43 protein-coding genes and 1 pseudogene (1 of these 44 cut by a window edge) are annotated in these 57,671 nt (G+C 38.2%); 25 read left to right on the top strand and 19 right to left on the bottom strand.

Annotated elements, in window-relative coordinates; all coding sequences use genetic code 11:
- Nucleotides 1-102 precede the first annotated feature (102 nt).
- A protein-coding gene (gene prfB, locus BWI92_RS20635; protein ID WP_141234858.1) for a peptide chain release factor 2 occupies nt 103-1,177 on the bottom strand; the annotation gives its coding sequence in 2 pieces (ribosomal slippage) (nt 103-1,116 and nt 1,118-1,177; 1,074 coding nt in all).
- A 374-nt stretch (nt 1,178-1,551) separates the two neighbouring features.
- Between prfB and BWI92_RS20630 the strand changes: the two genes are divergently transcribed.
- From BWI92_RS20630 to BWI92_RS20620, 3 genes are all read left to right on the top strand, one after another.
- Nucleotides 1,552-2,544 carry a DUF4382 domain-containing protein gene (locus BWI92_RS20630; RefSeq protein ID WP_095166356.1) on the top strand — a complete coding sequence of 331 codons (993 nt, stop codon included), beginning with the start codon at nt 1,552-1,554 and terminating at the stop codon, nt 2,542-2,544.
- Nucleotides 2,545-2,867: 323 nt separating this feature from the next.
- The gene (gene lpdA / locus BWI92_RS20625) at nt 2,868-4,262 is read left to right on the top strand and encodes a dihydrolipoyl dehydrogenase (protein ID WP_095166354.1); all 1,395 of its coding nucleotides are present in this window, start codon (nt 2,868-2,870) and stop codon (nt 4,260-4,262) included.
- Between the two features lie 162 nt (nt 4,263-4,424).
- Nucleotides 4,425-6,245, top strand: coding sequence for an FAD-dependent oxidoreductase (locus tag BWI92_RS20620; RefSeq protein WP_095166352.1), 1,821 nt, complete (start codon nt 4,425-4,427; stop codon nt 6,243-6,245).
- Nucleotides 6,246-6,325: 80 nt separating this feature from the next.
- Here the strand turns inward: BWI92_RS20620 and BWI92_RS20615 are convergent, their stop codons facing one another.
- Complete coding sequence (locus BWI92_RS20615) at nt 6,326-7,321, bottom strand: YhdH/YhfP family quinone oxidoreductase (protein ID WP_095166351.1); 996 nt, start codon at nt 7,319-7,321, stop codon at nt 6,326-6,328.
- Nucleotides 7,322-7,711: 390 nt separating this feature from the next.
- On the opposite strand from BWI92_RS20615, the gene BWI92_RS20610 reads away from it, so the two are divergent.
- From BWI92_RS20610 to BWI92_RS20600, 3 genes are all read left to right on the top strand, one after another.
- Complete coding sequence (locus BWI92_RS20610; protein WP_095166350.1) at nt 7,712-8,047, top strand: helix-turn-helix domain-containing protein; 336 nt, start codon at nt 7,712-7,714, stop codon at nt 8,045-8,047.
- 150 nt (nt 8,048-8,197) lie between these two features.
- A complete protein-coding gene (locus BWI92_RS20605; protein WP_095166349.1) occupies nt 8,198-8,653 on the top strand; it encodes a hypothetical protein in 456 nt (151 codons plus the stop codon).
- Between the two features lie 41 nt (nt 8,654-8,694).
- Entirely contained in the window at nt 8,695-9,087 is a 393-nt protein-coding gene (locus tag BWI92_RS20600) for a VOC family protein (protein ID WP_095166348.1), read from the top strand.
- 108 nt (nt 9,088-9,195) lie between these two features.
- Here BWI92_RS20600 and BWI92_RS20595 read toward each other — a convergent pair whose 3' ends face one another.
- The 4 genes from BWI92_RS20595 to BWI92_RS20580 form a co-directional block, all read right to left on the bottom strand.
- Nucleotides 9,196-10,446, bottom strand: a complete 1,251-nt coding sequence (locus BWI92_RS20595; protein ID WP_095166347.1) for a sulfate adenylyltransferase subunit 1 — start codon at nt 10,444-10,446, stop codon at nt 9,196-9,198.
- A 78-nt stretch (nt 10,447-10,524) separates the two neighbouring features.
- Entirely contained in the window at nt 10,525-10,884 is a 360-nt protein-coding gene (locus tag BWI92_RS20590; protein ID WP_095166346.1) for a four helix bundle protein, read from the bottom strand.
- Between the two features lie 87 nt (nt 10,885-10,971).
- Nucleotides 10,972-11,922 carry a sulfate adenylyltransferase subunit CysD gene (gene cysD / locus BWI92_RS20585; protein ID WP_095166345.1) on the bottom strand — a complete coding sequence of 317 codons (951 nt, stop codon included), beginning with the start codon at nt 11,920-11,922 and terminating at the stop codon, nt 10,972-10,974.
- A gap of 188 nt (nt 11,923-12,110) precedes the next feature.
- Complete coding sequence (locus BWI92_RS20580; RefSeq protein ID WP_095166344.1) at nt 12,111-12,821, bottom strand: phosphoadenylyl-sulfate reductase; 711 nt, start codon at nt 12,819-12,821, stop codon at nt 12,111-12,113.
- Nucleotides 12,822-13,028: 207 nt separating this feature from the next.
- Here BWI92_RS20580 and BWI92_RS20575 point away from each other — a divergent pair, with 207 nt between their 5' ends.
- From BWI92_RS20575 to BWI92_RS20555, 5 genes are all read left to right on the top strand, one after another.
- Nucleotides 13,029-13,724, top strand: a complete 696-nt coding sequence (locus BWI92_RS20575) for a helix-turn-helix domain-containing protein (protein ID WP_229241900.1) — start codon at nt 13,029-13,031, stop codon at nt 13,722-13,724.
- 638 nt (nt 13,725-14,362) lie between these two features.
- On the top strand, nt 14,363-15,538 hold the full coding sequence (locus BWI92_RS20570; protein WP_229363414.1) for a hypothetical protein: 1,176 nt from the start codon (nt 14,363-14,365) through the stop codon (nt 15,536-15,538).
- Nucleotides 15,539-15,817: 279 nt separating this feature from the next.
- Nucleotides 15,818-17,761 (top strand): KUP/HAK/KT family potassium transporter, encoded by a 1,944-nt coding sequence (locus tag BWI92_RS20565; RefSeq protein ID WP_095166342.1) that lies wholly within the window; start codon nt 15,818-15,820, stop codon nt 17,759-17,761.
- 77 nt (nt 17,762-17,838) lie between these two features.
- On the top strand, nt 17,839-18,900 hold the full coding sequence (locus tag BWI92_RS20560) for an NAD-dependent epimerase/dehydratase family protein (protein WP_095166341.1): 1,062 nt from the start codon (nt 17,839-17,841) through the stop codon (nt 18,898-18,900).
- A gap of 455 nt (nt 18,901-19,355) precedes the next feature.
- Nucleotides 19,356-20,039 (top strand): hypothetical protein, encoded by a 684-nt coding sequence (locus BWI92_RS20555; RefSeq protein ID WP_095166339.1) that lies wholly within the window; start codon nt 19,356-19,358, stop codon nt 20,037-20,039.
- 198 nt (nt 20,040-20,237) lie between these two features.
- Here BWI92_RS20555 and BWI92_RS20550 read toward each other — a convergent pair whose 3' ends face one another.
- The 4 genes from BWI92_RS20550 to BWI92_RS20535 form a co-directional block, all read right to left on the bottom strand.
- The gene (locus tag BWI92_RS20550; protein WP_095166337.1) at nt 20,238-21,230 is read right to left on the bottom strand and encodes an aspartate-semialdehyde dehydrogenase; all 993 of its coding nucleotides are present in this window, start codon (nt 21,228-21,230) and stop codon (nt 20,238-20,240) included.
- Between the two features lie 113 nt (nt 21,231-21,343).
- The gene (locus BWI92_RS20545; RefSeq protein WP_141234857.1) at nt 21,344-21,865 is read right to left on the bottom strand and encodes a hypothetical protein; all 522 of its coding nucleotides are present in this window, start codon (nt 21,863-21,865) and stop codon (nt 21,344-21,346) included.
- Nucleotides 21,866-22,077: 212 nt separating this feature from the next.
- The gene (locus tag BWI92_RS20540; protein ID WP_095166333.1) at nt 22,078-22,665 is read right to left on the bottom strand and encodes a 5-formyltetrahydrofolate cyclo-ligase; all 588 of its coding nucleotides are present in this window, start codon (nt 22,663-22,665) and stop codon (nt 22,078-22,080) included.
- A gap of 5 nt (nt 22,666-22,670) precedes the next feature.
- Nucleotides 22,671-22,805 carry a DUF2256 domain-containing protein gene (locus BWI92_RS20535; RefSeq protein WP_409024758.1) on the bottom strand — a complete coding sequence of 45 codons (135 nt, stop codon included), beginning with the start codon at nt 22,803-22,805 and terminating at the stop codon, nt 22,671-22,673.
- An 812-nt stretch (nt 22,806-23,617) separates the two neighbouring features.
- Here BWI92_RS20535 and ileS point away from each other — a divergent pair.
- Nucleotides 23,618-27,007, top strand: a complete 3,390-nt coding sequence (gene ileS, locus BWI92_RS20530; protein ID WP_095166329.1) for an isoleucine--tRNA ligase — start codon at nt 23,618-23,620, stop codon at nt 27,005-27,007.
- 466 nt (nt 27,008-27,473) lie between these two features.
- Here ileS and BWI92_RS20525 read toward each other — a convergent pair whose 3' ends face one another.
- Nucleotides 27,474-27,845, bottom strand: coding sequence for a hypothetical protein (locus tag BWI92_RS20525; protein ID WP_095166327.1), 372 nt, complete (start codon nt 27,843-27,845; stop codon nt 27,474-27,476).
- A gap of 330 nt (nt 27,846-28,175) precedes the next feature.
- Between BWI92_RS20525 and BWI92_RS20520 the strand changes: the two genes are divergently transcribed.
- Together BWI92_RS20520 and BWI92_RS20515 are read left to right on the top strand one after the other, a co-directional pair.
- Nucleotides 28,176-28,643, top strand: a complete 468-nt coding sequence (locus BWI92_RS20520) for a hypothetical protein (protein WP_095166325.1) — start codon at nt 28,176-28,178, stop codon at nt 28,641-28,643.
- 176 nt (nt 28,644-28,819) lie between these two features.
- A complete protein-coding gene (locus tag BWI92_RS20515) occupies nt 28,820-30,232 on the top strand; it encodes a TolC family protein (RefSeq protein ID WP_176464492.1) in 1,413 nt (470 codons plus the stop codon).
- A gap of 153 nt (nt 30,233-30,385) precedes the next feature.
- Here BWI92_RS20515 and BWI92_RS28920 read toward each other — a convergent pair whose 3' ends face one another.
- On the bottom strand, nt 30,386-30,757 hold the full coding sequence (locus tag BWI92_RS28920) for a glycoside hydrolase family 95-like protein (protein WP_409024759.1): 372 nt from the start codon (nt 30,755-30,757) through the stop codon (nt 30,386-30,388).
- 6 nt (nt 30,758-30,763) lie between these two features.
- A pseudogene (locus BWI92_RS28915) lies at nt 30,764-32,893 on the bottom strand (glycosyl hydrolase family 95 catalytic domain-containing protein); the annotation flags it as partial.
- Nucleotides 32,894-33,466: 573 nt separating this feature from the next.
- Here BWI92_RS28915 and BWI92_RS20500 point away from each other — a divergent pair.
- From BWI92_RS20500 to BWI92_RS20470, 6 genes are all read left to right on the top strand, one after another.
- Nucleotides 33,467-34,624, top strand: coding sequence for an iron-containing alcohol dehydrogenase (locus BWI92_RS20500; RefSeq protein ID WP_095166317.1), 1,158 nt, complete (start codon nt 33,467-33,469; stop codon nt 34,622-34,624).
- Nucleotides 34,625-35,211: 587 nt separating this feature from the next.
- Nucleotides 35,212-36,099, top strand: a complete 888-nt coding sequence (locus BWI92_RS20490; RefSeq protein ID WP_141234855.1) for a hypothetical protein — start codon at nt 35,212-35,214, stop codon at nt 36,097-36,099.
- Complete coding sequence (locus BWI92_RS20485) at nt 36,084-36,869, top strand: hypothetical protein (RefSeq protein ID WP_095166310.1); 786 nt, start codon at nt 36,084-36,086, stop codon at nt 36,867-36,869. The genes BWI92_RS20490 and BWI92_RS20485 overlap by 16 nt, the downstream gene beginning before the upstream one ends.
- 548 nt (nt 36,870-37,417) lie before the next feature.
- A complete protein-coding gene (locus BWI92_RS20480) occupies nt 37,418-38,104 on the top strand; it encodes a hypothetical protein (protein ID WP_095166308.1) in 687 nt (228 codons plus the stop codon).
- 36 nt (nt 38,105-38,140) lie between these two features.
- A complete protein-coding gene (locus tag BWI92_RS20475) occupies nt 38,141-39,841 on the top strand; it encodes a hypothetical protein (protein ID WP_095166307.1) in 1,701 nt (566 codons plus the stop codon).
- Nucleotides 39,842-39,935: 94 nt separating this feature from the next.
- The gene (locus BWI92_RS20470) at nt 39,936-40,373 is read left to right on the top strand and encodes a hypothetical protein (protein ID WP_095166305.1); all 438 of its coding nucleotides are present in this window, start codon (nt 39,936-39,938) and stop codon (nt 40,371-40,373) included.
- 5 nt (nt 40,374-40,378) lie between these two features.
- Here the strand turns inward: BWI92_RS20470 and BWI92_RS20465 are convergent, their stop codons facing one another.
- The gene (locus BWI92_RS20465) at nt 40,379-41,839 is read right to left on the bottom strand and encodes an amino acid permease (protein ID WP_095166303.1); all 1,461 of its coding nucleotides are present in this window, start codon (nt 41,837-41,839) and stop codon (nt 40,379-40,381) included.
- 297 nt (nt 41,840-42,136) lie between these two features.
- Between BWI92_RS20465 and BWI92_RS20460 the strand changes: the two genes are divergently transcribed.
- On the top strand, nt 42,137-45,280 hold the full coding sequence (locus tag BWI92_RS20460; RefSeq protein WP_095166301.1) for a glycoside hydrolase family 3 N-terminal domain-containing protein: 3,144 nt from the start codon (nt 42,137-42,139) through the stop codon (nt 45,278-45,280).
- A 226-nt stretch (nt 45,281-45,506) separates the two neighbouring features.
- On the opposite strand, the gene BWI92_RS20455 is transcribed toward BWI92_RS20460, so the two are convergent.
- Entirely contained in the window at nt 45,507-46,238 is a 732-nt protein-coding gene (locus tag BWI92_RS20455; RefSeq protein ID WP_095166299.1) for a hypothetical protein, read from the bottom strand.
- Nucleotides 46,239-46,341: 103 nt separating this feature from the next.
- Nucleotides 46,342-47,073 carry a hypothetical protein gene (locus BWI92_RS20450; protein WP_141234854.1) on the bottom strand — a complete coding sequence of 244 codons (732 nt, stop codon included), beginning with the start codon at nt 47,071-47,073 and terminating at the stop codon, nt 46,342-46,344.
- Nucleotides 47,074-47,274: 201 nt separating this feature from the next.
- On the opposite strand from BWI92_RS20450, the gene BWI92_RS20445 reads away from it, so the two are divergent.
- The 4 genes from BWI92_RS20445 (at nt 47,275) to BWI92_RS20430 (ending at nt 54,671) form a co-directional block, all read left to right on the top strand.
- Nucleotides 47,275-47,736, top strand: coding sequence for a hypothetical protein (locus tag BWI92_RS20445; RefSeq protein ID WP_095166295.1), 462 nt, complete (start codon nt 47,275-47,277; stop codon nt 47,734-47,736).
- A 369-nt stretch (nt 47,737-48,105) separates the two neighbouring features.
- Nucleotides 48,106-49,398, top strand: a complete 1,293-nt coding sequence (glyA, locus tag BWI92_RS20440; RefSeq protein ID WP_095166293.1) for a serine hydroxymethyltransferase — start codon at nt 48,106-48,108, stop codon at nt 49,396-49,398.
- Nucleotides 49,399-49,664: 266 nt separating this feature from the next.
- The gene (gene tatC / locus BWI92_RS20435) at nt 49,665-50,513 is read left to right on the top strand and encodes a twin-arginine translocase subunit TatC (protein WP_095166291.1); all 849 of its coding nucleotides are present in this window, start codon (nt 49,665-49,667) and stop codon (nt 50,511-50,513) included.
- Between the two features lie 228 nt (nt 50,514-50,741).
- Nucleotides 50,742-54,671, top strand: a complete 3,930-nt coding sequence (locus BWI92_RS20430) for a S8 family serine peptidase (RefSeq protein ID WP_095166288.1) — start codon at nt 50,742-50,744, stop codon at nt 54,669-54,671.
- Nucleotides 54,672-54,758: 87 nt separating this feature from the next.
- On the opposite strand, the gene BWI92_RS20425 is transcribed toward BWI92_RS20430, so the two are convergent.
- The 3 genes from BWI92_RS20425 to BWI92_RS20415 all read right to left on the bottom strand — a co-directional run.
- Nucleotides 54,759-56,513, bottom strand: a complete 1,755-nt coding sequence (locus BWI92_RS20425; protein WP_095166286.1) for a family 43 glycosylhydrolase — start codon at nt 56,511-56,513, stop codon at nt 54,759-54,761.
- Nucleotides 56,514-56,868: 355 nt separating this feature from the next.
- Nucleotides 56,869-57,195, bottom strand: a complete 327-nt coding sequence (locus BWI92_RS20420) for an RNA-binding protein (RefSeq protein WP_095166284.1) — start codon at nt 57,193-57,195, stop codon at nt 56,869-56,871.
- A gap of 171 nt (nt 57,196-57,366) precedes the next feature.
- A protein-coding gene (locus BWI92_RS20415) for an RluA family pseudouridine synthase (RefSeq protein ID WP_095166282.1) crosses the window boundary here: on the bottom strand, nt 57,367-57,671 show its 3' end. The gene runs 607 nt beyond the window's last position; the window shows 305 of its 912 coding nt (coding positions 608-912); the start codon falls outside the window, past its right edge; the stop codon is at nt 57,367-57,369.

The raw sequence follows: 57,671 nt of genomic DNA, 5'->3' as shown, positions 1-57,671 counted from the left end.
TATGCGGCTTTAGACGTACAGTATTGCATCTCTACAAGCAATATTCATATTAAAAATAATCACTAAATCGCACAAGCACTCATTCACTCAATAAACCCCAAACTACTGCTCCATCAAATACGCTTTGATAAATTCATTGATTTCACCGTTTAATACAGCATCAGTATTTGAAGTCTGATAGTTGGTTCTATGATCTTTTACACGACGGTCGTCGAGGACATAACTACGAATTTGTGAACCCCATTCTATTTTTTTCTTTCCTGCTTCTACCTCGGCACGAGCGGCATTACGCTTTTCGATTTCGATTTGATAGAGTTTGGATTTCAACAATCGTAGGGCTACTTCTTTGTTTTGTAACTGCGAGCGTTCCTGCTGACAAGCAATAATAATTCCAGAAGGCTTGTGTGTCAAACGAACCGCAGTTTCTACTTTGTTTACGTTCTGACCACCAGCACCACCCGAACGGAAGGTATCCCATTCAATATCGGCAGGGTTTACATCAATTTCGATTGAATCGTCGGCCAAAGGATACACATATACAGAGGCAAATGAGGTATGACGACGAGCATTAGAGTCGAAAGGTGAAATACGAACCAAACGGTGTACACCATTTTCTGACTTAAGATTTCCGTAAGCAAATTCGCCATCGATTTCGAGCGTTACCGACTTGATACCCGCCACATCGCCATCGTTATGGTCTACTTCTCTTACCTTAAACCCGTTTTTCTCGCCCCACATAATATACATACGCATCAGCATAGCGGCCCAGTCTTGCGACTCGGTTCCTCCTGCCCCAGCGTTGATTTCTAATACGGCAGACATATTATCGCCTTCGTCAGACATCATTTTACGGAATTCGAGTTCTCCAAGTTGGATTTCAAGTTTTTCACCTTCAGCATCCACTTCATCTTCCGAAGCTTCGCCAAGATCATAAAACTCAAAAATGGTCTCTAAATCACCCAAATGTCCGTTTGCTTTATCAAAACCTGATGTCCAGAATTTCAATTCACGCATTTGACGCATGATGCTTTCCGCTTTTTTGGGGTCATTCCAAAATTCAGGATCTAGCGTGATTGTTTCTAATTCAGAAATTTGGTACTTCTTGTTATCGTAGTCAAAGATACCTCCTCAAAGCCTCTACTCTGGCTTTCAGGTCATTGAACCTGTCTCTTGTCATGTTGTTTGATTGTTTTGATTGAGGTGCAAAGATAGCGCATTTTTAGGGAAGAAATAACAGCGACTTTGGTATTCGGATTGAGGATATTTGATTTCAAATTTGTACTAATTTATCAAAATAGGGCTGGTAAATTTTATTCTGAAAGCCAATTCACCTATCTCTATTTCGTCACCCAATCATGTGAAATAGTCTTTAAAACGGCTTTTCTGAAAAAGCCTCACTATGAGTATTTTAGAAAAACGTTGCCTTTTTTTGACCACATCATTGGGTGATAATTAAATCTGAGCCTCAATTCTCGACGTTAGTTAGATACACAAGTCTTCAAAAGACGGCTTTACGTCCTTTACTTTATTCCCTTAAATTATTCCTTATTTATGAAAACTAACAAATTCCTTACATTGGCCCTAGCTGTAATGGGCGCTGGTATGATTCAATGGTCTTGTAGCAAAAACGAAGATAGCATCGAGCCTGTTCAGCAAGACCCTAACGCACCCAAAGGTCAAGTACGCATTGGTGTGACAGATGCTCCTATCGACAACGCCGAAGTCAAAGGTGCTTTTGTTACTATCACAGAAGTACGTGTTGATGGTAGAGTTTTCGATGCTTTTAAAGGTCCCAAAACAATTAATATTGCAGAGCTTAACAACGGTAACTTCCTTACACTCGGCGAAGGACAGTTACAAGCAGGTACTTATTCGAAGTTGACTTTTTTCTTTGATTATGAAAAAGATGCCATGGGAAATGCACCAGGGTCTTACATTCTTAAGGCTGATGGTACAAAAAGTAAACTAGTTATTTCGGGAAATGCTCGTAACTATCTTGACTTAAACACCAAACCATTTACTATTAATCAGGATGGAACAACCGACTTGATGGTAGACTTTGATTTGAGAAAAGCCATTAAAACATTCAATGACAATGCGCAAAAACAATACTCTTTTGTAACGTATGGAGAGTTGCAATCTTCGATTCGAGTAGTCAACAAAACGGCTACAGGTACGATATCTGGACAAGTGAGTGGTTATAATTCAGCCACAATGGGTAATGTCGTAGCCTTTGTGTATAAAAAAGGCGAGTTTAACCAAAATGTTGAAACAAAAGGTCAGGGAGAAAGTGCTGTAGAATTTAAAAATGCCGTATCGAGTGCCAAAGTAGATGCCGCAGGTAATTTTAAAGTATCATTCTTGGAAGAAGGTGATTATGAAATCCATTTTGCTTCCTTCAAAAGCTCTGGCGAGGCAAACTCCTCGGTGGCACTAAACTCATTCTTGAATCTTTCAGGAAACCTAGATTTAACAAAACTATCTGTCAAAAGTAGTACAGAGGTACGTTTATCATTGTCGATCAAAGGTTTTCTAGGCTTGTAATAAGTAATAGAGCATAAACAACTCATGTTTTATCCGAAAAACACTGGCTAAAGAGTGCTTATACCTTGAATTTATATCTTAACTTAATTTGTTTTGACGATCCTCCTTCGAGTTTTTGAAGGAGGATTTCGTTTTTTACCGAGAGGCTTTACTGCTTTTGAATATTTATACTTCTTCCTCAATACCTTGAAGTTATCAAAATTGATAGATGAAGTATAAACTGTATAAGTTTAGCCAAAAACTTGTAATTAATCACTTAGCAGTTGACAGCTTATAACTATATTTGTAGCCAAATTGTACTTTTCCCTTTAAAATAGAACAAAATGGCAACAACTTATGATTTAATAGTGATTGGTTCAGGACCAGGTGGATATGTAGCTGCAATTCGTGCGTCTCAGTTGGGTTTGAAATGTGCCGTAGTAGAACGCGAATCGTTGGGAGGTATCTGCTTGAACTGGGGCTGTATTCCTACTAAAGCTTTATTGAAATCAGCGCAAGTTTTTGAATACATCAAACATGCTTCTGATTACGGTATCACTGTTTCTGAAGCTAGCGCAGATTTCGGTGCTGTTATCAAGCGTTCACGTGGCGTTGCCGATTCCATGAGCAAAGGTGTTCAATTCTTGATGAAGAAGAACAAAATTGACGTAATCATGGGTAACGGTAAAGTAAAACCTGGCAAAAAAGTAGAAGTAACCGCTGCCGATGGTGCTGTTACAGTATATGATGCCAAAAATATCATGATTGCTACTGGCGCACGTGCTAGAGCTTTGCCAAATATCCCTATCGATGGCGTAAAAGTAATCGACTACCGTAAAGCAATGTCTCTTGAATCTCAACCAAAATCATTGGTTGTAATTGGTTCGGGGGCAATCGGTGTTGAGTTTGCTTACGTGTACGCTGCTATGGGTACAAAGGTGACGATTGTAGAATTTATGCCAAATATCGTTCCTGTTGAAGACGAGGACGTATCTAAAGAATTGGCTAAACAATACAAAAAATTAGGTATCGATATTCATACTAACTCATCTGTTGAATCTGTAGATACAGCTGGTGAAGGTTGTAAAGTATCGGTAAAAACTCCTTCTGGTAATATCACAATCGACTGTGACATCGTTCTTTCGGCTGCTGGTGTTATTTCTAACCTTGAAAACGTAGGTTTGGAAGATGTTGGTATCATTACTGACAAAGGCAAAATCTTAGTAAACCAATGGTACGAAACTAACATTCCAGGCTACTATGCTATCGGTGATGTTACGCCAGGCCCTGCATTGGCTCACGTAGCCTCTGCTGAAGGTATTATCTGTGTGGAAAAAATCGCTAACCACCCAGTTCATCCATTAGACTATAGCAATATTCCAGGTTGTACTTACTGCTCTCCAGAAATTGCTTCTGTAGGTCTTACTGAGAAAAAAGCAAAAGAAGCTGGATACGAAATCAAAGTGGGTAAATTCCCATTTGTAGCATCTGGTAAAGCTACTGCTGCTGGTGCTAGAGACGGTTTTGTAAAAGTAATTTTCGATGCAAAATACGGTGAATTCTTAGGTGCACACATGATTGGTTACAACGTAACTGAAATGATTGCTGAAGTAGTTGTGGCTCGTCGCCTTGAAACTACTGCTCATGAAATCATGACGGCTGTTCACCCTCACCCAACCATCTCTGAGGCTATCAAAGGTGCAACTGAAGCAGCTTATGGCTGTGCTGTTGACTTATAATCAGCGTTGATATTTTTCTTAAAGGCCGTGTAGAACCCTCTACACGGCCTTTATTTTTTGTATAACTTAGGGTAAAAGTAAAAGGCAGAAGATATTTTTGAAAGAACTCTATCTGCTCTCTACTATAATCCTCTTGTGAGTCTTCTCAATATTTAATCCTCTATGAAAAAATTTGCTTTCCTCTTCGTCTACCTCATTCCCTTTTTGAGTTTCGCACAACTAAAAACAGACGTTCTTGTGATTGGTGGAGGTGCTAGTGGCGTGATGGCAGGTATTCAAGCTGCTCGATTAGGCGTAAAGGTTACCATCATTGAAGAGGAAGCTTGGCTTGGAGGAATGCCTACCTCGGCAGGCGTCAGTGCCATAGATGGTAATCATCATTTACCCAGTGGACTTTGGGCAGAATTCAAAAATGCACTTATCAAACATTATGGTACAGCCACAGCCTTACAAACAGGCTGGGTTAGCCAAGTGATGTTTGAACCCCAAGTAGGGCAACAGATTCTTTCCGAGATGTGTAGCAAAGAACCAAACCTTGATGTACTATTGGGCACTCGTTATACGCAGATTATTTCTCAGAATAACCGCTGGCTTATTACTTTAGTAGGAAATACGTCGTCAACAATTCAAGCTAAAATCATTATCGATGCTACCGAATTAGGCGATGTAGCTGCCTTATTGGGTGTCAAATATGACATAGGAATGGATGCCCAGAGTACTTATCAGGAAAGAGTAGCCCCTCAACAAGCCAATGATATTATTCAAGACTTAACTTATGTTGCAGTACTAAAAGACTACCATCAGGTTCAAAAGCCTGTAAGCCCTTCTGCTGATTATCGTAGAGAGGATTTTATTTGTGCTTGTGAAAAACTATGCCCTGACAAACAAATGCCTAGGCTTTGGGATTGTGAAAAAATGAAAACGTATGGGAAGCTACAAAATGACCTTTACATGATCAATTGGCCAATTCATGGTAATGATTATTATGTCAATATGGTAGATATGAATGCCGAGCAACGCAAACAAGCTATCATAAAAGCCAAAGAGCATACCCGAAATTTTGTGTACTTCATGCAAACCGAACTGGGCTGGAATACCCTCGGATTAGCTGATGTTTTTGAAACAAAAGATTCTCTTCCTATCATTCCCTATCACCGCGAAAGTCGACGCATCAAGGGACTGGCGCGAATCAATATGAATCATCTTGAAAAACCTTTTGCGCAAGTCGAGCCACTCTATCGCACAGGTATCGCCGTGGGCGATTATCCTATAGATCAGCATCATGGCAAAAACCCCAAAGCACCCGATTTGTACTTTGTTCCAGTACCTTCTTTCAATATTCCTTTAGGGAGTCTTATCCCTGAGCATGTCAGTAATCTTATCGTTGCTGAAAAATCTATCTCCGTTTCCAATCTCGTCAACGGAGCCTCTCGCCTTCAGCCTGTTGTCATGGAAATAGGACAAGCAGCAGGCGTTTTGGCAAGTCTTGCCGTACAAAATAAGGTTTCTCCCGAAAAAGTATCTATTCGAAAAGTACAAAATACCTTAGTCAACCAGAAAGCCTACCTTATGCCTTATATTGATGTATCTCCTGAGCATCCTTATTTTAGAGCTATTCAAAAAATGGGAGCAACAGGTATCTTGAAGGGAGAAGGTAAAAACGACAGATGGTCGAATGAAACATGGTTCTACCCAGACTCCACTGTATTGTTGAAAGATTTCTTAGAAGGTTTAAAACCTTACTATCCAAAGCTCAAGTTACCCACATTTACAGAGTCGGAGTTGAGTTATCCACTGAGTTATCCACAATTGAAAAGCATATTTATCCATATATCCCCAAAACACCAAGTAAATCTTCCACCGACAGGAACTATCCAAAAAGGAGAATTGGCTTATCTTGTGGATAAAGTTTTGAATCCTTTTTATCAAAAAATAGATCATGAAGGCTTTTTGACACAAGAAATTAGCATAAAAAATCCATAGATTTACCTCCTATTTTATGCTAATTTTAGAAGGGTAAATCTATGGATTTTGGAAAAGTATTTTATCGGGATTATCCTATTTTAGCCAATGATTTTAACCAAACTTTTCCCGAAAGATTTCCCTTCTAACATTAAGTCTAATTTTGCTGGAACTTCCTCTAAACCAATCTCATGACTGATTAAATCGAGGTTGTCTAACTTCCAATCGCTGGCTAGATGTTGCCAAATTTCTAAGCGTTTGGACATTGGACATTCGGCTGAATCTATCCCTAACAGAGCATTGCCTCTTAAGATAAATGGAAATACCGAAGTCGGTAAATCAGGAGATGCCACCAAACCACAAGCAGCAACGGCTCCGCCATAATGAAGTGACTTCAAAATAGTGGCTAAGATATTCCCTCCTACGGTATCCACTGCCCCTGCATATATCGACTTTAACATTGGACGACCAGAGGCATCGTTCAAACTTTCGCGACTGACAATCTCCTTTGCGCCTAAACGTTGAAGTAACTCAGCGGCTTCGGGTTTGCCAGTGACAGCCACTACTTCAAAACCTAATTTGGCTAAAATAGCTACCGACAAAATTCCTACCCCACCCGTCGAACCTGTTACAATCACCTTTCCTTTTTCTGGACTAACACCATACTTCAACAAAGCATCGATACATAAACCTGCTGTAAAACCCGCTGTACCTAAAATCATGGCTTCTGAAAGGCTCAATCCTGCTGGCAGAGCAATAACCCATTTGGCAGGCACACGAATGTATTCGGCCAAAGCACCCGAAGTATTCATTCCTAAATCATAACTGGTGACTAATACTTCTTGCCCAACCGAAAAATTAGCATCAGTACTTTCAACCACGACACCCGATGCATCAATCCCTGGCGTATGTGGATAATTGCGAGTTACTCCCTTATTTCCAATCGAAGATAAAGCATCTTTATAGTTCAAGGTAGAATAGTGGACTTTGATTAATACCTCTCCTGCGGGTAAGTCTTCGATATTGCGTTGAGTGATAGTTCTTACATATTGCTTTTCAGCATTTTCGGATACCACAAGGGCTTTAAATTGGCTCATAGTTTTGTTATGTTAATGGGTATTTTACCCGCTTTAAGCTTTATACGTTACTAGTTTAAGACTTAGTCTTGGACTCATTTTTTAACAGTTTTAAACTGTAAGTTCAAACATCAGGATTACACTTTCTTGTTTTGTTCAATATCAGATTATCACATGCAAAATCTATAAATTACTTCTAATCAAATATTTATTTCAAAATTTCTATTCTTAACACAACATCTCAATTGAACTTTAGCTTGCTCTCTAGAGTGCTTTCAGATAAAATTCATTTATTTTGCTTTCTGTCATAAACTTCTATAAAATATCCGTGAATGTCAAGGGATTACATTAGGTACAGATACTTACAAAAAATGCAGTTTTGCTGACTATCAGTGTTTTATTTTTTGAAAAATGGAAAAAAATCTTGTTGAATATAGCTGTCCTTCGGATGTATTTATGAAAGTCTTGAAGGGAAAATGCAAAACCACTTTATTGGTACTTATCAAAAAAGAGGTAAATCGATTTGGGGAAATGAAACGTGCGCTTCCAACTATTAGCGAACGAATGTTGGCCAAACAATTAGATGAACTCGAAGCTGACGGTATTTTGAGTAGAACCGTTTTTGCAGAAGTTCCTCCACGTGTAGAATATGCTTTGACCGAATATGGCGAAACGATTTATCCGATTGTGAAAGAAATTCGAAAGTGGGGACGTATTCATCAAGAAAAAACTTTACAAAATATGTAATTTTTTTTAACCCTACTGACATACCCTTGTCACTGAGCAGTAGTTATTTTGTGATGTCTTCAAGGTAAAGCAAAATGTTGAACCTTAAAGACCGAGTGAATTTATGTAACCCATTGCAAAACTTCTTATACTTTAAACTTCACAATCAAAATGACAACGAAACAAATCCCTGCTCAGAAGTATTTCATTTACAGTACCGAAACAACCTTGCCTCATGTCAACGCTATTGCTATGCGCGAGGTAGAGCCTTTGTATGTGACGGCAACACAATTAGGCTTAGAAGCACAAGGACCTTTAGAGTTTATTTATTGGAACGCTTCTGGCGACCCTACCAAACCTTTTACACTCGAAATCGCATTGCCTGTCAATGATGTAGAGGTTGAGTTACCTGAAAAATATACTTTAACCACACACGAAAGCTTCAAGGCTATGGCGCATGTGCATCATGGCGATTTCAGTAATATCGAGCCTGTGTATGAAGTTTTATTTAAGGAACTATATGGCAGTGGAGCAAAACCCACCAATCAAGTTCGTGAGGTGTATATTAATTGGGTAAATCTTACTTCAGCCGAAAACGTTACGGAGATTTTATTAGGAATAGAATAAAGGATTCATCTCATTTCGTCAAAACTCAAACCTTATTTGCTATGATTAAGTTTGCTTATACCATTTTGTATGTTTCAGATGTTGAAAAGTCTGTGGCATTTTACGAAAAGGCTTTTCAATTCACGACGAAGTTTATCAGCCCTGACGGTACATACGCTGAGTTAATTACAGGTGAAACAACTTTATCTTTTGCTCATAAATCATTAGCAGAAAGCAATTTACCAGAAGGTTTTCAGGAAAGTAGTCTATCAACAAAGCCCTTCGCTATCGAAATAGGCTTTACTACCGATGATGTTGAAGCTTTGGTAAAACAATCTATAGAAGCTGGCGCAACCTTAGTAGCTAAACCCAAACAAAAGCCTTGGGGGCAAACAGTAGCTTATGTGCGTGATATTGATGGCTTTTTGATAGAGCTTTGTACGCCGATGGGATAAGGATATTGAGTGGTGATATTTTAAAAATCATACTCCAATTTCTATACAAAAAAAGGTTGTCAAAGCTTTATAGCCTCGACAACCTTTTTTCATTCTTTTATATCAAACCTACAACACAAAACCAACTCCAACAGTTGAATGTGAAAATTCGTCAATCAAAATAAAGGCTCCATTAGATGGGTTATCTTCATATTTATCTGCAAAAATTGGTTTGGCCGTTTTGATTGTTACCTCTGCAATTTCATTTAATTTCAATTCTGAGAAATCAGCAATAACATCGTGGTTTACGACATCGTACTTTTTGTTCAAGCTTACAACTTTAGCTTTTGAATCGTTGATGCCATGTTGTAAAATATAGTTACGACCCGAAGTCAAAGCTTGAGAGTCTAACCAACATACTTTTGCATTGATTTCTTTCAACTGCGCTGGTTGGTCATCTGATTTTACCAACATATTACCGCGCGATACATCTACATCTGTTTCGAGGGTAATTACTACTGATTCTTTTGGACCTGCTGTTTCGAGCTTTTGACCAAATTTCTCAATCGTAGCAATTTTTGTACTTTGTCCAGTTGGCAATACCGTTACAGTATCTCCTACCGCAAATTCACCACTCGCAATTTTACCAGCGTATCCTCTGTAATCGTGGAATTCTTCAGTTTTTGGACGAACCACAAATTGCACAGGGAAACGAGCTGAGTGCGAAGCACCAACTGCTGTTTCTGGATGGAATTGCTCTAATTCTTCTAATAATGGCAAGCCTTTGTACCAAGGCATTTCGTCTGATTTAGTAGAAAGGTTTTGTCCGTACAAAGAAGACATAGGAATGAAAGTAATCTCTTGTCCTTCGAAAGATACTTTTGAAGCTAACTCCTCAACACTAGCTTTGATTTCGTTGAAACGCTCTTCGCTATAACCTACCAAGTCCATTTTGTTGACACAAACAACAACTTTTGGAATTCGCAAAGTAGAAGCGATAAAGAAGTGGCGGTAAGTTTGTTCCAACACGCCATTACGAGCATCAATCAAAATCATTGATACTTTGGTGTTCGAAGCACCAGTTACCATGTTACGCGTATATTCGAAGTGCCCAGGGGTATCGGCAATGATATACTTGCGTTTTGGTGTCGAGAAATAGATATGTGCCACGTCGATTGTGATACCTTGTTCACGCTCAGCGATTAGGCCATCTGTCAACAATGACAAGTCAAGAAAATCAAGACCTTTTCTTTTCGAAGCCGCTTCAAGTGCTTCGATTTTGTCTTTTGTAATAGATTTTGTTTCGTATAATAAACGTCCAATTAATGTACTTTTTCCGTCATCAACCGAACCTGCTGTTGCTATTCTTAAAATGTCCATCTACTGAGTGTGGAGTTTTGAGTGCGGAGTGAGGAATTAAAATTTTCATCAACATTGATGTTTTTCTCACTCTCAACTTTAATTTTTATTATTTTCTTTTGCCGTTTTACCAGATGCAATAAAAATGGCTACCAGCTCATTTGCTTCATTTATCAAACTTTGCAGTAATACCTCTTTTATCATTCCTGACTCAACTAATAATTCCATCCAGAACAATGCTTCATCTGCTTCTTCTATCACAATGCCAATTTTTGAGATAAAATCGGTTTGAGATCTTGCTCTGCAAGAAGCCCGATAATTAGCTCCTACAGAAGTACCACAACGAAGTAATTGTTTTCCAATAACTTGGCAGGATAAATTATTTGGTAGTTTATCAACAAGATTGATTATTCGGAGTGCAAATGCTTTAGTACGAACTTTAAGATTTTCGTGTTTCATTTTGTAGAAAATAAAGAAATAGGTGATTTTTATTTCTTAGTAATTTACAAAAAGTTAACTCAACATTCATCACTCACAACTCATCACTTAAAAATATCCTTGTTGCTTGCGTTTTTCCATGGCTGCTTCAGAGCGTTTGTCGTCGATGCGGGCACCACGTTCTGAGATTTCTGCTGCGAGGATTTCGCCAATAATATCGTCTAGCTCTACTGCTTCTGAAGATACAGCTGCTGTACAAGTCATGTCGCCTACTGTACGGAAACGTACTGTAGCTTCGAATGGAATTTCGTCAGCATCTTTGTTTAGGTATTCAGAATCAGCCCAAAGCATTCCATCTCTTTCAATTACCTGACGTTTGTGCGAGTAATAGATTGAAGGAATCGCCATTTTTTCTTCCTTAATATAATTCCAAACATCTAATTCTGTCCAGTTTGAAATAGGGAATACACGCACGTTTTCACCAATCGAAATACGTCCGTTTAGCATATCGAACAATTCTGGACGTTGACGCTTAGCATCCCACTGACCGAAGTCGTCACGTACTGAGAAAATACGTTCTTTGGCACGAGCTTTTTCTTCGTCACGGCGTGCACCACCGATACAAGCGTCAAACTTAAATTCTTCGATTGTATCAAGTAGGGTTACTGTTTGCAAAGCATTTCTGGAAGCATACTTACCTGTTTCCTCTTTTACTTTACCTTGGTTGATAGAGTCTTGCACATAGCGAACGATAAGGTCGGCGCCTACTTCGTTTGCTAGCCAGTCTCTAAACTCAACGGTTTCAGGGAAGTTATGGCCAGTATCGATATGTACTAATGGGAAAGGGATTTTCCCTGGATAAAACGCCTTTTGTGCCAAACGCACAAGGGTAATAGAATCTTTACCCCCTGAAAACAACAAAGCAGGACGCTCGAACTGCGCCGCTACCTCACGAATAATATAAATGGCTTCATCTTCCAACTCACGAGGAAATACACCCCATTTTGGTTGTGCTTCGGAAGCTACTTCAACATCTTTTTCTATCGATACATTACTCATATTCTATTATTATTTAATCAATATTCTTCTATATATTGAGTGATTTGAGAATGAGCGATTTTGACTCATTCATGGTCAAAATTTCGGCTGTTGTCGGCTATGGGCATTCGGCAAAAGAATTTCTCTATTCAATGAAATTTTTTGGCATAATACCTAAAACTTATGGCCGATAGCGCATTAATTCAATTTTATTTTGCTGCATGCAATCCGCACTCTTTTTGAGATGCTTCCCACCACCAGCGACCTGCACGAGGATGCTCTCCTTCGGTAATAGCACGGGTACAAGGTGCACAACCAATCGAAATAAATCCTTTGCGATGCAATGGACTGTCAGGAACACGGTTAGCTTTGATATAGGCCAATACCTCTTCGTAAGTCCAGTGGATTAATGGATTGAATTTAATGATTTGATTCGCTTCGTCCCATTCTACAATTGGCATATCCGAACGGTTATCTGACTGTTCAGCTCGCAAACCTGTAATCCACACCTCTGCACCAGTTAGTGCACGTTTTAATGGTTCGATTTTACGAATAAAACAACATTCTTTGCGATTCTCAACAGAGAAATAAAAACTATTAAAGCCCTTTTCCTTTGCCAATGCTTCGACTTTGGCTGTATTTGGGAAATACGTTTCGAATGATTGATTGTACTTAGCTCTAGTAGCATCCATCAAATCGTACGTTTCCTGAAACAAACGACCAGTATCAAGCGTAAAGACACGAATGTTGAGAGCAGCATTGGTAGGATTGTTCTTGTAGATTGCGTCGGTAATTACCTGATCTTCCTGCCCAAATGAAGTAGAAAACACTACATTTTGATAATTTTCGGCTACATACTGAAGCGCTTCGCCGAGAGAGAGTGATTCTAATGTTTGTTTTAACGCGAATAAATCTGCCATTTTCACATAAAGCAAGTATCGTACCTTGCTGATTTAGCGAGGCTTAGCCCCATTTCAATTCTACCACAAATATATATAAAGTCTAGTGATAAAGTAGTCTTGTTAGGTGAAATATTTTTTATTTACATGAAATTTTCTCAATCTAAAACTGTTATCTTTAAAAGCAATAGTGACAACTACGTGTGTCGAGCATAAATATAAAAAGCTATGAATCAGAGACTTGTTTCGTATTTTGAAAAAACAAACAGTCGCAGCCGCATGTCGGACATGGACTTGAAGGATTTGAAAAATCTTGTGCGGAAAGGAGAAGGCAGTCAACTAGAATTCAAGCTAAAAGCCAAGCATCCTGAAAAAATTATTCGTGAAATAGTAGCCTTTGCCAATACCGATGGAGGAACCTTATTGTTGGGTGTCGGCGACGACAAAAGTATTCCAGGCTTAAAATTCGCTGACGATGAGGAGTTTATTCTGGTACAAGCCATTGAAAAATTTTGCGACCCTCCTATTAATTTTCAACTCGAACGAATGGCTATTACCAACGAGCGTGATATATTGATTTTTACGATACCTCAAAGTAATGAAAAACCGCATTTTGTAAAACTTTCGGCTACTGAGCCTCCAAAGGCTTATGTAAGAGTACAAGATCGCTCGGTACAAGCCAGCAAAGAGGTTAAGCAAATTTTACGTCGTGAAAATGAAGAAGGTATTCGATTTGTATTTGGTGAAAAGGAAAAAGTGTTGATGGAATATCTAGCTCAACATCAAAATATTACTTTAGAAAAATTTGCTGAGATAGCCAAAATTCCTCTATGGCTCGCCTCAAGAACGTTGGTGTTGTTGGTATTAGGTCATGTGTTAAGAGTACAACCCAACGAGTTAGTAGATACGTATGTGATTTATTAGATTAATACGCAAAATTAAATTTAAGTTTTGTATTGAAGGCAAGAGGCGACAGGCACAAGGCAAAGAGTGTTAAAATGTTTTTTAGTAACGATAGATATATTTTCCCGAATGCCCAGAGCTGAAAGCCGTAAGCTCAAAAATTAAATTTTATTTTGTCCACTAACTTAAGTAATCGTGCAGAATAAGATTTAAGTTATGTGTTTAGGGACAAGGCAACAGGCACAAGGCAACAGGCACAAGGCACAGAGTGTTAAAATGTTTTTATTAACCACAGCCATGCTTTTTTACAAAGCCCACCGCCGAAAGCTGATACCTGAATGCCTTGGGTACAAAAATTAAATTCTATTTTGCCCACCAACTTAAATAGAGTGTGCTTAAAGCGTTTGAATAATACTTACTTCCCTTTACATTTCTCGAACCTCCAATATGAAAAATTCTTACTCCAATTTGTTATTTGGGGCTTTTTTGGGTGTCTTTTTACTTACCCTAGGTTGCTCCAAAAAATCTATTGATAGCACTGACGCTACTACAGTATCCTCTTTTGACTTAATTCAGCAAAAATACTCACCCCCTCATGTGCTACCTCTGGTTGTCATGCCTCTACTAGCGATAATACTTATGCCCAGCATGGCTTAGTATTGGAAAAATCGGTAGCTTATCAAAATCTTATTGGTGTAAATCCCAAAAATGATTTAGCCAAAACAGATAATCTCCAAAGAGTTAAACCTTTTAAATCTTTAGAAAGTCTTCTGTTTCATAAGCTCGAATGGGATGCCAGTCATCATAGCAATAAACAATACGGACTTCCGATGCCACTTGGAAGCAATCCTTTATATGTTGGACAAATCGAATTTATCAGAAGATGGATAGAAGCTGGTGCGCCACGCACAGGCGATGTGGTAGACAAAACTTTGTTGGATGACAAAACACCTAGTTACGCAGCGAATAGTGCTCCTTTCGAAGCACTCAAAAGTCCACAAGAAGAAGGAGTTACTGGTATTCAACTACACGTGGATGCTTTTAATGTAGCGGCTAATTTTGAGAGGGAAATTTTTGTTCGAAAAAGTTTGGGCAACTCTAGCGATGTGTATGTGAATCGCATCAAGCTCAAATCTCGTCCTAATAGTCACCACTTAGTGCTATATGATTTTAGAAATAAAGATAACGCTTTGCTGATGCCTACCATTGATATCGTTCGTGATTTGCGTAATGCTGATAATTCTCTGAATGCTCTCACAGTTTTACAAATGTCAAATCATATCTTTTTGGGCGGTGGCACCGACCCTAATCAAGATTATACTTTTCCAGAAGGTATGGCATTGAAACTTCCAGCTGGTACCGCAATAGATGTCAATCCACATTATTTCAATAAAACAAATCAACCGTTTTTAGGCGAAAATTATGTCAATCTTTACACTGTTCCTGCTGCCAAAGTTCAAAAAATAGTGCAAATGATTGATTTTAATAATACAAGCTTTAGTCTGCCAGCCAATCAGCGCACCACTATTACTAAAGATTTTAAATTTGATAGCAATGTCACCATTGTTTCACTTACTTCACATAATCATAAGTATGGTGAAAAGTTTGTTATCAAAATCAAAGGAGGCACACGAGATGGCGAGACCGTTTATGAAAGCACCGACTGGGAACATCCTAAAGTGATTAATTTTAGCACTCCTATACAACTAAAAAAAGGCGAAGGATTAACTTCTGTGGTAACCTATAACAATACTACTAACAAAAACTTAGGCTTTGGTTTAACCTCTGAGGATGAAATGAATATCATCTTTGGATATTACTATGTTAACCCATAAAGCCAAATTCCAAATCATCAGCGACTTAATCCGTTCATAGATAAAATATATCTTTCATTAATTGGGGAACTTTTTCTTGATGAATAAATCAGAAGAGATATTATATTTGCTCACTTTTAGCACTTTGAAATATTATCAGACAAATATCTATTACAAAACCCCTAACTTTTTGTGTTTTTTATAGATTAGAGAAACATGCTTACCAACAATAAGTCATAATTTACAGATACTCAGACAAGTAATTCTAATCATTATTATAAAACACAAGCGATTCCATCTATGGAACACAAACATACCGACAAAGCCACAGCAGCGGGTCTGCTAGTGGCAATGGGAATTATCTACGGTGATATTGGTACATCCCCACTCTACGTAATGCAGTCTATCATAGGCTCCGCTCCTATCAATGAAACAACCGTTTTGGGCGGTTTATCTTGTATTTTTTGGACATTGACCTTACAGACAACACTCAAATATGTTATCCTGATTTTGCGAGCAGATAACCGAGGTGAGGGTGGTATTTTTGCTCTATTTGCTTTAGTTCGTCGTCATGCCAAATGGCTTACTGTTCCTGCAATTATTGGTGGCGCAACCCTCCTGGCCGATGGTATTATCACACCTCCCGTGTCTGTCGCCTCCGCAGTAGAAGGACTTCGAATGATAAAACCTGATATTGAAACCGTACCGATTGTACTCGCAATTATCACTGTTTTGTTCATGTTTCAAGTACTAGGTACCAAAATGGTAGGTCGTGCATTTGGCCCTATTATGTTGATTTGGTTTAGTATGCTTGGTTTCCTAGGCATTGTATGGATCGCCAAAGACTGGAGTATTCTAAGAGCGTTTTCACCGCATTATGCGATTCAATTATTGACCAATCCTTATAATGGAGAAAGTGGTTTCTGGACATTAGGTGCGGTATTCCTTTGTACTACTGGTGCTGAAGCCTTGTATTCAGACTTAGGTCACTGTGGTAGAGGTAACATTCGTGTGAGTTGGGTATTTGTAAAAATCTGTTTGATTCTTCAATATTTTGGTCAAGGAGCATGGTTGATTCATCAAAATGGTAGTCTTTTGAACGGACGTAAACCTATTTTTGAATTGATGCCAGAATGGTTCTTACTTTGGGGTATTGTGATTGCTACGGCTGCTGCCATTATTGCCAGCCAAGCCTTAATTTCGGGTTCATTTACCTTGGTATCGGAAGCAATTCGTTTGAACTTCTGGCCAAAAGTTCGTTTGAACTACCCTTCTGACCAGAAAGGACAACTATATGTACCAAGTGTAAACATCTTCCTTTGGTTGGGTTGTATGGGCGTAGTATTATGGTTCAAAGAATCTGCTAATATGGAAGCCGCTTATGGTTTGGCTATTACCCTTACCATGTTGATGACTACCGCTTTGATGGCCTATTATTTACATGTCAAAAAATTCGATATGTGGTGGATCGTAGCATTCATCGTAGTATATGTATCTATTGAAGGCTCTTTCCTTGTTGCCAACCTACGTAAGTTTGTCCATGGTGGTTATGTTTCATTGATTATTGCAACGGCAATTATTGCCCTAATGATTATTTGGTATCGTGCATTTATCATTAAAATGCGTTTGACCGAATATGTCAAATTGGTAGATTATATCGAGCCGTTGAAAGACTTGAGTCAAGATATGAGTATTCCAAAATATGCTACTCACTTGGTATTTATGTCGAATGCGGCTCGCACGAGCGAAATCGAATCGAAAATCATTTATTCGATTTTCCAAAAACGTCCAAAACGTGCTGATATTTATTGGTTTGTTCACGTAGATACCCTCGATGATCCTTATACAATGGAATACAAAGTGGACATCATTGAGCCAGACGATGTGATTAAGGTAACTTTCCGTCTTGGTTTTAGAGTAGAACAAAAAATCAATTTATACTTCAGAAAAGTAGTTGAAGAATTGGTAAAAAATGGAGAAGTGGATATTACTTCACGTTATGAGTCACTCAATCGTCAGAATGTAATTGGAGATTTCCGTTTTGTGGTTCTTGAAAAATTCTTGTCTTACGACAACCAACTATCTATGTTTGAGTCTTTAATCATGAAAGCGTATTTCTTTATCAAAGACTTTACGCCATCTGAAGACAAATGGTTTGGTTTGGACACCAGCGCTGTAAAAGTAGAAAAAGTACCATTAGTTATTCGCCCTGCCGAAAACATTCGTTTGAAGCGTATTGACTAATTTTTCAATCATATTCAAATCGTGTTCTATCAAGCTTCTGCGTAGAACACGATTTTACTTTTAATAAACAATCATATATGAAAATTTTGATTACAGGAGGAGCTGGTTTCGTTGGCTCCTCTCTGGCGATTGCTCTAAAAACAAACTATCCCTCATACGAAGTTATTTGCCTTGACAACCTCCGTCGCAAAGGTTCAGAATTAAACCTTCCTCGTTTGGCACAAGCTGGTGTTACATTTGTACACGGCGACATTCGTAATAAAGAAGATTTTGACGCGCTTCCTATCGTAGACGCCCTTATCGAAGCTTCGGCAGAGCCTTCTGTTTTGGCAGGATTGGACGGTACGCCTGATTACCTCATCAATACCAACTTGGTAGGTACAATCAACTGTTTGAACTTTGCGAAAAAAAGTAATGCTAACTTTATCTTCTTGTCAACTAGTAGAATTTATCCAATCAAAACGATTGAAAAATTAAACTTCGTTGAATCAGATACACGTTTTGCCTTAGCTGATGAACAACCAGTAAGAGGTGTATCGTCAAAAGGTATTGCTGAAGATTTCCCATTAGATGGCGCTCGCTCTTTGTATGGCGCTACGAAGTTGGCTTCTGAATTAATGATTCATGAATACAATGAGTTTTATGGTTTAAAAACTGTTATCAACCGTTGTGGTGTATTAACAGGACCATGGCAAATGGGTAAAGTTGACCAAGGTGTAATGGTGCTTTGGGTAGCAAAACACTATTTCGAACAACAGTTAGCCTATATCGGTTATGGCGGTTCAGGAAAGCAAACCCGTGATATGCTTCACGTACTTGATCTATATCGTTTGATTGATTTCCAATTGCATAATATGGATAAAGTAAATGGCGAAATTTTAAACGTTGGTGGTGGTGTAGAAGTAAGTGCTTCTCTACAAGAACTTACACAGATTTGTCAGGAAGTAACGGGTAAAACAATTCCTATCAACAAAGTAACTGAAAACAGAGCTGCTGATATTCGTTTGTATGTAACTGACAACTCTAAGGTAACTGCCTTGACAGGATGGACGCCAAGCATTTCAATGAAACAAATTGTTTCAGAAATTACAGCATGGTTGACTGAATACGAAAGCCAGTTGGCTTATGTATTGAAATAGCTTTCGGCTTGGGGCTTTCGGCAATCGGATGCACAGCTTTGCCTCTGAAGATGTATCGTTCTAAAATATAGTATCAAAACATGAGTCATTCCTAATTTTTAGGATTGGGATTATTCTCCAAGTTTTTATTAAAAAGCGGTCGAAAAAGCATTTTTTCGACCGCTTTTTTGATGCTACTATGCTAGATATAACTTGGCTTAAGACGTACTCTTTGCGTCTCTACTACTTTTTAACATAATCACTCCATTCGACATGATTTATGTTTGATTTTCCGTTTGATAATTATTTGATTATCAAAGTTGTAAAAGACCATTTTTTTCTTATTTTTATATAAATTTCTCCTAATTGCTCCGCCCATATCGATCTTATACATTCAGTAATCACATCCTTATCTTGCCGTTTTTAACTTATGCCACTTTGTGATTTTACTCACTTATTTGAGACCTTGATATACTATGAAAAAAACTCTACTTACAACTATTCTTTTTTTGTGTATTTTACATTTTGGCAGTCTGGGGCAAATTCAAATTAGCTCAGGATTTAGCTATATTGGCGAAGGCGGATGGGGCAACAAAGCTCAATATGCAGGTTCGGGTATAGATATTAGTGCCAAAAAGTATTTGACCGAAAACCTCAGAATCGGTATGAACTGGGGCGTATATGATATGCGAACCAATTTGATGGTTCAAACACAAAGTGATGCCTTACCCATTGTGTATGGTCGAATTCTCAAACGTATCGTACCTCTAAATGTCTCTGCTGATTATTTTTTATGGAAAAAGCATCTCATCAAGCCCTTTGTAGGATTAAGTACGGGTACCTACATGAGCCAATACGATACACAAATTGAGAAAGACTATGAGTATCTAACACCTCGTAAAACTTTTGAAAATAGTATCAACTGGGGTTTTTCGCCAAGCGTAGGATTTCAATTACAAGAATCAGCCGACCGTTTGGGACTTTATCTGAAATTTAGTTATACAGGTATTCAATACAGTTCTTCGCAAGGAGGATATACATCTTTTTATGGCGTATATGCAGGCTTTAGTTTTAAGTTTGGGAAAAAAGTTTACTGGCGCCCTCCTGTGCTGACAGTTCCCAAACCCGCTCCTTATTTCGAATCCAAAGACCAACGATAACAAAAAAGCCGAGACTCTCGTCTCGGCTTTTTAATTCATCATCGAAGATAAGCCAAAAGATGAACTGGACACCACTCCAAATACACCGCTCCTCTTCCTTTTTTTGACTCTTGATGCTCAAACCTAATAAAAAATATTTTGTTGTAGGCTTTAAGCTGTAAGCAATAGGCATTTGCCTATGACTTTCATGCCTTCTAATTACAATAGATTGTTTTTAGACAAATACTCTGCAATTTGAACAGCGTTTGTAGCAGCACCTTTACGAAGGTTATCCGCAACAATCCACATGTTCAATGTTTTTGGTTGAGTTTCGTCACGACGGATACGACCAACAAATACTTCGTCTTTACCATGTGCATTGATTGGCATAGGATAAACAAAGTTTTTCGGATCATCTTGTACGATTACACCTTCTGTGTTTGACAAAAGATCAAATACTTCTTGCAAATCGAACTCGTTTTCAAACTCAATATTTACTGACTCTGAGTGACCACCAATCGTAGGGATACGAACCGTAGTTGCAGTCACAGCAATTGAGTCATCCATCATGATTTTCTTAGTTTCGTTCACCATTTTCATTTCTTCTTTGGTGTATCCGTTGTCCAAGAAAACATCGATGTGTGGCAATACGTTCAAATCGATTTTGTGAGGATATACCGCAGGTACATCTGTACGACCTTCACGTTCAGCAAACAATTGGTCAACCGCTGCTTTACCAGTACCAGTAACTGATTGATAAGTTGAAACAACCACACGCTTGATTTTGTATTTCAAGTGCAAAGGGTTCAACACAACTACCATTTGGATAGTCGAGCAGTTAGGGTTTGCAATAATTTTATCTTCAGTCGTCAATGTGTGAGCGTTGATTTCTGGAACTACCAACTTTTTAGTTGGATCCATACGCCATGCCGACGAGTTATCTACCACTGTAATACCTGCTTCAGCGAAAAGAGGAGCAATCTTTGTAGATGTACCACCACCTGCAGAGAAAATCGCTACATCAGGCTTCATCTTGATAGCATCTTCGAAGCCTACTACGGTGTACTGCTTACCCTTAAACTCAACCTGTTTACCTACTGAACGTTCTGAGGCTACTGGGATAAGTTCTGTTACAGGGAAGTTACGCTCCGTTAAAACTTTCATAATTTCGCCACCGACCAAACCTGTGGCTCCGACTACTGCTACTTTCATTGTTTTAAGTACTTTTTTGGTTATAGTGAAAAAACGCTGTATGCTTTAGTTAATCAAATTAAAACAAGCATTTAACAGCCGAAAATTTAAGTTAGCGACAGCTAACTCATTACTTAAAAAGTCTGTTTCCAACCTAAGCCAATGACTGGCGTTTGATCAGATGTTTGATTTATACTCAACCCAATTCGACTTTGCTGCAATTGCAACTGATTGTATCGGGCAATAGACTTCGACAAATGGACAGTCGAGCGAAAATTCAAATAAGTGGTAATCACCAAAGCACTGCCTAGCGAAGTCCAGTAAAAATTATTTGAAACCTTATCTCGATTAAAAATTGTATAAAGCGAAACCCCTGCTGATGCAATATTGACCCATTGCATGGCTTTTCGTTGACTCTTAAACTTCAAGAACCTGCTGCTTACTTCAGGGTCTTGCATTTGTAGTAATGGAATTTGTAATGCCAATGGGTTTTCGATAGTCTGCCTTTCGTAGATATATTTCATACCCCAAAAATTGCGCTCCACTGCGATATACTTTGGCTTGGGAAATTCTGTCTGTCCCAAAACTGCCTGAGAAATACCCCAGCATAGCACCACACACCAACCTATTTTTGCATACTTTGATAAACGCATCATTCCATACTTTTTAAGTGTCAAATAGGGCTTTTTCTACAAGTTTTTGACAAATCGTTAGTAATTTTCTGATTTTCACTACGTTGCGACCCGTCAAAAAGTCCGCAAAATTACTCCATAATCTCCGAAGAGAAAAGAAATTTCTTTAGTTTGAATAATATATTCCTAATATTTTAATAAAATACTATGCTATACTGTTCCCAAAGGGTTCTTTTTCAGTTTTTTACTCCAAATTCATAACATCTTTGTGGACTCACACAAAAATCGAGCGGAATGTCCCATTCGCCTACTTCCTCTATCAATGGCACTGCTTCTTCAAGACACAAGCCTATTTTTTGTACTTCTGGTCGACATTCTGTCAGAAATCTATCATAAAATCCTTTGCCATAACCTACTCTATTTCCTTTTTCATCAAAAACCAATAAGGGTAACAAAACCGTATCAATCTTTTGAGGCGATACCTTTTGTGAGGAATCAGGCATAGGCTCTGGAATACCCCACTCACTCAAGGTGATTGTTGCGACATCGTACAAGTAGTGTCCCATCTCAAAAGAGTTAGGCACAACCCTCGGTACTACCAATCGCAATTGTGGATATTTTAACTGAAGCTGCTCAATCAGCGGAAAGGTATCTATTTCTTTCTGAATGCGAATTGGCAAAAAGAGATGCAAATAATGTATTGTCGAAAAATCGAAGTTTTCGATAACTCTCTCCACAATTCGCTCACAGCGCTGTTGATATTCAGATTCAGAAAGGCTATTGCGTTTTTCTTTATATTGTTTTCGTAATTCCTTTTTGGTCATTGGCTCTATGATTTTGTTTTACGGCATTTGTCGGAGCAATATTTTACCTCATCCCATACTTTCTCCCATTTCTTTCGCCATGCAAAAGGTCGCTTGCAAGTTTCGCAAATTTTTGAAGGCAAATCTGCTTTTTTACGCATTTTCATCACAATATTTATTTTAAAAGTCTAATTTATTATGACTTTTAAACCATTCAAAACAGCTAAATGTTAAAAAACAAGCTCTAAAAAATGACTTTTGCAAGTTTCTGAAAAAACTATTATTACCAAATTCCTTCCATTTTTTGCCAAAAACTTTCCATTTATGACAGTTCATCGAATACAAATCATAAGCCCGATTTTCAGGTATAAATTTGTATCAACAATAAGGCAATAAAGTTAGAGAGAAAACGATGCCTAGCCACTAAAAAAACATTACGTTGTGATTCTCAAATAGATTTTAAATTGGTGCAGCTTTTTAAAGTCAAAAAAATAAGGTCATGACACACCAAAGTTAAGGATTCGATATTACGCATCCGCCAAGTTTACTTCAAATTAAGGGCTTGAAGTAAATTCAATAAGTAGAAAAAAATTTCATAAGTAGGAGAGTTAGAAGGGCAATAATCTTTTAATGTTGTGCAAAAAGGTGTATCTGTAATCAGGTACACCTTTTTTATTAGTTGTGAGTTTTGAGTGTAGAATGCTGAGTTCTCCTACGTCCGAAATCAGAAATCCCAAATCTGAAATTATTTGAAATCCTTCGTACAACCCTAATGGGGAATGGAGGTAGCTACATCCTTTATTTCTCCTTTACTTATTTTCAGGGTATCGACTCCCCTTTTAAAAAGGTTTTTGTACTTTTGCAGGAATTTTGGGGCAAGTTGTTATGTTTCAGTAATACAAGGGGTTTCACAACTTCATCAACGCTCCAGTTTGGCAAGTAACAAAACGTGCTTTTTAGCAAACAGTTTATAATGAACTTCAAAGAATATAAAAACCTAGACTACGCTCAGGTAGCAGATGAAATTTTGCAATTCTGGCAAGAACAAAAGGTTTTCGAAAAATCCGTCGAAATCCGTGAAGGGCAACCTACTTTTACTTTCTATGAAGGTCCTCCATCGGCCAATGGTACACCTGGTATTCACCACGTGATGGCACGTGCCATTAAGGATATTTTTTGTCGCTACCAAACCCTCAAAGGCAAGCAGGTAAAACGCAAAGGTGGTTGGGATACGCACGGTCTTCCTGTAGAACTTCAGGTAGAAAAAGAATTAGGTATTACAAAAGATGATATTGGTAAAAAAATCTCGGTAGAAGAATACAACAAAAAATGCCGTGAGACAGTAATGAAATTTACTGACCTCTGGAATGACCTTACCGAGAAAATGGGCTATTGGGTAGACCTTGATGACCCGTATATCACTTACAAAAACGATTATATTGAGTCTATTTGGCATTTGTTGAAGCAGTTGTACGACAAAGGTTTGTTGTACAAAGGCTACACCATTCAGCCTTATTCGCCAGCAGCAGGTACAGGTTTGTCTTCGCACGAATTGAACCAGCCGGGTTGTTACCGTGAAGTAAAAGATACTTCGTTGACAGCGCAGTTTAAGGTAAAACTTACAGGAAAATCAGGATACTTGTTCGACGCTGCCGATAGCGATAATATCTATATCTTGGCATGGACAACTACGCCTTGGACACTTCCTGCTAACTCAGCCTTGACTGTTGGAAAAAATATTGATTACGTTTTAGTAAAAACATATAACCCATATACTTACTTGCCAGTAAACGTAGTATTAGCTCGTGATTTGGTAGGTAAATATTTCAACGAAAAAGGAAAAGACGCTGACTTTGAAGCTTACAAAGATGGCGACAAAGTGATTCCTTGGACAGTGATTATGGAGTTGAAAGGTGCGCATTTGGAAGGTATCGAATATGAGCAATTGTTGCCATATATCCAACCAGACGCTCCTGCTTTCCGTGTAATCTTAGGTGACTTTGTTACAACTGAAGACGGTACAGGTGTGGTTCACACAGCTCCAACTTTTGGTGCAGACGACTTTAGAGTGGCTCAGCAAAATGGTGTACCTGCCATTTTGGTGAAAGACGAGAATGGAAAAGAAGCTCCTATCGTAAACCGTCAAGGTCGTTTTGTCTCTGAAATTACTGACTTTGCAAACGAGCCAGTAAAAGAAGCTTACCTTTCGGACGAAGAGAAAGAAATCGAGCGTGAAAAACAAGGCCGTGACAAATACCTTTCTGTAGATGAGCGTATTGCGATTAAGTTGAAAACTGAAAACAAAGCATTCAACGTACAGAAATTTGATCACCCTTATCCTCACTGCTGGCGTACCGACAAACCAGTCTTGTATTATCCACTTGACTCTTGGTTTATCCGTACTACTGCCGTAAAAGATAAGTTGATTGCCTTGAACAATACCATTAACTGGAAACCTGAATCTACAGGTACAGGTCGTTTTGGTAACTGGCTCGAAAACTTGGTTGACTGGAACTTGTCACGCTCTCGTTATTGGGGTACTCCGCTTCCTATCTGGCGTTCGGAAGATGCCGAAGAAGTGTGTATTGGTTCAACGCAAGAGTTAATCAATGCCGTAAAACACGCCTTGAAAGATGATGCTTTGAATGCAGAACAAAAAGAGAAAAACCAAGCATTCTTAGATGCCGCTGATCAAGATATCCTTGATTTACACCGTCCGTTTGTGGATGAAGTATATTTGGTATCTGCTTCGGGTAAGGTAATGACGCGCGAAACAGACCTTATCGACGTTTGGTTTGACTCAGGTGCGATGCCTTTTGCACAATGGCATTATCCATTTGAGAATAAAGATATTTTCGAAAAATCATACCCTGCTGATTTTATCTCTGAAGGTGTTGACCAAACTCGTGGTTGGTTCTTTACCCTTCATGCTATCTCAGCCATGATTTCGGATTCTGTAGCATTCAAAAACGTCGTTTCGACAGGTTTGGTATTGGATAAAAACGGTAACAAAATGTCAAAACGTTTGGGTAACGCTGTCGACCCATTCGAAACATTGAAGAAATACGGAGCTGACCCAACTCGTTGGTATATGATTACTAACGCACAACCTTGGGACAACTTGAAGTTTGACTTGGCGGGTGTAACAGAAGTACGTAACAAGTTCTTCGGTACATTGACTAACACGTACAACTTCTTTGCTTTGTATGCTAATTTGGACGGCTATCAGCCAACAGGCAATTTAGATAAGAGCATTGCCACAGAACTTGACCGCTGGATTTTGTCAAAACTTCAAACTTTAGTGAAAGAAGTTGACGAGTCATTCAATACCTACGAACCAACCAAAGCTGGTCGTGCTATCCAAGAGTTTGTGAGTGATCACTTATCTAACTGGTATGTACGTTTGGGAAGAAGACGTTTCTGGAAGGGTGATATGACTGATGATAAAAAATCAGCGTATGAAACCTTGGCATATTGCTTAAAAACAGTTGCTCAATTGATGTCTCCAATCGCTCCTTTCTATGGAGATTGGTTATTCAAAAACTTGACTAGCAACCAAGCTGGTGCACCAGAATCGGTACACTTAACAGATTTCCCTACAGTTCAGGCAGAATGGATTGATGAAAATCTTGAAACTTCGATGGACTTGGCACAGCGTATTTGTTCGTTGATTCACTCTTTGCGTAAAACTAATAAAATCAAAGTTCGTCAGCCATTGTCGAAAATCTTGATTCCCGTATTGAGTGAAAAAACGCGTGAGCAAATCCGTAGCGTAGATGATTTGATTAAGTCAGAGGTAAATATCAAGTCGGTCGAATACCTAGATGACGCATCGGGTGTATTGTCGAAAAAAGTAAAACCTAACTTCAAAGCATTAGGTCCTAAGTTTGGTCCACGCATGAAAGAGGTAGCAGCTTTGATTTCGGCTATGAGCAACGATGATATTGCTGTTTTGGAAAAAGAAAATCAATACACGCCAGCAGGTAGCGATATCGTAGTTACACCAGAACTTGTTGAAATTTTGACAGAAGACCTTCCAGGTTATCTTTCAGCCAAAGACAATGAGTTGACAGTTGCATTAGACATTACAATTACTGACGAACTTCGTCAAGAAGGTATTGCTCGTGAGTTTGTCAACCGTGTTCAAAACTACCGTAAGGATTCTGGTTTTGAAGTAACTGACAAGATTAAAATTGAATTGTTGGATACACAAGCTGAAGTTTCGGCAGGGGTATTGGCATTCAAAGAATATATCTCACAAGAGGTTCAAGCGGTTTCGTTAGAAGTAGTAAATACTTTGAGCGAGTCAGTTGAAGTTGAAATGGAAGAATTGGTGCTACAATGGAGAATCGTAGTAGTCTAGTTTATTGAGTGAGTTGGTGATTAAGTGGTTTAGTGATTTTTAACTCTTAATTACTTTTTCAAATAAATAAGCGCGTAGGTAGCATAAGCTTGTTACACCTACGGCGCTTTCTTTTTTGTCTATGAAGGCTCTAAAATAAGATTGCACATTACTAGTTCAAGACTTAGTCTTGGACTTATTTTTCAAACAGTTTAGAAACTGTTTTACGATCAATCTCGCCTCTCTCTCTTTCTTGTTAAAAAGCTTACAGAATTAAGTATAAAAACAAGGGTTGTGATACACAAGCCAATAAGCTGCATTTGCGTAAAGTCCTTTGCAAAAAGTAACAGCACACCTATCGACACGATTGAACCTAATAACGAAAAGAAAAGCAGGGCATTTTTCAGTGTAGTATTCATGATAGTTATGATTTGGTTTAAAATAATCCTTTAATTCGTAATGATAGAAAAATGATTGGCACTTCTATTTACCTTCTAATTGGTATATATGGAATAGGCTCTTTGATATAAATGACTACTTCCGTATATCGAAAGTTTCCCACATATTTCGGACTAACAGAGGTAACAAGGGCATAAGTAAGATCTATTTCTTGTCCATTGATGAGCATATAATATTCATAATACACAGGTTTGGATATTCCCAATTTTAATATTTGGGAGTTTTTGTTGTTATAAATAATAATGGAATCGGAAACAGATAAGTCTTTGGTGAGTCTTTCTAACTGTTTTACAGTATTTAAACCATTCGTTCGATCTACAGGTAATGCAGTTTCTTCTGATTTACAAGAGAAAAAAAAGGAAGTAATCAAAAGTAGTGAGCAGGGCAATAGGTTTTTCATTGTGAATGAGCTGTTGTTTATGTATGTAGAAAAATTATTGATAACGCATATAATCAATGACTAAATTAAGTGTATTCTTCTAGAAATGCTTATTTTTTTGTTATAATCCACAGAATCAAGAATATAGACAAATATATTTTTAAAAAATATCAATCCTAGCAATCCAATATTTCAACTGTCCCGTATATATTTTTGAATTCCAACATTTGTGAGACAATTAAAAAAACGATAGCATGCCTTCATTGGCATGGGTTTCTCTGTATTGTCTCTATTTTACGTTGAGCTGTCCTAAATCCATATATTCCACATTTACAAAAACTCATTTTTATTATGAAAAAGCTTTTTATTTTATCCGCACTAGTATTTGGTTCTGTTGTAGCATCTCATGCACAAGCACTTACAGGAACTCTTAATGGCGTATTAAATCCAGTTGTTGGTAACCTTAATGCTCCTGTAGCAACATCTAATGTTGCCAATCTTACAAGCCCATCAAACGGGGGTCTTACGGTTGTTTCAGGTACAAGTGGTTTAGTTAATACTGCAACGAGTAACGTAGCACGTTTGAATACATTTGCAGTAGTAAACACATTGTCAAACAACCCTACAGTAGCTAATCTTAATGTTAGCAATACACAAGTATTAGGAAACAATGTAAACAACAATACTACGGTTGTAACTAATTTATTGAACAATACCTCTGGAGCAAAATATATTTCGGCGACAGCCCCTACGACAGTAACAGGAGGTTTGGCAAATATTGGCATTACACCATCAGCTGCTGTGATTATTCATAAATAATTTTTAAATAAGGAGTTGTTTGTAAATATTTTACCCGCCATAACTCCTTAACCCGTAAAAATCAATTGGATAGCTGAAGCCACTGATAGGCATACGTGCTGAGTCGGTGGCTTTTTTATTAAACCATCAACAACCACCAGTATTTTGGTTGACCTATGAAAACTTTTTTCTTCATCATGACTTTTTTAGCAATAAGTCTGATGCCTGTCCGAGCGCAAAAGGTTTGGAATCTTCATCAATGTATCCAACATGCTCAAAACAATAACCTTCAAATCAAGCAAACTCGACTCAATCAAGAGTTAGCTTTAGAAAAAACTATTTACACCAAAACCGACCTCTACCCTACCGTTCAGTTTTCGGTTAGTCCGACGTTGGCTATGGGGCGTTCGCTTGACCCTACCACTTATCAATATGCCACCAATGGCTTTATCAATAATATTATGGGGGTCAATATGAACCAAGTATTGTGGGCGGGTGGTCGTAAAAAAAACTCCCATCAACAAAGTATCGTTGAACAAGAAATAGCGAGTTTACAAGAACAAAAAAATACTGTTGCCATCGCCATACAAATCACGCAGGCTTATTTTCAGATATTATTGCAGCAAGTTTATGTCAAAAGTGCTGAACGTCAGCTCGGTATTTCGAGTGAGCAATTAGCCGTTTTTCAAAAAGCCAATACCAGCAACCCCGACACAGCTTATAGCGTTTTGGAATGGCAAGCTCAAGTAGCCAACGATGAATTTACATTGACAAAGTATAAAAATGAGTTGAAAACAGCTCAAATTAATCTTGGTACACTTTTGGCATTGCCTGACCCTTTGGGCATCGAAATCGCAGAAATAAAAGACGAAACATTTACTGTAGATAGACCTATCGGTCAAAAAAAGGGGGAATATGACTTGTTTTATAAAATGGCGTACTGGCATCCGTCAACCAAAATAACGCAACTCAATCAGAAACTTGTAGCCCTGCAATATGATGCTGTCAAAGCCAGTGCCTATCCTACGATCTCATTGGCTGCAGGTGTTTCATTGCCTTTTTCAAGCCTTTTCCGTGAAGTTGACCAAGCTTATCTGGTTCGTACCGATACCATTCCTGTGTATTCGCAAGGGCAACTACGTTTGGCACTTTCACCCAACTATGCATACAGTTATAAAACAACCTCCTTTTTTTCGCAGTGGAAACAACTAGCAAGTGCGTATGTAGGTTTTCAAATCAATTTGCCTATTATAACAGGAGGTCTTCGAAAATACCAACAGCAACAAGCTGCCATTAATATCGAAAATGCGCATATCTCGATGCTTTCGGCACGAGCTGAGATTTATAAAGAAGCACTCTTGTCGACTAATAATTTGGAGGCTGCTATTTTACAATATCAAGCAGCACAAAAAACCTTACAAGTTTGGCAGGTATATTTTAACACTACCTTACAAAAGGTACAACGAGGAGAGGTAAAAATAAAGGATTTTGAATCCGTCAAAAATAGCTTTTTCACGATTCAACAAAATGCAGAAATCGCCAAATACGATTGGCTTTTGAAAAAGAAAATTTACCAATATTACAGCACTGGCAATATGGAAGATTTGTGAGTTATTGAGTGAATAATGGTTGAGCGATTATTTTAAAAATAGCAGTAGAGACGCAATGATTGCGTCTTAAGCCGAGTAAAATCTAGCAATTTTTCATCAAAAAAGCGGTCGAAATAATTTCGATCCGCTTTTTTGATACTATTTTTTAGTCTGCTATTGACATATAATTTTTTCACCTTTTTTAGTCACTACATCATATTCATAGTACTTTTTGGTGGTTTCTGTCGCTAAAGGTTGCCCAACTACCGAAACAGGTTTTGCACCATCAATACATTTCAAGAGCGGGTTTGACACTGTTCCTTTGGCTAGTTTTGCCCCTTTGATTTTCAACGGTACTTCAGAACGAATACGGCAAGTACCCCCCAATTTTGAGAAGATAGTAGCCTTTTGAAGTTTACCATTTTCCCAAACGATATCTACCTCAAAGCCTCCACGAGCTACCAATCCTTTTACTTGTCCTTTTTGCCAAGTACTTGGCAAAGCTGGTAATAAGTGTACTGCGCCCGAATGCGATTGTAGCAACATTTCGGCAATACCTGAAGTCGCACCAAAATTTCCATCAATCTGGAATGGCGGGTGAGCATCAAACAAGTTACGATATACACCTCCTTTGTGATAGTCATATCCGTCAAAGCCAATAGGACTCAAAAGGTTTTTGAGGATAATCATTGCGTGGTCGCCATCCAATAATCTCGCCCAGAAGTTCACTTTCCAGCCCATTGCCCAGCCTGTACCTGCATCACCTCTACGCAATAATGAATTTTTTACGGCTTTGAATAACTCAGGAGAAGTCCAAGGGTTTACTTGATTACTTGGGTGCAAGGCATACAAATGCGAAGAGTGACGATGGTGAACATCTGTTTCTTCAAAATCCTCTGACCACTCCATCAAATTACCTTTATCGTTGATTCTGAAAGGTTGAAGTTTCGGCAATAACTCTTCCAATTGCTTCACAAAAGCAGGGTCTTGATTCAATGCTTTGGCTGCTTGATAACAATTGTTCAATAACTCACGAGTCAAGGCTAGGTCCATAGCTGTTCCTGCTGAGATAGCTAAGTTTTTTCCTTGATATTTATATTGATTTTCGGGAGATACCCCAAAAACTAACTCATAATAACCTGCATCGTTTTTATCCAAGAAACCAATTACAAATTCGGTGGCCCCTTTCATAACTGGATAAAACTCTTGTAAAAACTGTTTGTTGCCTGTGTACAAATAATGTTCATACACATGACTACACAACCAAGCTGCCCCCATTTGCCAGTTGGCCCAAACAGGGTCGCCTGTACCAAAATCACCCACAGGGGAAGTCAAACCCCAGATATCGGTATTGTGGTGCGCTACCCAACCTTTGAGGTTATAGTGTAGTTCAGCCGTTTTTTAACCATTTACCGATAAATCTTTAATCAAATTCATCAATGGCTCAGTCAATGGCGAAAGGTTACACATTTCGGCAGGCCAGTAATTCATTTGCACGTTGATATTGGTCGTATAGTTAGAACTCCACGGCGGACGTACCATATTATTCCAAATACCTTGCAAGTTAGCAGCCTGACCACCATGACGAGACGACGAAATCAGTAAGTAACGACCATAATTAAACAAGAGCGCTACCATTTGTGGGTCAGCATCTTTGGCATAGTTGACAATACGCTTATCAGTCGGGATATTGGCTGTTCCTTTACTTTCCAATGCCAAGTCTACACGGCCATACAGTGCGTGATAATCTTGATAATGCATTTTACGAATACTTTCATACGAACGCCCTGATGCCAAACGCATCCATTCTCCAGCTTGCTTTGAAGGCTCTAAACCCTCCAAACCAGGCGATTTGAAACGTCCATTGTAACTTGTTGCAGCTACCACATACACTTCTGCCTCAGAGGCATTTTCTAGGACCAGCTGATTATCTTTAACACTTACCTTACCTGTGGCAGATTTGATTTGTACCCAAACCTCCGCTTCCATTCCTTCGCCATTCCAATCGTCGTATTGAACGGCTTCTTCTGGCTTAAAGCCTCCTCTGTAATTGGGTTCTACATGTTTAGGTGCTTTCAATCTGATTTTTAAGATATTACCATCAACCCAAACTTTATTCTTCATCAAAGACGAAGCTCCAATCGTAAAACCTAAACTACGCCCCCCGTTAGCAGTCAAGCGCATAGCCATTGCTTTATCTGGAAAACTAACTAGCAATTCACGCTCATAAGTAGCCTTAGGTGTGCTATAGCGAACATGAGTGGTAGAAGTATTCAAATCCAAGTCACGGTAATACTCTCCAATTTGGGTAGTATCCGAAAATGTCATCGTAAGATCGGCAAGAGGCTGATACGACTGTGTAAATGCGCCTTGGAGTTTTTTAGAAAGCTCCTCTGCTTCGGCGTATTTCTTTTGTTTCATCAATGCCTTTACTTCAGGGAAGTACTGAGCTGCATTGTGATTGTTCCAATCTTTGGGAGCACCCGACCAAAAATCGGTATGGTTAAGCTGAATGAGTTCTTTGCCTGTACGACCAAAAACCATAGCACCCAAATGACCATTACCAATAGGGAGCGCTTCTACCCATGTTTTGGCTGGTGAATCGTACCAAAGTTTATCGGTTTGTGCAAAAGACTGCACACCTATAAGCGAAGCACAAGCCCATAAAAAAAGTTGTTTCATGAATGAATTGAATTTAGATAGTTTGATTATCAGTAGGAAGTATTAGTGCTGAATTATTAGTTGTAAGTAGGAAAACGTTATTAGTTAACAGTATATTGGTTATTTGAAGATATTCATAATCAAAAGGTTATAGTCAACTTTTGCCTCAGATATACTATTAATTTAATCTTTCCTTTTACTTAAATTATGAATGTAAAATAATATTTTACATTGAGTAGAAGCACCAAATTTGATTTAAGTTGTGTGCTTTAGGCTTTCAGATAACAGCTTTGGGCGGTGGACTTTGGATATTAAAAACATTTTAACACTCTTTACTCTTTGCCTTTTGCCTGTTGCCTTGTGCCTCAACAAATAACTTAAATCTTATCCTACATGATCACTTATTACTTAAATAATCGTCTTTAAAACACTGATAACAAAAGGGGAAGCCTCTCAAAACTACTCAAAGGCTGTCCTGCCACAGAAACTTTTGCGCAGGTCAAGGTGTTTTTCTTAAAAGCTTAGGTCCGTAAACATTTTCCAGCAATTACAGACCTAAGGATTACATTTTCATTTTTTAAACAAAAACCAGATATGTTAAACTTTGAATTGCAGAATCCTACCAAAATTCTTTTTGGAAAAGGACAAATAGCCAACATTGCCAAAGAAATTCCTGCTAACGCTCGTGTATTGATGACTTACGGTGGTGGTAGTATCAAAACCAACGGTGTTTACGAACAGGTTATCGAAGCCTTGAAAGGTCATGAAGTAGTGGAATTTAGTGGTATTGAGCCTAACCCTACCTATGAAACACTCATGAAAGCTGTAGAAATCATTCGTACTCAAAAGCTTGATTACGTATTAGCTGTTGGTGGCGGTTCGGTGATTGATGGTACTAAGTTTATCGTAGCGGCAGTAGACTTTGAAGGTGAACCTTGGGATATTTTGGCAAAATCTATCCGTACAACACAAGCTATGCCATTTGGTACAGTATTGACTTTACCTGCTACAGGGTCTGAAATGAACTCTGGTGCAGTAGTTACTCGCGTAGCAACACAAGAAAAACTGAGTATGGGCGGACCAGGTTTATTCCCAAAATTCTCAGTATTAGACCCAGAAGTAATTAAAAGTATTCCTGTTCGTCAGTTACGCAATGGTATTGTAGATGCTTACACACACGTATTGGAGCAATATATGACTTATCCTGCTAATGCTTGGCTTCAAGACCGTTTTGCAGAAAGTATTTTACAGACTTTGATTGAAGTTGCACCAAAGATTTTGGCCGACCCAAGTAATTATGAAGCTGCCGCCAACTTTATGTGGAGCTGTACAATGGCACTTAATGGCTTGATTCAAAAAGGTGTGCCAACCGACTGGGCTACACACATGATTGGTCACGAACTTACGGCTTTGTACAATATCGACCATGCCATGACATTGGCTATTATTTTCCCGAACCTATACCGTAATCGTTTTGACAACAAAAAAGAAAAGTTGGCACAATACGGCGAACGAGTATGGAATATTACCGAAGGTTCTATCGAGGAAAAAGCGAATGCTGCTATTGAACGTACAGTAGCTTGGTTACATGAATTAGGAGTAAAAACACGCTTATCTGAATACACAAGCGACTATGCTCACACTGGCGAGTTTATCGAAAAGCGTTTCACCGAAAGAGGCTGGAAAGGACTTGGCGAACGCCGAGATATTACTCCAGAAGTTGTAAAAGAAATTGTAGAAATGAGCTACTAGGAACAAATTTGAGTGATGAATTGTGAATGATGAATTAGGTCTTTCAAACCATTGCGGATTTGGGATTTTTGATTTCGGAAAAAAGGGCTTAAGTATTAGTCCTGTACGAAGTTTCAAATTTTGTTTTAAAAATAAAATTGCAGTAGTGGCAACCCTTGCGGTTGCCCAACTCAACATGGCAACCGCAAGGATTGCCACTACTGCAAAAATGCTAATGATAAGAACACTTTTGAACAAAATAAAATCTTTCGTACACTACTAATCCGATATTCAAAAAAGAGAATGTTTGAACTTCTTCGTCCATTCACAATTCATCACTCACAATTCATCACTCATACTTACTCCCCTCCGATATAGAATTGATTCTTTCATTAATTCATAGCTCATCATTCTCAATTCAAAAAAGCTAGCTTATCTTTGTTCTTACACACTTGCTTTTGAGAACAATTTCTAGAATGAAAAGCTTCTTTCTTTTTCCCATACCACTAAATAAAAAATTACACTTTACTGCAACAATTCTTTTTGTATGCTGTTTAGGAAATCTAAGTCTTGCCCAACCTGTATTCAACAAAAACCAATTCATGGAAATGAGTGCAGCACAGCGTTATCGCTATGTGCATGATTATCCATTCTGGAAAGTTGCCAATGTAAATCAATTATCTTCACTACTGGCACAAATGGTTGAAGTCGCTGACTTCAAAAAGGACTATCACACCCAAATAGCACTCAGCTATTACCTTGCATTAATTGGAAACAATGTTGGTTTTAAGTTTCCCAAAGGAAAACCAGCGAGTATCTTCGGAGAATTGGAAGAAATGCAAAAAATTGCTATTCAGCAAGGTTATGAGGCTGAAGCATTGATTGCCGCTGCTTCATTAACCAATAGTTTGTATCTGGGTCAGAGGATTTCGAGCGAACAGTATTATGTAGATATACAAACCTCTCTGGAACAACTAAAAGAGCTTGGATTTGAAAAGTGTAGAGACTATAACATTGCCTCTATCCTATTTGACTTTAGTAAATGTCTTTGGGATTTGGGTGATTTTGATAAAGCCTATTTATACCTACGCATTGCCGAACGATATATCGAGCCTACTATAGAGGGTGGGTTTCATTATACGCAGGTATTAAGTTATTTACAAACCTATTGGAAAAATAAAAAGGAGTATAACAAATCGATGATTTATGCAAAAAGGATTTTAGCTTTTCATCAAAACTTCCACTCAGATATACCCGAACACAAATATTGGAGTGAATTTTGGCTAAATTTTGCTTCTATCGACATAGCTTCACTATTACTAGATCAGGGAAAAATTAAAGAGGGAGAAATTTATGCCAGTAAAGGATTTCAGCTTATCAAATCGCGCCTTTCATTAGATACTGTTGTATCAAAACAAGCCGAATTTGATGCCTTGATGGTATTGATTCCTGTAAAATTAAAGCTAAAAAAATCAATGAAGTGGCTCCACTTCTAAAGCTTGCCAATAATATCAAATCCTCACTAGAGCCAAATGGGAAACTTGACTATTTCAAACCATTACGACTTTATAAATATTCTTCAGAATACTACGAAAAAGTAGGTGGTTACGCGGAGGCTTTACGATATACGCATTTGGCGCAAATGCTTCAAGATAGCCTCAATCGCCGAAATGATGCCCAAAAATTATCGCAAATGCAATTGCGCTATGAAGTAGAAAAGTATGCCAACCATGTAAAAGCCATTGAAAGTGAAAAGCAATTACAAAAGTATTTGCGCAACGCCATCATTTTGATTCTACTACTGGTGCTAGGATTGGTATATGTCAACCACCAACGTCTGAGACATAAACACCGCGAGCAAGAAAGTGAGCTGGAAACGGCACAAAAAGAACTTGCTTGGCAAACCAATCATTTTCGGAGTATGTCGGAGCTTATTGAAAATCTTCGACAAGAAAATGAAAAGCTCAATGCTTCTGACAACCAGCATGAGCATTTCGAAAAACTTATTTCGTCTACCATTCTTACTGATGAAGGTTGGACAAACTTCAAGCGTATGTTTGAAAAAGTACACCCAGGTTATATGCAATCCGTCAAAGAAAAATACCCTGATCTCACCAATGCCGAACTCCGATTGTTGATGCTCGAAAAACTAGATTTGAGTACACAAGAAATGGCGAATATGATTGGCGTAAACAAAAACACGATACATCAGACTAGATTACGTTTAAGAAAAAAACCTTGGATCGAAATTAAAAGATCTTTATAAGCTTCTGTTTATGAAAAAGTTGGCGTTTTGTCAACTTTTTGTCATGCCCATTTTATACAGTTTCCCAACCTTCCTTATCATATTTGTCGTACTAATCTTGTTAGGATTTGGCACGACAAATATGCTTTGTGCTTGTAGGTTCAAAGCGATTGTTTCCTAAATACAAACCACTCTACCTAAGGCCTAGACCTGAACCCAATTAAAAAATATTAATATAAGGTTTTTACTTAAGCTGTAGCTTATCGTTAAAACTCATCTGATACTATAGGATTACACGAACAAATTTATGGTACTACCTCTTACCTTGAGGGCAACGGCACAAAGCGTTTTATAATGAAAGGTATTTTGTTATGAAATAGAACCGCACTTTGTGCCTAAAGCCTTTAGTTGTTGATCAGTCAAACTTGAATTAGTTAGAGAAGCAAAACCAACTTGGCACACTTTAAAGTTTATAAAATCATTATTCCTTTTCTCGTAATACCTCCTATATACACCATCGTAAATACTTTAATGATCATGTATGTTTTCTAAAATTCAGTAAAAAACTTATGCAACAAAAAACTACTTTTAGTTTATTCCTTCTTTATGTATGTCTCATTAGTTACAGCAATGTAACAAAAGCCCAATCGCTAGGTGGCTCTTCTCATAAATTAGGTCTTAGTTTAAACCTTGGCACTACCCCAGGGTTAGATATTGGCTATGCCATCAGTCCAAAAATCACTGCACGCTTGGGCTATAGCTATTTCAAATACAACACAAACACCACTGCCAAAACTTCGGGTGAAGACGTAAAGTTGGGAGGAGACGCCAACGTATCTATTGCTAGTCTTTCATTTGAATATCATCCATTCAAAAAAAGTAGCTTCAAACTAATTGGCGGTGTTTCATACTTTGATAAAGGGCAAATTGCGCTGGTAGTAACACCAACAGGCACTTACAAATTTGGGAGTACGACTTTTACCCCCGAAGAAGTAGGGAATGTACAGTTTACAGTAGATTATGGCAAACAATATGCGCCTTTTGCTGGCATTGGCTTTGGGCGAACTGTTCCTAAAAGAAGAGTTGGTTTTGGCTTTGAAGTAGGTTCTTATTATACCCAAACACCTAAAGTTACCTTAACTGGTGATAAAAGACTAAGCAGTATGAGCGAACAACAAGCCAAAGTTCAAGAAAACATGAAAGACTGGAAATACTGGCCAGTTGTCAATCTGAGGTTAGCCATCAGACTAGACTAAACTTTTCTCTTTTAATCCATCTTCTTTTTATTTCTGATGAAAAAAATATTTACTTCTATACTCCGTCCTGCGGTACTTCTTTCGCTTGGACTAGCTCTTACTGTTGGCTGCCAGCAAATTAATCCACTTGAAGGCGTAGAGCTTACTGTCAACAACAACGTTTATAAATCTCCTATTTTGATTGAGTTTGTTGATGCCAATCCCAACAGTAAAACTTTACCCAACGATTTAACTGTAACAATTTCAGGGCCTGGCAAAGACCTTGTTTTTACAGATCTTGGAGGAAAAGACTTTAAGGTAGCAGGTAATTTGCTTTCGGTAGTATTAGGACAAAATGCCAACCCAACCGAAAGTGCCCCTGTAGAATTTACAGTTTCTGTCAAAGGTCCCAATTACGTGTCTACCAACTACAGTATAGTAGTAACCGATTTAGAAAGTGCTACTTACGAAGTGCCATTGACAAACCTTAATGCATTACCAGATGGCGTTGGCGCTATTTCCAAAACAACTTTATTAGCCACTGGCGAAACTATTACGGTTCCTGCTACATCTTCAAAACCAGAGGTAGCCAAAATCTCTATTGCACCTGGTACACAACTAAAAGATGAAAATGGTTTGGTGATTAACACTACCAACGTTTCGAGTACCATTGTGCAATACGGAACAGGTACAGAAGAAGCAGCCAATAGCCTACCAAACGAAGGTGAAGGGAATACCATTAAGTACAAAGATGGAACAACTGATTTTGGGACATTCCTATCAGCAGGTTTTTTGGACATTGAAATGACTGCTGGAGGCAAAAATGTTAAAAGTTTCTCAACGCCATTGGATGTAACACTTTCGCTTAATCCAAGCTATGAAGATCCAGAAACAGAAGCTCCCATGAACGTAGGCGATCAAATTCCTGTATGGAGTTATGATAAAGCTAAAGATGAATGGACAGAAGAAGGAGTTGCCACTATTGCAAAAGATGCCAATGGAAATTTGGTTGCCAACTTTAAAGTATCCCATTTGTCAATATGGACAATTTCTAGAAACTATAAGGGCAAAACTTGTGGCACCAAAACTATCAGAATAAAAGTAAATTCTGACGTTAGATATGGTACTTCCAAATTTAGTGCAAAGATTACATACTCTAAAAATGGAAAAGCAAAGTTAAGTAAGAGCTTTAATAATTTTAAAATATCTAATGGTTCAAGTTATAACATTAAAGTAAAACGAGTACCTAGTGGTTATACAGGGCGTATTGTTGTTACTCCTGTTAGTACCTCTCCCAATACTACTTCGAAAGGTGGCTCTAAATCTTTTATGTCTTGTAATAACTCTGTAGTGATAGTAGATGTAAAAGTTAAAGCAACAGCTCCGGACATTCCTACACCAACAACCACCACTGATACCGAATCTGACGCAGTAAAAGTAAATCTTGACTTTACAGCGGCTTGTATTAGCAAAAATATCAGTATCAAACCTACAGTTTGGCTAAAACTCGTAGATGATACCAACACAGAACAATTAGTCAGTGTGGTGGAAGGAAAAGCTATTATTGGTATGAAGAAAGGGGTTAAATATACTTTAACTGCTACTTATAATGGAATTGATTTCTCTGGAGAAGTTACCATCAACGGAGATAAGGCTACCATCGTTTCGTCAACAGGTCTGAATGGTTCTTTCCCAATTGATGCAACAACTGGGGAAGTTAATGCTACTGTCATTTATCCACTCAATAATTGTCAGTAAATAGATACAAAAACGCCATCAAGTAATAAATCTCACAAGGACTTTATTACTTGATGGCGTTTATTTCGCTTTCCACTAAATAAAACCTGAACTCATGAAAACGTCTATCGCTTCTATAAGCCGTAGCGGTTTATTATTATTTATGATTCCTCTTTTGTTTTCGAGTTGTCAAAATATTAATCCGTTTAATGATATTCGATTTCCCAATAATACAAGCAACTATCATACTCCAATCCTCATTGAGCTTGTAGATGAAGAGCAACCCAACATTGTGTTTCCTAAAAATCTAACCATTTCAATTTTAGGCCCAGACAAAAACCTAGTACTCAGTGACCTTGAATGTAAAAATCATAAAACCGCTGGCAACTTGCTATCGTTGGTACTTTCGCCAAATGCCAAGCCAAGCGCTCAGCATCCTATTAGTTTTACGATTACAGCCCAAGGAAAGCACTACGAGCCAGTTAGTAAAAATATCACTATTTCGACTTTATCAAATCAATCCTTCACGATTCCGCTGAGTAATAGGCTATGAAGATTTTATTCCATATCTGCTTTTGAGGCATTCTTCCGAATCACACTATTCTTGCGACCATAAGTATAATAAATCACCATACCAATTGCCATCCACACAATCAAACGAATCCACGTATCCAATGGCAAGAATGCCATCATTCCTACACAAGTCAATATTCCCATAATTGGTACGAATGGCACCCATGGCGTTTTGAATGAACGTGGAGTATCTGGGTTCGTTTTTCTTAAAACTAATATCCCTCCACAAACTACGACAAAAGCTAATAGCGTCCCAATACTGGTCATTTCGCCAACGACATCAATAGGAACAAGAGCCGCAAATAAGCTCACGAACACACAGAATAAAATATTTGATTTCCAAGGAGTACGGAATTTGGGATGTACTTCAGAGAAGATTTTAGGGAGAAGTCCATCTTTAGACATACTAAAAAATACTCGTGACTGCCCCATCAAATCTACAAGAATTACAGAGGTATAGCCCACCAAAATAGCTAAAATCACCAATTGAGATAACCAAGCATACGGTGTTTGTTGAATAGCCACCGCCACAGGCGCTGCATTGTTTTTGAAAGTAGTATAATGCGAAAGACCTGTCATCACGTGTGCAAAAAGCACAAATAAAACGGTACAAACCAACAAAGAACCAATAATACCAATAGGCATGTTACGCTGTGGGTTTTTAGTTTCCTGTGCGGCTGTCGATATAATATCAAATCCTAAAAACACAAAAAATACCACACCTGCACCACGCAAAATGCCTGACCAACCATATTCACCAAATATACCCGTGTTAGCTGGAATATAAGGTTGGTAATTTTGTGGTTGCACATAATTCCATCCCAAAGCAATAAATACCAGTACCACCGCCACTTTGAGCGATACCACAATAGCATTCCAAATAGCAGAACCTTTGGTGCCACGCATCAAAATAAAGGACATAAACACCACTACTAAAGCCGCAGGTAAGTTGAACAAACCATGAATTTGTTGTCCATCAGCCAAAGTGACTGTTTCGAATGGAGAATGTACTAATTGAGGAGGAATATAAAGTTGATAATAAGCCAAAAACTTCACCAGATAGTTTGACCAACTAATAGCCACTGTAGCCGCTCCAACAGAGAACTCTAGCACCAAATCCCAACCGATAATCCAAGCTACTAATTCGCCGAGTGTCGCATACGAATACGTATAAGCACTACCCGCAACAGGAATCATTGCCGCAAACTCTGCATAACATAAGCCTGCAAAAGCACAGCCTATTGCTGCTACTACAAAAGAAAGCGTCACCGCTGGACCAGCATTATTAGCCGCTGCCAAACCTGTAAGTGAAAATAAGCCCGCTCCAATAATTACCCCTAAACCGAGCATAATTAATTGAAAGGCATTAAGAGAACGTTTGAGTGTTTTTTCGCCAGACTCCTCCGATTCTTGGATGAGCTGTTCGATGGGTTTGATGTATTTCACTGTGATTTAGTTTGTTGAATAATATTTTACAAAGGTAGGTCAGGATACGCTTATTTACTAGAGTAATATTATAGATTTTGTATAATTAACAGAAAATGGCAAATTTGGCTTTAGCCCATATGCCGCAAGTATTAGGCAAAATGTTTACTGGATATGCGATAAAATCCTCTGGAACTTTTAGCTGATAGTTTAAAGCTAAAAACTATGAACGCTTACACCTCATTCCCACACAACTCCGTAAGCGTATCCCTCAAAAAATGCTTATCTTGCATATTCAATCAACCTTTGAAACGCTTAATGAAAATAACGCATTACTTCATCAAAACCTTAGCTATCCTTGGTTTGGCAAGTTCGGGGGCTTTGGCTCAATCAGAGCTTTTTCCGAATGCCAATCAAAAATGGGTAGATTCTGTATTTAAAACGCTGACAGTTGACCAAAAGATTGGTCAATTGATGATGCCTCGTGCTAATTACAACGCTACTTATGATACGACTCGCCTCAACCAAATCGTAAAAGATTATCACGTGGGTGGATTAGTATTCTTCGCTGGAAACCCTAGCAAACAAGCCATATTAGTCAATAAGCTACAAGCGATGGCTAAAGTACCTATGCTCATTGGCATGGACTTGGAATGGGGCTTAAGTATGCGTCTCGACAGTACAACGCGTTTTCCCTATCAGATGGCTTTAGGGGCCATGCAAGGCAATACCCAGCTACTCGAAGAAATGGGTTATCAAATTGCACTTCAGTGTAAGCGTATTGGTGTACATGTAAATTATGCGCCAGTTGTTGATATAAATAATAATCCCAACAACCCTGTTATCAACTTCCGCTCATTCGGCGAAAACAAATATCAAGTAACGCAAAAAGCCATTGCTTACATGAAAGGCTTACAACGTGGAGGGGTTATTACTTCTGCGAAGCACTTTCCTGGGCATGGTGATACTGGTACTGATTCTCACTACGATTTGCCTTTGATTAATCATAATCGTACTCGATTAGATTCTTTGGAACTGTATCCTTATCGTGAACTTATCAAAAATGGTTTACAGGGAGTTATGGTAGCGCACCTAAATATTCCTGCTTTGGATACCACCAAAAACTTAGCTTCGACGCTGTCAAGAAAAGTCATTACGGATTTATTACGTAAAGAATTAAATTTCAAAGGTTTAGTATTTACGGACGCCATGGATATGCAAGGAGCCGTAAAGTTTTTCCCTGAAGGAACCGCCAACGTAAAAGCCATTCTTGCAGGAAATGATATTCTTGAAACATTTGTGGATGTTCCTGCGGCATTTAATGCCATCAAAAAAGCTCTTTTAAGTGGCGAAATCTCTCAAGCTGATATCGACGAACGTGTAAAAAGAATCCTATTGGCTAAATCATGGGCTGGGCTAGATAAGTACAAAGCGATTGATACCAAAAACTTGATTGATGACCTAAATCCTCGTTTTTCAGATTTGCTCAATCGTCAGTTGGCTATTAATACGGTTACTTTACTTCGTAACAAAAAAGATCTTATTCCTTTACAGAACCTTGATACCTTAAAAATTGCCTCATTGGTTATTGGAACACCTGCTTTTGGCTCAAAACCTGTAACGGATTTCCAAAAAATGTTAGGCAATTACACGGCTGTAGAACATTTTAACTTAGACGAAAACTCGGCTGATAGTACAATTGCCAAAGTTGAGGAGGCACTCAAATCGTACAACTTGGTAATTATGGGTGTGAATGGGCAAAATATTCGCCCTGCTAAAAATTATAATATCCTACCTAAAACACAGGAGTTAGTAAAGAGATTTAGCAATGCCAAAACCATCATCACGCTTTTCTCGAATCCTTATACATTAGGGAAATTTGAAAACTTGGAAAATGCGGCAGCTTTGGTTCAAACGTTCCAAGAAACACCTTTTACACAAGAAGCTGCAGCACAAGCCATATTCGGAGCTACTCCTATTACAGGTAAACTTCCTGTGACAGTAAATACTGCGTTCAAATACAATGATGGTATTACGACCAAAGCTCTTCAGCGTTTTGAATATACTGTTCCAGAGGCTGTAGGGATTGATTCAAAATATTTGGGTGCTCGCATTGATTCAATTGTAACGACAGCTATCGACCGTAAGGCAACGCCAGGTGCGGTGGTTTTAGTCGCTAAAAATGGTAAAGTAATTTTCCATAAAGCTTATGGAAAACATACCTATGAAGGAAATCAAAAGGTAGCTTTAACTGATTTGTATGACTTGGCTTCGGTTACCAAAATTAGTACCTCAGTAGCCGCGATGATGCGTATGAGCGATGAAGGTAAATTCTCTTTGAGCAGTACCATGGGTGATATGATTCCAGACTGGAAAAATTCCAATAAATCTGGCTTGGTGTATAAAGATATTTTGACGCACCAAGCACGCCTAAGAGCATGGATTCCTTTCTGGCAAGATTGTATTGACTCTACCAAAATGTTATTGGCAAGCAAAGTATATCAAGATAAAATTGCTGCACACGGATATCCAGAAGGATATAAAATTACGTTCTGGGAAAAACTCTTCAGTCGTAAAAAAGCTTATGCTCGTATCGAAAAAGCAATACAGTCTGACAAAAAACTTTGGGCAGAATGTGTGAATATCGCGACACAGCCAACCATTTGGAAGCACCATACTTTTGCTGCTGAAAAATCTAATGATTATTCTATCCAAGTAGCTGAAAACCTTTGGATTCATAAAGATTACCACAATGTGCTTTATAAGGCGATTGAAGATTCGCCCTTGCGTGAGAAAAAAGAATATGTCTACTCAGATTTGTCGTACTATATGTATCCACAAATCATTCCTCGTCTAACTGGTAAAGATTGGGAATCTTTCTTGAAAGATACTTTCTACCAACCATTGGGTGCTACTACGTTGACTTACAATGCTCGCTTGCATTATGATTTAAACAGAATTGTACCAACAGAATATGACTCCCTTTTCCGTAAAACACTCATCCATGGACGAGTACATGATGAAGGTGCTGCTATGCTCAACGGTATTTCGGGACACGCAGGTTTGTTTGGAAATGCCAACGATTTGGCAAAATTGATGCAGATGTATTTGCAAAAAGGATATTATGGAGGTAAGCGTTTTATCAAAGAAAGTACTTTGAACGAATGGACAAGCTATCCATTCAGTGTAGCAGAAAATAGTCGTCGTGGCATTGGCTTCGATAAGCCCGACCGCAAAAAGCCAGGCATTAGTGCTGCTCCAAGTGCCCCAGCTTCGAGCTTTGGACACTCAGGTTTTACAGGAACTTATACTTGGGTTGACCCCGACAATCAACTGGTGTATGTATTCTTAGCCAACCGTGTATATCCTACACGCAACAACTCCAAATTGTCAGACCTCAATGTTAGAACCAATATCAATGAGGTAATCTACGATGCCATCAAACGAGGCATTAAGAAATAAGATTTGAAAATAAGAGGATTTGTGGATTTGAAAATTTGATGATGTGACGATTTGAAAATGCAATAAACCTCCATTTTGATATAATTGTAAAAGCGCACTGGATACGACAGATAAAAGTTGTCATATCTAGTGTGCTTTTTTTATCACTGGTTCAAGTCTGCGACTTGAACCTATTTTTTCAAAAGTTTATAACTTTACCGTGAGCTAGACGTTAGGAAGAATTTCTTTACCCCAAAGTGATTAATTCAATCTCAAAATCTGATTTATTTAGTGCTTGCAAAATCGCATCTACCCCGTCAAGTGCAGAACCCATATCAAGTGTGAAGAGATAGACGTTTTTCTTTCTCTTTTCATAGCTGAAATTATGGACTAAGCCTAAGTTAGTCATGTCATTTTCATCAGAATCATCTTTTAGAAGGCTTTTTTGATTATACGATTCAATGGTATTCCCGATAAATTCAGCTAAAATTTCGATGTTTACAGTGGTCTTTATCCTAATGCCAATATCTGGAAATGAAGAACCAAACCAGCCCATTTCCCGAATCTTAAACCGATAGAGCTTTTTGTCTATCATAGCTTCTTTAGAAGGACGTTTCCACAAATACTCATTACGCTCAATTATCTTTTTTAATTGTTCTTGTGATGGCATATTTTCAATCCAAAAACTGATCTCTTTGTCTGTTACATCATCAGAAGGTAATATAATATTGCCATCTGGTGAACGCCAGTGAAGTTGTACATCTGATACCAGACTGTAAGCTGTTTTATCAATACCTATTGACAATGATTTATAGTAATAAAAGCTATCTTTATCAATTGTTGGAGTATAACAACCAATCCATAGTAATGAAGTATTCATGTGTACTGAAAATTCAGACTTTAAATAAATCTTTAAAAATGACTCTACTTTTTTAAAGAATGATTCTGAATACTTACCTTCTGAAATATTTATTTTCATGATTTTAACATTGTGGGCTTTGCTTTAATTCTCTGTAGACTGTATTAACTGGAACAGGTGTCGCCACACTATATTGTTTTTGTATAAATAATTGGAAAAGATCCTATTCCAACGTGATTAATGCAATCTCAAAATCTGAATCATTTAGTGCTTGTAAAATCGCATCTACCCCATCAAGTGCTGAACCCATATCAAGTGTGAAGAGATAGACGTTTTTCTTTCTCTTTTCATAGCTGAAATTATGGATTAAGCCTAAGTTAGTCATGTCATTTTCATCAGAATCATCTTTTAACAAACTTTTTTGATTATACGATTCAATGGCATTTCCGATAAATTCAGCTAAAATTTCGATGTTTACAGGGGTCTTTATCCTAATGCCAATATCTGGAAATGAAGAACCAAACCAGCCCATTTCCCGAATCTTAAACCGATAGAGCTTTTTGTCTACTGTCGCTTCTTTAGTAGAACGTTTCCACATATATTCGTTACGTTCAACAACCTGCTGTAATCGTTCTTGTGATGGCATATTTTCAATCCAAAAGCTGATTTCTTTGTCTGCGACATCATCAGAAGCTAATACAATACTGCCATCTGATGAACGCCAGTGAAGCTCTACATCCCAGATTCTCAATGCGGCTTTTGCAACTAACACGTCAATCATGCAAAAGTGGTATATTGAATTATTAACATCGCTTTTACGAATATATAACCCTATCCACAAAAGTGATTCTTTAACATGGGGACCAACTTCCGATTTAATAATAGGAACGACAAATGATTCGACTTTTTCTAAGAAGGAATCTGAACACCTACCTTCTGAAATATATATCTTCATGACTTTAACTTTGGGGTCTATGGTTTAATTCTCTGTAGACTATATTACAACTGGTTCAAGTCTGTGACTTTGACCTATTCTTTCAAAAGTTTATAACTTTATCATTCCATTTGTCACTGGCATAATTGTGAAGATAGGGACAAGTAAACAAACTTTAGTTCTTAATAAACTAGCTAACATAAATTTAATTTCTACAACAACATGAAAAAAGTACTTTTAGGCATTGGGCTTCTTATCTCATTTTTTGTCATCAGGCATTTTACCTTGCAGAGAGTATGGGATTTTGATATTTATGAAATGGATGGAGGCATCACGTGTTCTAGTGTAAATACGCCATTTCGCGCGAGTTTACATAAAATAACAATTGAAGGATATTTGGAAAATGATGCCTTATTGTCAGTCATTTATTATGCTGATGATTCACGTTGGTATGAAAGAAAGGAGGATTGGGGTAAATCATACATCCAAAATCCATTTGTAGCCCTAAAAAAAGGCAAAATCAGAAAAGAAATTATCACAGAAGACAGTTTAGCGCCAGTTGACCTTTACAATATTGTATTAATCCCTCAAGAAGCTCTTAAAGCTCCATATAAGAAGTCTCAAATAGGGAAATTACATATTCGAGTGGAACTCTATCAATATCGAAGTCCATTATTCTTGTAACTCTTGTTTATTGGAATTCAGAGGTTGAAGCATTGCGTCTCTATCCATAAAACTCATTTTAAAATAATCACTCATTCGCTCAATCACTAAATTCAGTCTAGTAAAAACACCTAATCTCTTCTTTGCCAGTACTTAATCTTTTTACTTTTTCAGGAAATTAAAACTTTCTACTAATAACCTGAAAAATAAAGGGTTGCGAGACTAAGGCTAATTGAAAAATTGCCTGATAAGCGTAAAAAAATGTTTTCACAATCCATTTTTTAAGAGTATTTTTACTGTGTTAATACAAGAAACGCTTGGTTTTTATCATTATTTAATGATTTGTTAATACAAAACCAACCTCACAATTATTCAATCACAATTTGCGAAATGGCAACAGCAACTTTCACGCTCGAAAGAGATACTGAAATTTTTAACTTGATTAACCAAGAAGCACACCGCCAAGAATTTGGTATCGAATTGATTGCTTCTGAAAACTTCACATCTAAGCAAGTAATGGAAGCACAAGGCTCTGTGCTTACCAACAAATATGCAGAAGGTCTTCCAGGCAAACGTTACTATGGTGGTTGCGAAGTAGTTGACCAAATCGAAAATATCGCTATCGAACGTGCCAAAGCTCTTTTTGGTGCTACTTGGGCTAACGTGCAACCTCACTCTGGTGCACAAGCTAATGCAGCCGTATTTTTGTCTTTCTTGAACCCTGGCGACAAAATCCTAGGTTTCAACCTTGCACACGGAGGTCACCTTTCTCATGGTTCTCCAGTAAACTTTTCAGGTAAATACTTCCAACCATTCTTTTATGGTGTAGAAGAAGAAACAGGTTTGATCGACTGGGACAAAGTAGAAGCTACAGCCTTGAAAGAGCGTCCAAGATTGATTATCTGTGGTGCATCTGCGTATTCTCGTGACTGGGATTATGCTCGTTTGCGTAACATCGCTGACCAAGTAGGTGCTTTGTTGTTGGCAGATATTTCTCACCCTTCTGCTTTGATTGCAAAAGGTTTGTTGAATAACCCAATGCAACATTGCCATATCGTTTCTACAACAACGCACAAAACGTTGCGTGGGCCTCGTGGTGGTTTGATTATGATGGGTCAGGATTTTGAAAACCCATTCGGTTTCAAAACATTGAAAGGTGATTTGAAAACAATGTCTGCTTGTTTAGACGGTGCTGTATTCCCAGGAACTCAAGGTGGTCCTTTGGAGCACGTAATCGCTGCTAAAGCAGTTGCTTTTGGTGAAGCGTTGACTGACGATTTCCAAGTATATGCTGAACAAGTACAGAAAAATGCTAAAGTTATGGCTCAGGCATTCTTAGACAAAGGTTACAAAATCATTTCGGGTGGTACAGACAACCACTTGATGTTGATTGACCTTCGTCCAAAAGGATTGACTGGTAAATTGGCTGAAAACACTTTGGTAAAAGCTGATATTACGATCAACAAAAACATGGTGCCATTCGATGACAAATCTCCATTTGTAACATCGGGTATGCGTGTAGGTACTGCTGCTATGACAACAAGAGGCATGAAAGAAGCTGAAATGTTGCACATTGTTGACCTTATCGATAGCGTATTGATGAACCATGACAACGAAACTTACATTGCTTCAGTAAAATCAGAAGTAAACAAATGGGTTGAAAACTTCCCACTTTACAAATAATTCTCTGATTTTGTCGATATGAAAAAACCCTGACACCTACAAAGGTTGTCAGGGTTTTTTGCTTTTTTCGTGTAACTTTGCGAATAAGCACTTGATATATTTCGTTGTCAAAAACGAACTTATCTGGCAAGGAGCTTTCAAGATTTAGTATTGTATAAAAAATACTTTACTCGATTTTTGGCTTCATCTTGTTTGTTTTCCTGTAAGTAAAAGACTTTCAGGCATTTGCTCGATACAACATCTCATTTTAATTTTTAAACTGACTAATGGCACTAGACCAAGAATTTGACGAAGAACTAGAAGAAGGTATCGAAGGAAAGGAAATGACCTTCGTAGAGCATTTAGAAGAACTTCGCTGGCATTTATTACGCTCGATTGCGTCTATTTTGATATTTACAATTGTTGCTTGGATTTACAGAGAAGAAATTTTTGGAGGAATCATCATGGGACCTGCCAAGTCTGACTTCTGGACCAATCGAATGTTGTGTAAGGTAGCTGACGCTACAGGTATGGAAGGGCTTTGTTTTAAGCAAGCAAGCTTTATTTTGCAAAGTCGTGAGGTATCAGGTCAATTTATGATGGCACTTACCCAGTCGATTATCGTAGGCTTGATGTTTGCATTCCCTTATTTCTTCTGGGAAATATGGAAATTTATTCGCCCAGGATTAAAAGACACCGAAAAATCTGCCGCTCGTGGTGCGGTATTTTGGGTATCGCTTTTGTTTTTCATGGGTGTGAGTTTTGGCTACTTTGTGGTTTCGCCAATGGCGATTAACTTCTTGGCTAACTTCAAACTTGATGATAGTATTCAAAACCAGTTTGACATCAACGATTATATTTCGTTATTGTCGATGATGACATTGGCTTGTGGTCTTACGTTCCAACTCCCAATGATTGCTTATGTGCTTTCGAAAGTGGGTATTTTAACGCCAACTTTCATGAGAGAATACCGCCGTCATGCCTTGATTGTGATTTTGATTGTGGCAGCCATTATCACACCATCGCCAGATGTTATTTCACAGTTATTGGTAGCAACCCCATTGTTTGGTTTGTATGAAATCAGTATTTGGGTTTCGGCAAGTGTAAATAAGAAAAGAGAAGCTGAAATGCTCTAAGTGTAAGTGCTGAGTTGTGAATTGTGAATGTAAAATTAAAATTACTTAAAACTCAGTATTCACCCTTAATACCATTAACAAATAAGCCTTAGTACGAGTTGTACTAAGGCTTATTTGTTTTAGTTGGAATGTGAACGCAACGCTTCCTTCAAAAAAACTGTCATGTTTGTATCGTAAGTATTCAGTAAAATACGTAGTTTTCCCTTTCATTTGTAACCAACCGATTGTATGAAAAAAATACTTTTATTGTATTTACTCTTTCTCACGCATCTCACCTTTAGTCAAGAGAAGAGTCTTTACTCTACTTCACAACAAAACAAACAACAAGCTTTATCTCTGGAAATTAGTAAACAGGAGGAAAATGAATACCAAAAAGCATTAGAAAAAGCCAAGAGTCAAAACTGGCCTATTAATGGTGTTTATAAAGATGGAAGAGTCTATTCACTTAAAGGATTAGATGCTACAGGACAACCTCTTTACTTAATTACACATAGTAACGCCAAAGCTGCTGCTGCTACAAGAACTACCTCCATGTACACAGGTGGCAGTCTAGGATTAAGCCTCAATGGTAATAGTAGTTACATGAGTGGTAAGTTGGGGATCTGGGATGGTGGACGTGTGTATTCGAGCCACGTTGAACTTACTGGTCGTGTTACTCAACAGGATAATGCTGCAACTTTTGATCAGCATGCCACCCACACTTCGGGAACAATGATTGCGACGGGGATTTCGGCACAAGCAAAAGGGATGTCCTTTGGTGCTAATCTTCGTGCATGGGATTATAACAGCGATAATACGGAAATTAGTGCTGCAGCCAGTAGCTTACTTATCTCAAATCACTCTTATGGTTATCTAGCAGGTTGGAATTATGATTCAGACGTCAGCAGATGGCGTTGGATGGGCAATGTCAATATCAATGCTTTTGAAGATTATAAATTTGGCTTCTATGATAGCAATACACAAACTTTAGACAGAATTGCCTATAATGCCCCTTATTATCTTATCGTAAAATCGGCAGGAAATAACCGTGGCGAAACTGGTCCAGACCCTGGCACAGTTTATTACTTAGGAAATACTTCAGATACTAGCTCAGTAGTAAGAAGTAAAAATGATAGTTATGATATTTTGTCAACGACGAGTACTGCCAAAAATATCTTGACGGTTGGGGCTGTAAACGCCCTTGATGCGGCACCAACAAAGCCTTCAGACATTAAAATTTCTGATTTTAGTAGCTGGGGACCTACAGATGATGGTCGTATCAAACCAGATATTGTTGGGATAGGTGTAAACGTATTCTCTACATCTACAGGCTCAACTACTAGTTATGCTACATTAAGTGGAACATCGATGTCTAGTCCTCAGGTGGCGGGTAGTTTATTTTTGCTCCAAGAATTATATGCTAAGCAGAATGATGGGCAGTTTATGAGATCAGCAACGTTGAGAGGACTTGCCATTCATACCGCTGAGGACGCAGGCAACGTGGGTCCTGATTATATTTATGGTTGGGGTTTGCTCAACATGGAAAAAGCAGGAAAAGTAATTTTGAATACTTCAAAATCAAATTTACTTCAAGAAAAAAGTCTAGCGCAAGGAGCTACTTCAACACAAACTGTTGTGGCATCTGGTCAAGAACCTTTACGAGTAACCATTGTTTGGACTGATCCTGAAGGTACGATTACTTCGACATCAGCATCTAACTTAAATAATCGCACTCCGAAATTGATAAACGATTTAGATGTAAGGGTTTCCGATGGCACTTCTAATTATTTGCCTTTTACGTTAAATCCAGAAAAGCCTTCTGACTTGGCAACAACTGGTGATAACATCAGAGATAACATTGAGCAAATTTTAATCAATAATCCACTTCCTGGAGTTACTTATACCATTACAGTAAGCCACAAAGGAACCTTGACCAATAGCAAACAAGATTTTTCTTTAATTGTTAGTGGTACAGGAACTGTAACCTACTGTAGCAATGCTGTAAGTGTGGGTAGCGATGTGATTGAATCCGCTAGCTTACAAGGTGGAAATAATGTTTCAAGTAATCAAGCATTAACTTTAAATGTATCAGTAAAAAATACAAGTAACCATATCTTAAAAGCATTTATTGACTGGAATAGCAATGGAAGTTTTGATGATGATGGTGATCTAGTAGGTACAAGTACCGTAAATGGCACAGGAGCATACGCACTAAACTTTACTGCACCTCAAGCAATCAATTTTGGCACAACACTACGTATGCGTGTGATTTGCTCACAAGCAGCTAGCGCAAATGCTGTGACAGCTTGTGGCGCGGTATCCAATGCAGAGGTAATGGATATTCCTTTGGCTGTTACAAGAGCCCTTAGCGATGTAGCTGTAAGCAATTTGGTGACACCAGAAACGGGTTTATTCTGTAGTAATACTGCTTTAACTCAAATAAAGGTTAGTATTACCAACAATGGATTAAACAGTATTTCTAATATTCCAATAAGTGTGACGGTAAGCAATGCTTCTGGTGCTAGTGGAACATTTGCAGGTACTTATACAGGAACGTTGGCTTCTTTAGCCACAGCAGAAGTAACTTTAACAGGAACTTTGAATGTTGTTGCGGGACAAAGTTATAGTTTTGCCACACAAGCGACCTTAGCAAGTGACCAAGATTTAAGAAATAACCAAGTTACCTTCACTCGTACCGTAAGCACTACGGCTGCTCCAACGGCAGAGGCTATTGTTTGTGATGGAGCAAGTACAGCCATCATCAAATCAGCTAGTTCAGCATCAGTACAATGGTTTGACCAATCTGTGGGAGGAACGCTTATCTATACTGGAGGAACAGGCTCATTTACCTTGCCAACAGGAACAAGCAAGTTGTATGTTTCGACAGGTGAAATTTCGGGAAGTATTGGAGCAAAAACGAAATATGAATATGGTGATGGTTCTTATTTTGAAAACTTTGGTCCAGCGATTGTAATGACAACTCAAGCACCAATCGTAATTAAGTCTGCCAGAATTTACGTAGGTACATCAGGTAGTATCACATTTGGAGTAGTCAATGCAGCGGATGGCGCACCAGTTTCTTCTGTGACAATTCCTGTACAAGCAACCAGAACCACTGCCAATTCGACAAGAAGTAACTCTCAGTTGATTGATGACAAAACAGACCAAGGTGTTGTAGTGAATCTAAACCTCAAACTACCTGCTGCTGGAACATACTATATTACCCAAACATGTGCTGACGGAGCATCCATTTACAGAAGTAATAAAAACCTTACTTCAACGGCTACAGACTTGGTGGGCTATCCTTTCTCATTAAATAATACTGCAAGTATTACAGGAGCATACTTCAATGGGAATATTATAAAAACAGGATATTACTATTTATATGATATTAGTTTAGGTGCATTAGAATGTCCAAGTACACGTGCTGCCGTAACTATTCAAAGTGTAACAGCTCCTACTGTCAGTATAACACCTTCAAATACGATTAGCTTCTGTCCAGATGGTGCTGGTACGTTAACAGCTACCTTGGGCAATGGCTATACCTATCAGTGGTTTCGTAATGGTGCAACATTGAATGGTGCCACAAGTAATACTTTAAATGTAAGTATTGCAGGGAATTATACGGTTAGAGTATCAAATGGCGGAGCTTGTTCTACTACAACTTCGAGTGTGACAGCCACTGTATTTACCCCAATTGTACCAAGTATTAACTGGACGAATGGAGTACTTTCCGTTTTGACAGGAACCAACCCTTCATGGACTTTGAATGGACTTGAGTATGCTTCAGCTAAAGGCTTAGCAAGCTTCACTCCTATCCAATCAGGTTTTTACAATGCTAAAGTGACTGATACAAATGGCTGTAGTGCGTATTCGGCAGGAGTATCTGTGACTATTACTGCTATTGAAGAAAATTTGCTATCGGATGGTCAATCTAAAGTGTATCCTAACCCAACTTCTGGTATAGTAACGGTCAAAGTTCCTGATAATAATTACAAGGCAGTTACCGCTGAAGTTATTTCTTTGGTAGGAAATACACTAACTCAAAAATCAATGGAGCGTATCGGAAACGATTTCTGGACAAGTTTAGATTTAAGTCAATACACTGCTGGACAATATTTCATCAGAGTATATACTGATGCAGGCACAAGAGTCTTGAAGGTAGCTTTACAAAAGTAATTTCAATGATCAGTAATTTATAATTAACAAAAACCCCGATAAGAGTTTATTTCTTATCGGGGTTTTAATTTTATGAAAATAGAAAAACTATTCTCCAACCACGCCACTGAGTGTAGAAACTCCATTTTCATTAAATGCTTCTATGGCATAGTAGTATTTCTGTCCCAAATTCAACGCTCTGATTTGCAAAGATGTTGGTTGGTCGGCATATACCTGATAGGTTTGATACAGCTTATCTTTTTCTATTCCCCAACGAATATTATACCCTACGGCATTGGGTACTTTTTCCCAAGAAATATCCACATTTCGTTCATCTTTTTGACGTTTTGCTACTAGTTTTTGAGGTGTCGTTGGTGCTTGTCCGAGGCCATTCCCAAATACACGGATTTCGCCAATGGCAAGATTTTGAGCTTTTACATATACGTGTTCATATTTGATAAAACGACCTCTATATGGTTTTTCTAGCTCGATATAGGCACATGGTCTATCTCGTTTAGGCTCTTTGGTAAGGTCACGCAATAACTCCCATTTTTTTCCATCTTTTGAACCCCAAATTTTGAATAAAGTATACACACTCGAATCAGAATCGAAGACATTGTTTTTGTAGTCAATATAATTTACCTGCAATGCTCTTACTTCTGATTCTCTTCCTAAATCAATACTTGCCCATTCGCCTGCTTTGTTTTGTTTAGCAACCCAAAAACTTTGTCGTCCTTCATCAGTCAGATTTTTAGCTACATGAATGGTATCTTGCTGAGAAGAAACTGTTACGGGTTTTTTATAGGAAAGAAGCATCCAACCTGTAAAAAGGGCATCACGATTGTCCCATTTTCCTGTTGGCAAATAATGAGGCCAATCTCCAAAACGAGTATTCGAATACATTTGTCCTTCTTTGTCAAAGCCTGCAGGGAACATCGAAATACGTCGTTCCATTGGCCAGTTTACTGCCAACCATGGTGTACCAGTATTCCAGTAGTTTCCATAAACATCTTGAAAAGTATTCCCATGTCCTGCTCCTGTCATATAGCCCCCGGGGCGGTAAGAAATTGGATTATAAGATGCATAGGTAAATGGCCCAAGCGGATTATCTCCAACATAAGTACCATTGCCATAAACATTATATTCTGTCCCAGGCCCTGCATACTGAAGGTAATACTTCCCATTATGCTTGGTCATCCAAGCTCCTTCAATAAATGGCTTAATCATATCGGAATGGTCTGGACCAAAACGCTCCCAGCCGTGCTGGTATTGGTCTAAAAATATCAAGGGTTTATAATCGGTTTTGTCTTTATAAGTCAAGTTTCGACTTTTATCTAGCTCTGCTCCGAAAATAGGATACACATTGGAAGAGCCCCAATACATATACCATTTATCGGTATCGGGATCATGAAAAAGAGCTGGATCCCAAGGACCAATATCTTTGGGTAGTTGAGGCAACCAACGATTGAGGAATTTGAGTTTTCCTTTTTCGGGCTCGGTCGAATAAAAAATAGGGCGTTGTTGAAAAGTCGACTGGAACAAATACAAGGTATCTCGCACCGAAACTGCTGCTGGTGCGCACATATCTTCCATAGGCCATTTGTCGGGAACAACATAGTTCCAATTGACTAAATCTTTGGAATGCCACCAGCCTCCAGAAATAGTTACGAACAAATAGTATTCGTTTTTGTGCGTAACAATTACAGGGTCAGCACCCGAACGGTACGAAATACCTTCGTTCATTTGCTCGAAGTTGTAGCGATAGCCAATGTCGATAGGATTACAGTACGTAGCCTGCTTATTTTGAGCCAATAAGGCTATTGATAAACAAGACAGTAAGAAGCTTAAAAGGGATTTTTTCATATATTCAATTTGAGTTTATAAAAATTCAAATCAAATGTAGGATTTTTTTAGGTAAAAAAATTTCAGCTCAAGAATCGGGGCAGAATAAATGCCTCCAGTGGAATGAACTTAACTATAACATGAAAGAGCACTCGTCCAAGGTATTATCCCTAAACGAGTGCTCTTACTATATTGGCATATTTCATTAATACGCTTTATGCTATAAGCAGTGGGCAAAATAAATTGGGGCTTTCAGGTATCGGCTTTCGGCGGTGGGTTTTGAAAAAAGCATGGCGATGGGTAATAAAAAACATTTTAACACTCTTTGCCTTGTGCCTAAACACATCACTTAAATCTTATTTTGCACTAATACTTATTATTTCTTTCTGTAGCTTTTACCAATACCTTTAAAGTAGGCACTTGAAGTTTTCTTTGATTTAGAATCCTTCACGCTCGATTGAAACTTTTGTTGAGATTCACTGACAATCAAAATTCTTCCATCAAGTTCACTTCCATGAAGCGCAGCGATAGCCGCTTTGGCTTCCTCCTCGTTGGGCATTATTACAAACCCAAAGCCTTTACTTTGACGAGTGATTTTATCAATAATAATTTTTACAGATTCAACCTCTCCATGAGTTTCAAAAAGGGCTTTCAAACCCGCTTCCTTCAACTTAAAAGGAAGACTGCTTACATATATATCCATTTGTTTTGAATGATTTTACGTTAAAAAAAATTAAGTTAGTGGGCAAAATAAGACTTAGGTTGGCTGCATTAGGCAGAAAACCTTCTACTATTTCATGAGAAATATTTTTGCCATGTGCCCATAGCTGACTGCCAAAAACCCAATCATTTAATTTTGCCCGCCTAAAGCATATTAAAACAGCGCCTTAAACTTTCCTGGTAGTGGTGTTTGAAAATTAAAAACTTCTTTTGTTACAGGATGAATAAAGTTCAATTCCCATGCGTGTAAGCCCAATCTTTTGATAGGATTTACTTTTGATCCGTATTTGGCATCGCCAATCACTGGGTGACCGAGATCTTGCATGTGAACTCTTACTTGGTTTTTACGACCTGTTTCCAACTTCACTTTTACAAGTGAATAATTGCTATTGGACTTAATGGTTTCGTAATGTGTAACGGCTTTTTGTCCGTTATTAGGATTTTGTGACGAATACACAA

The organism is Flectobacillus sp. BAB-3569 (assembly GCF_002270355.1).
GTDB classification, from domain to species: Bacteria; Bacteroidota; Bacteroidia; order Cytophagales; family Spirosomataceae; genus Flectobacillus; species Flectobacillus roseus.
This window is presented reverse-complemented; position numbering and strand designations above follow the sequence as displayed.

What these genes read in the sequence shown, in the direction of transcription:
- BWI92_RS20630 (WP_095166356.1), top strand. Translation starts at nt 1,552, where the DNA reads ATGAAAACTAACAAATTCCTTACATTGGCCCTAGCTGTAATGGGCGCT.
- lpdA (WP_095166354.1), top strand. Translation starts at nt 2,868, where the DNA reads ATGGCAACAACTTATGATTTAATAGTGATTGGTTCAGGACCAGGTGGA.
- BWI92_RS20620 (WP_095166352.1), top strand. Translation starts at nt 4,425, where the DNA reads ATGAAAAAATTTGCTTTCCTCTTCGTCTACCTCATTCCCTTTTTGAGT.
- BWI92_RS20615 (WP_095166351.1), bottom strand. Translation starts at nt 7,321, where the DNA reads ATGAGCCAATTTAAAGCCCTTGTGGTATCCGAAAATGCTGAAAAGCAA.
- BWI92_RS20610 (WP_095166350.1), top strand. Translation starts at nt 7,712, where the DNA reads ATGGAAAAAAATCTTGTTGAATATAGCTGTCCTTCGGATGTATTTATG.
- BWI92_RS20605 (WP_095166349.1), top strand. Translation starts at nt 8,198, where the DNA reads ATGACAACGAAACAAATCCCTGCTCAGAAGTATTTCATTTACAGTACC.
- BWI92_RS20600 (WP_095166348.1), top strand. Translation starts at nt 8,695, where the DNA reads ATGATTAAGTTTGCTTATACCATTTTGTATGTTTCAGATGTTGAAAAG.
- BWI92_RS20595 (WP_095166347.1), bottom strand. Translation starts at nt 10,446, where the DNA reads ATGGACATTTTAAGAATAGCAACAGCAGGTTCGGTTGATGACGGAAAA.
- BWI92_RS20590 (WP_095166346.1), bottom strand. Translation starts at nt 10,884, where the DNA reads ATGAAACACGAAAATCTTAAAGTTCGTACTAAAGCATTTGCACTCCGA.
- cysD (WP_095166345.1), bottom strand. Translation starts at nt 11,922, where the DNA reads ATGAGTAATGTATCGATAGAAAAAGATGTTGAAGTAGCTTCCGAAGCA.
- BWI92_RS20580 (WP_095166344.1), bottom strand. Translation starts at nt 12,821, where the DNA reads ATGGCAGATTTATTCGCGTTAAAACAAACATTAGAATCACTCTCTCTC.
- BWI92_RS20575 (WP_229241900.1), top strand. Translation starts at nt 13,029, where the DNA reads ATGAATCAGAGACTTGTTTCGTATTTTGAAAAAACAAACAGTCGCAGC.
- BWI92_RS20565 (WP_095166342.1), top strand. Translation starts at nt 15,818, where the DNA reads ATGGAACACAAACATACCGACAAAGCCACAGCAGCGGGTCTGCTAGTG.
- BWI92_RS20560 (WP_095166341.1), top strand. Translation starts at nt 17,839, where the DNA reads ATGAAAATTTTGATTACAGGAGGAGCTGGTTTCGTTGGCTCCTCTCTG.
- BWI92_RS20555 (WP_095166339.1), top strand. Translation starts at nt 19,356, where the DNA reads ATGAAAAAAACTCTACTTACAACTATTCTTTTTTTGTGTATTTTACAT.
- BWI92_RS20550 (WP_095166337.1), bottom strand. Translation starts at nt 21,230, where the DNA reads ATGAAAGTAGCAGTAGTCGGAGCCACAGGTTTGGTCGGTGGCGAAATT.
- BWI92_RS20545 (WP_141234857.1), bottom strand. Translation starts at nt 21,865, where the DNA reads ATGATGCGTTTATCAAAGTATGCAAAAATAGGTTGGTGTGTGGTGCTA.
- BWI92_RS20540 (WP_095166333.1), bottom strand. Translation starts at nt 22,665, where the DNA reads ATGACCAAAAAGGAATTACGAAAACAATATAAAGAAAAACGCAATAGC.
- BWI92_RS20535 (WP_409024758.1), bottom strand. Translation starts at nt 22,805, where the DNA reads ATGCGTAAAAAAGCAGATTTGCCTTCAAAAATTTGCGAAACTTGCAAG.
- ileS (WP_095166329.1), top strand. Translation starts at nt 23,618, where the DNA reads ATGAACTTCAAAGAATATAAAAACCTAGACTACGCTCAGGTAGCAGAT.
- BWI92_RS20525 (WP_095166327.1), bottom strand. Translation starts at nt 27,845, where the DNA reads ATGAAAAACCTATTGCCCTGCTCACTACTTTTGATTACTTCCTTTTTT.
- BWI92_RS20520 (WP_095166325.1), top strand. Translation starts at nt 28,176, where the DNA reads ATGAAAAAGCTTTTTATTTTATCCGCACTAGTATTTGGTTCTGTTGTA.
- BWI92_RS20515 (WP_176464492.1), top strand. Translation starts at nt 28,820, where the DNA reads ATGACTTTTTTAGCAATAAGTCTGATGCCTGTCCGAGCGCAAAAGGTT.
- BWI92_RS28920 (WP_409024759.1), bottom strand. Translation starts at nt 30,757, where the DNA reads ATGTTGCTACAATCGCATTCGGGCGCAGTACACTTATTACCAGCTTTG.
- BWI92_RS20500 (WP_095166317.1), top strand. Translation starts at nt 33,467, where the DNA reads ATGTTAAACTTTGAATTGCAGAATCCTACCAAAATTCTTTTTGGAAAA.
- BWI92_RS20490 (WP_141234855.1), top strand. Translation starts at nt 35,212, where the DNA reads ATGAGTGCAGCACAGCGTTATCGCTATGTGCATGATTATCCATTCTGG.
- BWI92_RS20480 (WP_095166308.1), top strand. Translation starts at nt 37,418, where the DNA reads ATGCAACAAAAAACTACTTTTAGTTTATTCCTTCTTTATGTATGTCTC.
- BWI92_RS20475 (WP_095166307.1), top strand. Translation starts at nt 38,141, where the DNA reads ATGAAAAAAATATTTACTTCTATACTCCGTCCTGCGGTACTTCTTTCG.
- BWI92_RS20470 (WP_095166305.1), top strand. Translation starts at nt 39,936, where the DNA reads ATGAAAACGTCTATCGCTTCTATAAGCCGTAGCGGTTTATTATTATTT.
- BWI92_RS20460 (WP_095166301.1), top strand. Translation starts at nt 42,137, where the DNA reads ATGAAAATAACGCATTACTTCATCAAAACCTTAGCTATCCTTGGTTTG.
- BWI92_RS20455 (WP_095166299.1), bottom strand. Translation starts at nt 46,238, where the DNA reads ATGAAAATAAATATTTCAGAAGGTAAGTATTCAGAATCATTCTTTAAA.
- BWI92_RS20450 (WP_141234854.1), bottom strand. Translation starts at nt 47,073, where the DNA reads ATGAAGATATATATTTCAGAAGGTAGGTGTTCAGATTCCTTCTTAGAA.
- BWI92_RS20445 (WP_095166295.1), top strand. Translation starts at nt 47,275, where the DNA reads ATGAAAAAAGTACTTTTAGGCATTGGGCTTCTTATCTCATTTTTTGTC.
- glyA (WP_095166293.1), top strand. Translation starts at nt 48,106, where the DNA reads ATGGCAACAGCAACTTTCACGCTCGAAAGAGATACTGAAATTTTTAAC.
- tatC (WP_095166291.1), top strand. Translation starts at nt 49,665, where the DNA reads ATGGCACTAGACCAAGAATTTGACGAAGAACTAGAAGAAGGTATCGAA.
- BWI92_RS20430 (WP_095166288.1), top strand. Translation starts at nt 50,742, where the DNA reads ATGAAAAAAATACTTTTATTGTATTTACTCTTTCTCACGCATCTCACC.
- BWI92_RS20425 (WP_095166286.1), bottom strand. Translation starts at nt 56,513, where the DNA reads ATGAAAAAATCCCTTTTAAGCTTCTTACTGTCTTGTTTATCAATAGCC.
- BWI92_RS20420 (WP_095166284.1), bottom strand. Translation starts at nt 57,195, where the DNA reads ATGGATATATATGTAAGCAGTCTTCCTTTTAAGTTGAAGGAAGCGGGT.